Below are 54,564 nucleotides of genomic sequence, written 5' to 3'. Positions count from 1 at the left end.
CTCCCGCGATAGGATCTCCCAGACCTGCCGCCGGTGCTCTTCGATGGCGCGGATTTCCGCGGGGGTGAGTGGTCTCAGGCGCATGGATCCCTCCGTCCGAGTACGTTCGCACCGAGGCAAGCAAGACACCATGCGGACCCATCGGCCTCGAACCAGGCGGCGGCCACCGCCAGGAGGACGGTGCCGTCGGCCAGGCGGAAGCCGGGCTCGGCAAGCCGGTACCGGAAGCGCACCGCCGCGGCCGGGCGCGCCGCGTCGGTCGGGATCCCCCGGGCCCAGGCATGGACGTCGCGAACGCCGTGGCGGAGGCAGCGGATCCGGGCCGCGTCCGAGGACCGGAGCGTCACGTCGCGCAGGGCGATCGCCGCGACGTGCCCGGCGACGCGGCCGGCGACGCACCGACCAGGCGCGGCGGGTGAGGTTCCTATAGACCTCAACCGCGCTTGGCGTGGGCATCGCACAGCGTCCGGATCCACCCGCCGGTGCGCGTCCTCCCCGGCGCGCCGCAGGTCTCGCAGACCGCGCCCGAGACCCACTCCGCCGCTCGGATGATCTTGCCCGCCTGCAGCCTGTCCTCGTCCTCGGCAGCGCTGCAGTACCAGCGCAGCGTCCCAAACTTCTGCTTGATCTGCGTCGACCTGAAGCCCCGGGGGATGCCGGTCTCCTCGATCCAGCCGGCGGCGGCCGAGAGCAGCCAATACCAACCTGAGTCGGTCTCCGTGTAGTCGTTGATGACGAGGCCGTGATGCGTGATGAGGTCCATCGGGGGATACTCCGGAAGGGCCCGAGGTTCAGGGCTGTCCTTCCACCGCAGCGCCACCATCCGGCTCACGAGCTCCGCGATCGCCTCGCGGTTTGGAAGCGGGCGCGTGTCTCCCCGGCGCCGGCGCATCGGAGGGATCTCGAACCGCACGCGGGGGCCGGCCGGGGTCGGGTCGACGCCGGTCACCCGGATGCCGGCCATGCCGCCCTCGTCGAGCGCACCGGAGAGGAAGGCCAGGGCTTCGGCTGTGATCACGCGGGCCATCAGCGGGCACTCCAAGTGCGAGGGCGGGGATCGGGCAGGCGGGGGACGGCGCGCAGGTATCCGGCCGCGCTCCGGGCCTCGTTCAGGGACCGGGCCGGGTCGCGATCACCGTCCTCGACGAGGCGGATGAGGCAGCCGACGTATCCGTAGACGCCGCGGCCGAGATTCTCGTCGATGCGCTTGCGGTCGAGGTCCTCCTCAATCGACTCGCGCAGGAGCCGAAGCTCGCACACCACCGGGCTCATTGCCGGGGCCCCGCTTCGCGGGCGTCGAGGACCGTCTCGACCAGCCGGCGCAGGGCGCGCAGGCTGCCCCCTGGCCAATGGGCCTCCAGGGCGGCCCATTCCACGCCGTCGAACGTGGGCACCCAGGCTTCGTCGAGGCCCCGATCGGCACGGACGTCCCGCAGGATCGAGTTCGCGAGCTGGCGCAGATGGGCCGGACCCGGCTCCTCAAGCCGGAGCACGAGGCAGCGGTCGAGCAGGGGACGCGGGATCGTGTCGAGCCCGTTCGCGGTGATGATCCATTGCACGCGCGACCCGTCGATGTCGGCTTGCAGGTAGGGGTCGCGGTACCGGGCGGCGGTCTCGACGCCGAGGAGGTTGATCAGCGCCTCGGCCGCGTTCCCGTTGTGGCGGGACGTCCCGATCTTGTCGCCCTCGTCGACCACGATCATCGGATTGGCGATCTTCGTGCGCAGGAGCTCCCGCCCGAGGATCGAGTATCCGCCGGTGGACCAGCCCCGCGCCGTGCCGGTGATCGTCAGCGAGTCGGTGGCGCCTGCCATCGACAGCACGGCCGGTTGCAGGTCGAGGACCTCGCCGAGGCGCCGGGCGAACCGGGTCTTGCCGCCGCCCGGCGGTCCCCAGATGAGGACCGGCGGGATCCGCACACTGTCCTGCGTCGCGAGCGGGCGCAGCAGCCGATCGACGATGCGCTCGGCATGGGGGAACTCGGCGAGGAGCTCGGCCCGCGCCGCCCCGAGGTCGGCCGGGGGCACGACCAGCGGCAGGCGCTTGCCGATGATGGCTTCCGCCTCCTTGACCGGGTCGCTGTCTCCCTTGCCGCCCTTCTTCACGTGCGAGACGTCGCCGATGACGACCATGCCCGGCGCGAGAGGCGGGTCTTCCGCCGCGTAGGTTTGGCCGTCGTCGTTGAACCACGCGACGCCGAAGTCGGGCTCCAGGCGCGTCACCGGGGGCGCCTGGAGCCCGATGCCGGCCCGGTCCTCCGCAATCGCGGCCCGGTCCTCCGGGTCGTCGGGCGCCGACGCGCCGGGCTCGGGTGTGTCGATCGCCTCCTGCACGATGGAGAGCAGGTGGACGAGGCGGCGCGCGTCGCGGTCGGCTTGCCAGATCTGCAGGTGTCGGGATTCCTGGATGTAGCCCCGGACGTCGGCCGGGGCGATGTGCAGGTCGGCGGCGTGGAGATAGTCCAGCATCGACAGCATGAAGCCGTGCGTGACCGGGTCGGCGAATCCCGTCGGCCGCCCCCGCCAATGCCGGGCGCAGAGGACGGCGCAGCGGGCCGCGGCGCGCTGGCAGCCGAGCGCGGCGGCGTAGACGAGCATCCGGTCCACGATGTCCTCGACGACCGAGACGGTCTGCGCGAGGATCGGGGCGCGCCCGGCGTCGGTGTCGTCGAGCACGGTCTGCGCCGCGTCCTCGACGATCCGCATGCGGGCAAGCGACGGCTCGGAGCGCAGGCCCTTCATCGCCGACATCAGCCTCTTGGGCAGCTTGTGCGGCCAGGCCGGCTCCAGCATCGGGGCGAGGTAATTCGCCAGGTCCTGGAGGACGCTGCCGCCCTCGAATTCGGCGCCCGAGAGGAGCTCGTGCGTCGCGTGGGGCCTCTCTCCAGGCTGGGGCCAACGGGGCTTCGTGTAGGAGGTCAGGTTCTTGCGAACGGCGGCAAGGGCCGCGCGGCGGGCAGTCGTCGACATGGGGAGAACTCGCTGGAAACGGGGACGCGCATGCCGCCGAGCGGGTGCTCAAGGCGGCGGGGAGGTCAGGCGCGTTTGCGTTTCGACAGCTGGGTCATGAGGCCAACATGCCCTGGGCGGACTCCGCCGGCAAGGGGACGTTCAAGTATTGGTTGATGAATCCCTGGGCGGGGATCGCATGTTACATTCGCGAGGTGTTTCAACCGAAAGACCTCGCAAATGTAACATGGGGCCTAAACGGGAAGAGGCCCCGGTTTCCCGAGGCCTCCTCAATCCATCCCTGCACTCATTCGGCAGGGGCGCCGGTGAACCGCGGCGTATGCGGTGGATGGTGGATCATCCCTGCCGACGAGGGCAGGGGTCGACGGCGCGGATACCGAGCACGTCAGCCAGAGGTTCATCCCTGCCAGAGCCGGCAGGGGTGTCGTTCACGTCCCGAACATGGGCTGCCCCGGCGGGGTTGGCGAGCCCCCAGGCCGCAGGTCGTCTCGGATGGCTGCTTCTGTTGCCGTTCCGCCTCTGTTCGAATCCGGGATCGGTGGGACCCTCAACACAGGAGGTGCCCCATGGCCAAGTACACCCGTTTTTACCTGACCAAGTGGAAGGACGAGGGCGACAGCGTGGTCTGCCGTCTCATGGAGCGGGAGGGCTCCGACGACGGCACGGACGCCATCGTGGCCGAGTTCTCGATGCACCCGGCACCGCTCGGCGAGCGGCTCGCAGTGGATGCCCTGGCGACGGCGAACGCCTACGCCGAGGCGGGGTCGATCAAGCTCACCCCCGGGATGGTCGTGGAGCTTCCGGCCGGCACGGAGATCAAGCGGGTTGACGTCTCTGAGGCGAAGACCGCCTGACATGGCCCTCACGGATTCCCAGCTGGACGCCCTGCGCTCCTTGAAGGCAGCCGGCGGCGAGGGGGCGATCGACCGGCACGGGGGCGTCCTCGCGGCCGGGGAGCGCCTGCCGTTCCTGGCGGACACCTGGCTGCGGCTGGTGACGCTGGGCCTCGTGGCCGGGGCCGGCCCGCTGCGGATCCGGCTCACCGCCGCCGGGGAGGAGGCTGCCCTGCCGAAGGGCCGCCGCTTCGATCCCCGGCTCCTGATTACCGACAACGCGCCGAAGCCGGCGCACCCGGGAGCCGAGTGATGGCCCAGAGCCGCATGGACATCATTCGCGCCGAGCGCGCCGCCCTGGAAGCGGACCGCTCCGGGACGTCGATGCAGAGGCTCAGCCGGGTCAACGCCTGGTATCGGGTCGCCTGCACCGGAGTGGACGCCGACGTGGCGAAGCTCTCCCAGGAGCTGAAACTGCGCGTGCTGGAGGTCCACCTCACCACGCTGGCCGAGCCCGCGACGTGGGTCGACTGGAAGCTCGCCTGCCTCCTCGCGCAGGCCCAAGGGACCGGACCGCACACGAGCGACCAGCCCACCCCGCCGTTCACGCGCTCCCTCGAAGCGGCCCGGTCCTTCGTCTCCGGCGCGCTCCCGGGGTTCTGGGTCTCCTCGGGCCTGTGCGCCCTGACGGGGCATGCCTCGCTCGGCGCTGACTACAACGGGCCCGACGGCGAACGCCTTCACCGGGAGTGGCCGCTCGACATCGCGGGCAGCCGAGAGACCTGGGACGAGGACCTCGCTCCCGGCGACGGCCCGCACCGCGAGTGCATGGCGATCCTGGCCTGCGCCGTCCGGGCACTTGCCCACAAGCTGCAGCTGGAGGCCTCCCGGTGACGATTGAGCCCACCGAGTTCGACCTCATCTCGCTCGCCCGCCGGGGCCTGCAGGCGCTCCTCGACGAGGCGATCGCCGAGCGCCAGTTCGCCCGCAAGTTCGCCACGGTCGATGTCAGCACGAGGCGGTACACGCCCGAGTCGAAGGAGGCGACATCGAGGGCCCTCGACGCCTTCGGGGTCGCCCATGACCGCCTGACCCGCTTCAACCTCCTTTACCCTGAGCGGGCCGAGGCATGAGCGAGCCCATGGACGAGGCGGCCCTGAAGGCCGCGCTGCGCGAGAACATCGCTCGCTACCTCGCCTCTCCAGAGGGGAGGGAGGCGGTCCTTCGGCACCTCGGGGAGGCTGTTTCGGAGGCAGACCGCCGCCGCATCATTTACGGCGACGCTGCCTCCTTAGAGATCGAGTTCGTCGAGGTCGACGCGAACGAGGCAGTCCGGAGCGGGATCGAGTTCGACGAGACCGGGAAGCCGATCGCCTATTGGCTTGAGCCATCCCCCGACGCGAGCCGGTTCGCCCGGGGCATGGCGGCCTACGCGCGCTGCCAGGACGCCTGCCAAGAGCGGGCGGCCGGCGAGCCGGAGTGCCGGGATTCCTGCAGGCGGGCCGAGGCGGCCATGAGGAGGAAGGGATGACCGATCGCGTAATCTGCGAGACCTGCGGCGAGGACACCTGGAGCGAACAGCACCCGTGCTCGAACTGCGACCGCTGCCCACCGACGTCGAATTGGGGGACCTCGTTCCCGTTCGACCAGGCGCTGCTGGGCATGCGCCTCAGCAAGCGCGTCCGGCGGCCGGGCTGGGACAGGACGTGGAGCATCGAGGATGGGAAGCTCACCGTCCGGTGGCCCGATCCGGCTGGGGGCGAGGACGCAGTCGCGCTGGCCTGCGAGCTTCACGAGGACGACATCCTCGCCGACTATTGGGAGGTCGCGCAGTGACCCGCCCCGCCCCCTCGGCCGCCCTACTCGATCGGCTCGCCCGCCGGTTCCCGCAGTCCCCCGGGCACGCCGCCTGGCGCGCTCGCGTCACGGGCAGCCCGGTCCCCGATCGGGGACCCGCGCCCCCGGCGCGCCCGCAGGTCGTGGAGCACCGGAAGAACGGCCGAGTCGTCATGGCCGGGTTGGCCGTCCCGCACGCGGGGCGAGCCTGGACGAGCACGGGGATGCCGGCCTGCTGGTCGGCCTGCGATTGAGGGAGGATGCGATGGCGAACGCGAAACCACACAGGCTGCCCTTGGAGCCCGCCCCGAACGCGGTCCCGGATGCCGCGCCCTGGAACGCTGGGCCCGTGGGCATGCCTGCCGATCGGGACGTCTGGGCCTACCTTTATCACTACAGGGACGATGAGGATTTCGGCCTGCTCCGCGGACGGTACGACGCTGAATTCCGCGAGTTCTGGTGGGCTGGGGGCAGCCTGACGACCAGCGTCCTGGCCTGGGTCGACACCGAGGAGCAGCCCGCGTTCTGCATCGAGGCCGTACGCGCCTGCATCGCAAGCCTGCAGCCTCTCGTGGACAACTGCGACGACGAGATCGCCCACATGGCCGAGGACTGGCTGCACCGGGAGGTCCTGCGCGCCGTCGTCGCCGGCCATCCCGACGCGCAGGCGATCGCCGCGGCCGCGCTGGAATCCCGCGCCGTGAAGTTCACCCGGTATTACAGCTGAGGGCGCCATGACCAGGCACTGCGACGACTACATCGACGACCCGGCGCAGCCCGAATGCCTGCGCCGCTTCCTCGACTACAGCCGGCTCCCCGCCGCCCTGAAGTACCCGACGCGCGACGAGGCCTTCAACCAGGGCATGGAGGAGCATCTCGGGCACCCCATGTGGCGGGATCCCGTCCCGGTCCTGTTCGCCCGGCACGAGGGGCGCCCTGTGCACGTCACGATGGCATCCCGGTTCGGGGACATCGGGATCACCGAGGACCTCGACGCCGATCGGGGCTACGACCGGCGCGTCGCGGTCGAGGAGCTGGCCGACTTCAGCGCCAGCCTCCCCGCAATTTGACGCGCCTGGGGATCGACTCCGCCCGTGTTTTGTTCTCTCTCTGTTCTCATGGACGAATCGATGGAGAGAGCCGTGGACGAGATGAAGCGCGCCTACCTGGAGGCTTCCGGCGGCGACGCGAGGGACGCCCTGCGTCGGGCGCTCGCCGACGCCATGCAGGAGATCGCCGACGTGTCGAGCCACGTCAGCCGCGGCTTCGTGCGGGCCTCAAAGCCGGCGGACCTGGCGCGCAAGCTCGGGCCGGAGCGCCGGGCGCGCGAGGCGGCTCGGTAAGCCCTGTGCGAATCGCCAGGGCGGTGACATATTCGCGTTAGACGCCTTCGGAGAGGCGCACCTGCGGCCTGCGCCTTTCGCTGTAAGTCCGGTCATCCAGGGAAGTCGTGGAGGCACTCCTCGCCCTCAGCGAGGACTTGCCCATGCGCGCCTGCCACACCGACGACACCCGTAAACACGACTCCGTCACCGCCCACGTCCGCGGCAGCAACGAGCGCCGCGCCGAGGCCTCCCGGCTCACGGAGAAGGAGGTCAAGGCGATCCTGCGCAGCCGCCGCAGGATCAAGGATCTAGCCCGGGCCTTCGGTGTCAGCACCGAGACGATGGCCCTCGTCCGCTCCGGCAACCTCTGAGCGGGGGCCGCCATGTCGACCCGCATCCTGCTCGGCGATTGCCGCGACACACTGCGTTCGCTCCCCGCCGATTCCGTGCACTGCGTCGTCACCTCGCCCCCGTATTTCGGGCTGCGCGACTACGGCGTCGACGGCCAGATCGGCCTGGAGCCCACCCCCGCCGAATTCGTCGCCGCCATGGTCGAGGTGTTCCGCGAGGTCCGGCGCGTCCTGCGCCCGGACGGGACCCTGTGGCTCAATCTCGGGGACAGCTATTGCAACGACGACAAGTGGGGCGGCCGCGGCGGCGGCTACAACGGGCGAGGCGGCCTCGACCGCGAGCGCATCGCCCTCGTCCCCCGGCACCGACGCGCCCGAAGCGGCCTGAAGCCCAAGGACCGCATGATGATCCCGGCGCGTACCGCGATCGCGCTGCAGGACGACGGCTGGTGGCTCCGCGACGAGATCGTCTGGCACAAGCCGTGCCCGATGCCGTCGAGCGTGAAGGACCGGACCACCCCGGCCCATGAGATGCTCTACCTGCTGACGAAGAGCGCCCGGTACCGCTACGACCACGCCGCGATCCGCGAGGAGGCGGCCTGGGGCTACAAAACCAGCCCGAACCAGGTCCCAATGGAGGGGCGGAGCGTCGCCTCAACCGGCATCTGGCGAGGAGCCGGCACCGGCGAGGTCGACGTCGCCCGCGGCCGAGACGAGACCGGTTCGAGCTACGACAGGTCCTCGGGGCGGCAGAAGCGGTCAGTTTGGACCGTGGCACCGACCCCGTTCAAGGAGGCCCACTTCGCGACGTTCCCGCCGGCCCTCGTCGAGCCCTGCATCCTCGCCGGGTGCCCGGAGGGCGGCACGGTCCTGGATCCCTTCGGCGGGGCCGGGACGACGGCGCTCGTCGCGGAGCGCCTGCAGCGCAACGCCATCCTGTGCGAGCTGAACCCCGAGGACGCCCGCATCGCGACCCGGCGGCTGCAGGCCGACGGGGGCCTGTTCGCCCAGGTCGCGGCCGAGTAGGCCAAGGATCGGCGGATCGAACCTGTGGATGGGGCCGCCCGGCGGTGACAAACGAGCCCTGGGCGGCGGTGACAAAGCGGTTCAAACCGGTGTCGTAGATGAAAATTTAGCTTTGAAATCGTTGCGCTTTTTGGCGCGACGCATGGGTGGCGGAGACGGAGGGATTCGAACCCTCGATACCCTTATTAGGGGTATGCTCATTTAGCAAACGAGTGCCTTCAGCCTCTCGGCCACGTCTCCACTGCGCTTGGCTGTAGAAGCTCCGGCGGGGCGGGTCAACCCGGTCGGCGCGGGGTTGTGACACGGCGCTCATAATGCTTGGCCACGCGCAGATGGCGCGAGATCGCGTAGTTCATGGCCGTGAGGAAGCCGTAGGCGCCGCGCACGAAGTGGCGGCGGCCGAAATATGCTTTCAGGAAATTGCCCGGCAGCTCGACGTAGAGGCGCCAGGCCGGGATCGTGACGCCGCGGGCGTCGAGGTCGTCAGCCTGCTGGTCGGAATAGCGGTTGAGCTTGGCGAGCTGGTCGCCCAGCGACCGTACCGAGAAATGGTGGATGCGCCCTTTGATCCGCCCCGTGGTGACGCCGGGGCCGAGCACGACCCGGTCGTGGACCGGTGAGGTCGAGTAGGTGCTCAAGTCGCGCCGGTAGAGCCGCACGGGGGTCAGGACGTAGGCCCAGGGGTGGGGGCGTGTCTCGCCCGGGAAAACCTCTGCGATGGCGATGGACCAGGCGGCATGCGCCGGCTCGCCCTGCGCGAAGACGGCGCGGATCTGCTCGGCGAGGTCGGGCGGCACCACCTCGTCGGCGTCGAGGTTGAGCACCCAGTCGTGGCGGCACTGCTCTTCCGCGAAGCGCTTCTGCCGGCCGTAGCCCGGCCAATCGTTGTGGATCACGCGGGCGCCGAGCGAGGCGGCGAGCGCCTGGGTGCCGTCGGTCGAGCCGGAATCGACCACCACGATGTCGTCGGCCAAGGCGCGCACCGCCGCGAGGGTCGCACCGAGGCGGTCGGCCTCGTTCTTGACGATGATGAAGACGGAGATCGGGAGCGGGGCCATGGGTCTCGAAGCGCGCGGGGCCTTCGCTGTACCGGCGCGATTTGGCGCGAACAAGCGCGGCTATTCGGCGGCCTCCGCCAAGCGCTTGCGTTGAACCTTGCCGTTGGCGGTGCGGGGCAGCGCCTCGACGAAGCGGACCGCGCGCGGTGCCTTGTAGGCCGCCAGACGTTCGCCGCACCACGCCATCAATCCCTCCGCGTCGGGCTCGGCGCCGGGGCGCAGAACCACGAAGGCGGCGATGACCCGCAGATCCGCGCGCACGGAAAGCTCCGTCACGCCGACCTCGGCGATGTCGGGATGGCCCGCCAGCACGCCTTCCACCTCGACGGGCGAGACGCGGTAGCCCATGGCGTTCATCAGGTCGTCGTTGCGGCCGTGAAACCAGAGATAGCCGTCCGCATCAAAGCTCGCGAGGTCGCCGCCGGCGAACCATTCCCCCCGCATCACGGTCGCCTCTTCTTCCGGCCGCTGCCAGTAGCCGAGCATCAGGCCGGGGTCGGAGCGGTGGATCGCCAAGAGGCCGGTCTCGCCCGGCGGCAGCGGTTCGGGCGGGCGCTCGACGGGCAGGATTGCGACGCGGCGCCCCGGCTGCGGCCGGCCGGGCGAGCCGGGGCGAACGGGGATGGTCGGGCCGCTCGACACATAAGTCGAGATCTCGCTCATGCCGAGCGCTTCGTAGAGCGGCTTGCCCATGGCCTCCGTCCAGGCGTCGAGAAGGTCGGCCGACAGGGCCTCGCCCGCGGTGACGCCGTGGCGCAGGCGGGAGAGATCGTGCTCGGCGAGGTCAGCGTATTTCAGGATCTGACGGTAGACGCTCGGCACCGCCGCGAAGATCGTCGCGCCCTGCTCGGCGATCAGGCGGGGCCAGATCCCGCGGTCGCGTGGGCCGTTATAGAGCACCGTCGTGGCGCCACAGGCCCAGGGGTCGGTAATGCCGACGCCGAGGGTGTAGGTCCAGTTCATCGTGCCGGCATGCAGCATCACGTCGGATTCGGTGAGGCCGAGCCAGTGCGCGTGCATCGGCCGGCGGCCCCAGATGGCGCGGTGGGCATGGAGCACGCCTTTCGGGCGGCTCGTGGTGCCGGAGGTGTAGACGAGGGTGGCCGGATCGTCGGCGGCGGTGTCGGCGTAGTCGGCGAGCGGCTCGCCCGCCTTCATCGCCGCGATCGTCTCGGGGTCGAGGTGGATGCAGCCGGCAGCCCCGCTGGAATTCGAAAAGCCTTCACCGGTCACCACGGCGGCGACGCCGGCATTCTCCATCAGGAAGCTGGCTTCGTCGGCCGTCAGTTGCGGCGAGGAGGGGAGGGCGACGAGGCCGGCGGCGAGCGCACCGAAATAGACCAGCACGTAGTCGGCCTCGTTGCCCATGCGGATCATCACCCGGTCGCCGGCCTTCAGACCGAGGCCGAGCAGCCCCGCCGCAATGCCGCGCACCGCCCGGTCGGCTTGCGCATAGGTGAGGCGCCTGACCGTGCCGCCGTCGCCCACCATGACGAGCGCTGTCTTGTCGCCGCGCAGCCGGGCATTCTCCGCGAGGCAATAGCGGGCCGCGTTGAAGCGGGGCGGCGGCTGGCGGTCGTCGGTGGTCGGCACGGCGGGCGTTTCCCGTTATCTCGGCGTTTGCCCCGGTGTCCGATCCTGATCTCTCACGGTCAAGCGGTGCCTCGACCGTGGAACGCTGCACGGAGGCGCCTGCACGCTGCCGGCTATATGCGCCGCGGCTGGATTGCGCCGGAGAGGCCGGCGCTCGCCCCGTCCCTGAGTTCGAGCCAAAGGAAGCGCGCGGGATCGACCGGGCCGGGCAGGGTCAGCCGGCCCGCCGGCACGGGCACAAAGCCGAAGCGGCGGTAATAGGGCGCGTCGCCGACGAGGACGACGAGGCCGTGCCCGGCGGCGCGGGCGGCGTCGAGGCTCGCCTGCATCAGGCTGGTGCCGATGCCACGATCGGAAAAGCTCGGATCGACGGTGAGCGGCCCGAGCACGAGGAGCGATCCGCCTTGCGCCTCGGCCGGGCCGATCCGCACCGAGCCGACGAGATAGGTGCCGACGAGCGCCGTCAGGCAGAGATCGGGCAGGGGCGCGACGCCCTCGCGCAGGCGGTAGGCGGTGCGGGCGAAGCGGCCGGGGCCGAAGGCGCGGGCATGCAGCCGCTCGATCGCCGCGGCGTCGTCCGGGTGCTCGGGTCGGATGACGAGGGGGAGGGCGGTCACGGGCGGCGTCCGGCGGCGAATGCGCGCCGATAGCAGCCGGCTGCGCAGTCGGCAAACAGAGGCGCGCGTCAGGCGCCGCGCGCGGAGAAATCGATGCGCGGATCGATCCACGTATAGGTGAGGTCGGAGAGCAGATTCACGGCCAGACCCAGCAGGGAGAAGATGTAGAGCGTGGCGAACACCACCGGATAGTCGCGGCCAACGATGGAGGAGAACGACAGAAGCCCGAGACCGTCGAGCGAGAAGATCGTCTCGATCAGCAGCGAGCCGGTGAAGAAGGCGGTGATGAAGGCGCCGGGAAAGCCGGCGATGACGATCAGCATCGCATTGCGGAAGACGTGGCCGTAGAGGACGCGCCGCTCGCTCACGCCCTTCATGCGGGCGGTGACGACATATTGCTTGCGGATCTCGTCGAGGAACGAGTTCTTGGTCAGCAGCGTCGAGGTGGCGAAGGCGCCGAGCACTAGGGCGGAGAGCGGCAGCACGAGGTGCCACGCATAGTCCAGGGCTTTGCCCCAGAGGCTCAGGGACTCGAAATTCTCGGAGGTGAGACCGCGCAGCGGGAAGATCTGCAGGAACGAGCCGCCCGCGAACAGGATCACGAGGAGGATGCCGAACAGGAAGCTCGGGATCGCGTAGCCGACGATGACGACCGCCGAGGTCCAGACGTCGAAGCGCGAGCCGTCGGCCACCGCCTTGCGGATGCCGAGGGGGATCGAAATCGCGTAGGAGATCAGCGTCATCCATAGGCCGAGCGAGATCGAGACCGGGAGCTTCTCCTTGATCAGGTCCAGCACCGAGACATCGCGAAAATAGCTGCGGCCGAAATCGAAGCGCAGGTAGTCCCACAGCATCTTGCCAAAGCGCTCATAGGCGGGCTTGTCGAAGCCGAACTGGGCTTCGAGCTTCTTAATGAAGGCCGGATCAAGCCCCTGCGCGCCGCGGTACTTCGAAGCCTCACCGCCGCCGCGGGCCGCCCCGCCGCCGAGATCGCCCTGGCCGCCGGTGATACGCGAGAGCGAGCCTTCCTGCTGGCCCTGGAGCTGGGCCAGAACCCGCTCCACCGGGCCGCCGGGGGCGAACTGAATGATGGCGAAGGTGATGAGCATGATCCCGAAGATCGTCGGGATCATCAACGCGATGCGGCGCAGGATGTAGGCGAGCATGGAAGATCCTCAGCCCCGGCCGATCCGGCGCGCCTTGGCCTCGTCGTACCACCACAGGCCCGGCACGCCGAGCCCGTAGGTGGGCAGCTTCGCCGGGCGGCCGTACATGTCCCACAGGGCGAGGCGGTACTCGGGTGAGTACCACATCGGGATCCAGTAGCGGCCGGCCCGCATCACCCGGTCGAGGGCGCGGCAGGCCACGGTGAGGCTCGCGCGCGAATCCGCGTTGGCAATGCGGTCGAGCAGCGCGTCGATCACCGGATCGGTGATGCCGGCGAGGTTGTTGGAGCCGGGGATCGCCGCCGCGCGCGAGCCATAAGCCTCGCGCAGCTCCGGCCCCGGTGTCGCGTCGCCCGAGGCCGCGCGGGCGGTGATGTCGAAGTCGAAGTCGCGCACCCGCGCCTGATACTGTGCGGCATCGACCGCCCGCTGGCGCGCTTTGATGCCGATCAGCCCGAGATTGCGGATGAAGGGCTGGACGATCGGCTCCCAGACGGAATCCGAATCGAGGAATTCGAACTCGATCGGCTTGCCGCTCGGCAGCCTCAAGGCGCCGCCCTCGCGGGTGCAGCCCGCCTCCTTGAGCAGGGCCACCGCGCGGGCGAGCAGCGCCCGGTCCTGGCCCGAACCGTCCGGAACCGGCGGCGTCCAGGCCTCGCCGAACACCTCGGCCGGCACCTGCCCGCTGAAGGGTTCGAGGAGGGCCAGCTCCTCCGCGGAGGGCTTGCCGGTCGCCATCAGGTCGGTCTTCTGGAAGAACGAGACGGTGCGCTCGTAGGAGCCGAACATCGCCGTGCGGTTGGTCCAGGGGAAGTCGAAGCACAGGCCGATCGCCTCGCGCACGCGCGGATCCTTGAACACCTCGCGGCGGGTGTTGAAGAACCAGCCCTGGATGTTGGCGGGCGAGGTATCGGGCAGGGTTTCGCGCTTGACGCGGCCCTCGCGCGCGGCGGGAAAATCGTAGCCCGTCGCCCAGATCCGCGAGGTAAATTCCTGGCGATAGGTGTAGGCGCCGCCCTTGAACGCCTCAAAGGCGACCTGGCGGTCGCGAAAGTACTCGTAGCGGAGCTGGTCGAAGTTGTTCTGCCCGACCATCACCGGAAGATCCGCCGCCCAGTAATCGGTCACGCGCTCCAGTTCGATGAAGCGGCCGATATCGATCCGCCCGACCTGATACGGGCCGGAGCCGAGCAGCGGCTTGAGGGTCTGCGCCTCGAAATCGCGCCCTTCGAAGAACTTCGCCGAGAAGATCGGCAGTCCGGCGACGATCAGCGGCAGGTCGCGGCTGCGGCCTGGGGCGAAGCGGACGACGAGGGTCTCGTCGCCCTCCGCCGTTGCCTCGGCGACGTCGCGGATCACCTGCGCGATCGTCGGGTGCCCCTTCTCCTTGAGGATGGTGAGGGAGAAGGCCGCGTCCCGCGCGGTCAGGGGCGAGCCGTCGTGGAAATGCGCTTGGGGACGCAGGGCGAAGCGATAGGTCAGGCCGTCGGGGCTAATCTCGACCGAGCGGGCGACGAGGCCGTAGAGCGCGTCCGGCTCGTCGAGCGCGCGCACCATCAGGCTGTCGAAGGTGAGGTTGATCCCAGCCGCGCCGTTGCCGCGGAAGACGTAGGGATTGAGCGTGTCGAAGGTGTCGAACGCCTGATTCCCGAAGGTCTGGACCAAAGTTGTCGAGAAGCGCCCGCCGCGCGGCGCCATCGGGTTCACGTAGTCGAAATTCGGGAAGTCGGGCGCGTATTTCAGCTCGCCGAAACTTGAAAGGCCGTGAGCCTTGCGGACATCCTCGGCGCAGGCCGAGCGGGGCAGGGCGCCCGCGAGCGCTAGCACCCCCGTGCCGAGGACGACGCTCCGGCGGGTCGCGCCCGCGCTCATCGCGGGGCCCCCGTCTTGGCGGCGAGCGCCTCGTCGTACCACCACGTCGTCGGGAAGCCGGACGAGCCGTATTTCGGAAGCACCGCAGGGCGGCCGAAGCGGTTCCAACGCAGCGTCCGCGTCGCGGCCGAGGACCATTGCGGCACCACGAAGTTGTGGGCGAGCAGCGCCCGGTCGAGGGCGTGCGTGGCGGCGACCAGCGTCTCGCGGTCCTGCGCGAAGATCACCTTCTCGATCAGCGCGTCGATGCCCGCATCCTTGATTCCGGCGATGTTGCGCGAGCCCGGCTTGTCGGCGGCGGCCGAGCCCCAGAACTCGCGCTGCTCGTTGCCCGGCGAGAGCGATTCCGGCCAGTTCGAGGTGGTGATGTCGAAGTCGAAGCTGCGCAGGCGGTTCTGGTACTGCGCCTGATCGATCACCCGGATCGAGGACTCGATGCCGATGAGCTTGAGCTGCGCGGCGTAGGGCAGGATCACCCGCTCGAACACGTTCTGGAATTCGAGGAACTCGACGGTCAGCGGCTCGCCGGTCGCCTTCGCGACCATCTTGCCGCCCTTCAGCTCGTAGCCGGCCTCCCGCAGCAGGCCGACCGCCTTGCGCAGGTTGGCCCGCGCGGCCTCGGGCGTGTCGTTGACGGGGTTGGTGTAGGTCTCGGTGAAGACGCTGCCCGGCAGCTTGTCCTTCACGCTCTCCAGAATCACCTTTTCCATCCCGTCGGGCAGGCCCGACGAGGCGAGGTCCGAGCCGTAGAAGTAGGAATCGATCCGGCTGTACAGGCCGTAGAAGAGCTGCCGGTTCATCTCCTCGAAGTTCAGGGCGAGGTTGAAGGCGCGGCGCACGCGCTCGTCCTTGAACTTGTCCCGGCGCAGGTTGAACACGAAGGCCTGCATGATGCCGGTGCCGCGGCCGGGGAACTCCTCCTTGATGAGGCGCCCTTCCTTCACCGCCGGGAAGTCGTCGTAGGCGGTCGCCCAGTTGCGAGCGATGTTCTCGGTGCGGAAGTCGTACAGGTCGCCCTTCAGCGCCTCCAGCAGAACCGACCCATCGCGGAAATACTCGAAGCGGACCGTGCCGAAGTTGTTGCGGCCGCGATTCACCGGCAGATCCTTGCCCCAGTAATCGGCCACGCGCTCGTAGACGGCCGAGCGGCCGGCATCGACCTTGGTGAGCCGATAGGGGCCGGAGCCGAGCGGGATCTCGAGCGTCGTCTCGGTGGCGCTGCGCGGCTTGCCGTTCTTGTCGGTGCCGGTCCACCAGTGCTTGGGCAGCACCTGCATCTGGCCCAGCACCTGGGGCAGTTCGCGGTTGCCGGCCTCGCTGAAGCGGAAGACGACCTCGTGCTCGGCCCCCGGCTCGGCTTTGGCCACGGTGTGGTAGTAGGCAGCATAGAACGGGCTGTTGGCCTTCAGCGTATCGAAGGACCAGATCACGTCCTCGACGGTGACCGGCTTGCCGTCGTGCCAGCGCGCGTTCGGCCGCAGGCGATAGGTCACCGACTGGCCGTCCTCGGCGATCCGCACGGCCTCGGCGAGGAGGCCGTAGGAGGAGAACGGCTCGTCGCCGGAATCCTCCATCAGCGTGTCGTAGATCTGAGTGATCCCGCCTTCGAGATCGCCCTTCAGGCCGTTGACGATAAAGTTGAGGTTGTCGAAGCCGCCCTGCGACCCGAGCCGCACCAGGCCGCCGACCGGCGCCTTCGGGTCGGCATAGTCGAAATGCTGGAAGTCCGGGCCGTATTTCGGCTCGCCGAGCAGGGTCAGCGCGTGGCGCCAATTGCCGGGTGCCTCCTGCGCCGAGACCTTCGAGGCGGATTCGGCGGGCTCCTGAGCGGAGACGGGGCCTCGCAGTCCCAGGAGGACGAGTGCTCCGGCGAGGAAGCTGCGGCGGGCAATTACGGCGTTTTCCGTCACGTTGGCGCGGTCTCCCGATCCCGTGAGAGGTCAGTCGGGCGTCGTTCTAGGACGAGCCCGGAGTTGGCGCCACCCGCCGCGAGCGCGCAGCCGGCGCAGCTACGTGCCCGGACATGAAAAAGGCCGGGCTTCAGGGGGCCGGCCTTCTCGGAAACTCGTACGCCGCTTCGCCTTACGGCTTGGGTGCGTCGGGGTCGGGCTTAGCCGACGGCTCGGTGGCCGGCGTGGACTCGGAGCCCGGATCCGCCTTGGTCGGGATGTCCCCCGAGGGCTTGGCCTCGGGCGCCTGCGTCGGGGCGACCTCGTTGCGCTGGGGCTGGACCTGCGGCGCCGGGACCGGGCGGGCGGTGTCCTTGCCGTCACCCGATTGGGTGTTGCCCTGCGGCGCGTTGGTCTCGGGCGTCTTGCTCTTGTCGCCCGTCGCGCTCTCCACCGGCTTGGTCCCGGCCGGCTTCTTCTCCTCGGCGGCCTTCTTGGCGTCGGGCTTGCCCTCGGCTGGCTTCTCGGTCTCGGCCTTCTTGTCAGCCGCCGGCGCCGTTTCAGCCTTCTTCTCGGCGGCCGGCAGCGGCTTCGGGCTGTCGGCGAGCGTGCGCAGATAGGCGATGACGTTGGCGCGGTCCGTCGGCGAGCCGATACCGGCAAACGCCATCTTGGTGCCCTTCACGTAGCCCTTCGGACTTTCGAGGAAGTGGTCGAGATCCTCGTAGGTCCAGGTGCCGCCCTTCTCCTTGAGCGCGGCGGAGTAATCGAAGCCGGCGGCATGCGCCTTCTCGCGCTCCACGATCTCCCAGAGATCGGGGCCGACCTTGTTCGGGCCGCCCTTCTCGAAGCTGTGGCAGGCCTGGCAGGCCTTGGTGCCGCCCTTGCCCTTCTCGGCATCGGCGCTGGCGAGCCGCACGGCGATGGGCTCGGCCTTCGGGGCTTCCGCCGCCGCGCCGCCGCTCTTCGCCTCCGGCTCGGGCAGGCGATAGCCGGCGTTTCCGGCGGGCTTGGGGTGATAGATCAGCTCCGCCACGAAGCCCGACCCAACCGCGAACAGGAGGGCACCCAGGACCGCGCCCGCAACCTTGTTCAGCTCGAAGGAATCCATGCTCGACAGCTCCGGCGCGCGGGATCAGGACCCGGCGGATGAGGGCCCGACGGGCAGACGCCGGACTTTGGAGGATTTCAAGGGTGATTACCCGGTCGGGCCCGATCTTGACAATGGGCCATGCGCGCTGCGCGCTGTCGCACACCGTTATTCGTCATACGCTTCGAGCGAGCGGGCATTTTCGTTGCAGCTCTGCCGCACTGTGAGGGCGGAACGCCCGATCATGACAAGCCGCACCGTCGCTGCTAGAGCGCTCCCGCGTGCCTAAAACCCCTTCCGCTTAAGTTCGTCCGACCCGCCCGAGGCCATGTCCGATCCCCTGATCCTGATTCCGGCCCGCCTCGCCGCGACCCGGCTGCCGTCGAAGCCGCTCGCCGACATCGCGGGCGTGCCGATGATCGTGCATGTCTGGCGCCGTGCCGTGGAGGCGGGCATCGGTCCCGTCGTGGTCGCCACCGACACCGACGCGGTCGCCGAGGTGATCGAGGCGCAGGGCGGGCTGGCGGTGATGACCCGGCCCGACCATCCCTCCGGCTCGGATCGTCTCGCGGAGGCGCTGGAGATCGTCGATCCCGACGGCAACCACGACGTCGTCGTCAACGTCCAGGGTGACCTGCCGACCATCGACCCGGCGATCATCGCCGCTTCGGTGATGCCGCTCGCCGACCCGCAGGTCGACATCGCCACCCTCTGCGCCGTGATCCACCGGCCCGAGGAGATGGACGATCCCAACGTGGTCAAAATCATCGGCCACACGGTGGGACCCAACCGCCTGCGCGCGCTCGCCTTCACCCGCGCCCGTGCCCCCTGGGGCGACGGGCCGCTGTTCCACCATATCGGCCTCTACGCCTATCGCCGGAAGGCGCTCGCGCGCTTCGTCGCCCTGCCGCAGGGCGAACTGGAGCAACGCGAGAAGCTGGAGCAGTTGCGCGCGCTGGAGGCCGGCATGCGCATCGACGCGATGATCGTCGAGGACCTGCCACTCGGCGTCGACACCCCCGCCGACCTTGAGCGCGCCCGCACGCTGCTCGCCATCCGCCGCCTGAACTGAGCCTGCCGAAGCACCGATGACCGACCGCACCATTGCCTACCAGGGCGAGCCCGGGGCCAACTCGCACATCATCTGCTCGCAGGCCTATCCCGGCTGGACCGCTTTGCCCTGCGCCACCTTCGAGGACGCCTTCGCCGCAGTGAACGAGGGCAAGGCGAACCTCGCGATGATCCCGATCGAGAACTCGATCGCTGGCCGGGTCGCGGACATCCACCACCTGATCCCGACGTCGCGGCTGCACATCATCGCCGAGCACTTCCTGCCGATCCACTTCCAGCTCATGGCCCTGCCGGGGGTGGGCACGGAGCAACTGACGAGTGTGCACAGCCACATCCACGCGCTCGGCCAATGCCGCCGGATCATCCGGCGGCTCGGCCTCAAGGCGGTGGTGGCCGGCGATACGGCCGGCGCCGCCCGCGAGGTGGCGGAGGCGCGCGACCCCAGCCGCGCCGCGCTCGCCCCAGCCATGGCGGCCGAGGTCTACGGCCTCGATATCCTGGAGCGCGACGTCGAGGACGAGGCGCACAACACCACGCGCTTCGTCGTGTTCTCGCCCGAGCCCGCCGAGTGCGAGCCGGGTAACGACTCGACGGTGACGAGCTTCATCTTCCGGGTCCGCAACATCCCGGCGGCGCTCTACAAAGCGCTCGGCGGGTTCGCGACCAACGGCGTCAACATGTCGAAGCTCGAGAGCTACATGGTCGAGGGCCAGTTCACCGCGACCCAGTTCTACGCCGAGGTCGATGGCCACCCCGAGGATGACGGCCTGCGCCGGGCCCTCGAAGAGCTGCGCTACTTCTCGAAGGAGCTGCGCATCATCGGCACCTATCCGGCCCACCCGTTCCGCGAGACGACGCGGCAGGCGGCGGAGTAAGACGCCGCCAACTGATTGCGCTCACCGGCGAACAATCGGATTGTATCTACGATCTGATTGCCGCGGCGATCGAACGGAGCTACGTTTCGGATGTTGATTGTCTGAGACGAGTCCAAGCGCCTGACCAACCTGCAAAAGCACGGTCTCGACTTCGCGGATTTCGAGGCGGGCTTCGATTTCGAGACCGCTCTTGTCGCGGCTGCCCAACCGAGCGCCACTGGCTCAGCCCGAATGAAGATCATCGGCGAGTTCGACGGACAGACGGTGGTGGCAGTGATCATCGCTCCCTTGGGACGGGAAGCGATCTCGCTCATCAGCCTGCGCCGAGCCAGCCGGAGCGAACGGAGGCTCTACGATGCCCGCTGACAAGCCCGATCGGAGACCGACCACGACCTCGGAGGAGGCCGGGATCCAAGCCGGCATCGCGGCCGATCCCGACAATCCGGAATGGACCGAAGCGGACTTCCGAAGCGCCGTGCCCTTCGAACAGGCCTTTCCCGTCCTCGCAGAGAAACTGCGCCGCACCCGCGGCCCCCAGAGCGCTCCGACTAAACAGCTCGTCAGCTTGCGGCTCGATCAGGACGTCCTGCTTCGTTTCAGGGCGACCGGTCCGGGCTGGCAGTCTCGGATGAACGAAGCCCTGCGCCGGGCCGCGGCCGATCTTCCCGACTGAGTGTCTCTGATAAAGCTCCCGCTGCGCCGTCCTCGCTAGTGCGAGAACGGTCGAAGATCGGGAGTTTCGTGAGGCACTCTACACCGGCGATCGGCTGCCCTCGCGGCTCACGCCGCGTCGGCGGACTTGTCCTTGTTGGCCTCGGGCTTCGGGCCGCCCTTGGAGACACCGACCAGTGCCGGGCGCAGGGTCCGGTCGCCGATGACGTAGCCGGTCTGCACCACTTGGACGACGGTGCCGTTGGGCACCTCGGTGTTGGGCACCTCGAACATCGCCTGGTGGCGGTTCGGGTCGAAGCGCTGGCCCCTGGGATCGACCACCTTCACGCCGTGGCGCTCGAGCGTCTTGGTGAGATCCCGCTCCGTCAGGTCGATGCCCTCGATCAGACCCTTGAAGGGGCCCTCGGCACCCGCGCGCGCCTCCTCCGGCACGCTATCGAGCGCGCGGCGGATGTTGTCTGCGGTGTTGAGCATGTCGCGGGCGAAGTTCGTCACCGCGTAGGTGCGGGCATCCGCAACCTCGCGCTCGGTGCGGCGGCGCAGGTTCTCCATCTCGGCCAGCGTGCGCAGCAGGCGATCCTTGAACTCGTCGCGCTCGGCGATCGCGGCCGCGAGCCCTTCCGCATCCGCGCCCGCTTGCGAGGCACCGGATTGCGGCGGAACCTCCGCCTCCGCGCCGTCGTGCCGCTCGTGCTTCTCCATGTCGTCAGCCATCATCGTGCGATCGATCAGGTCTCGAAGGGTTCCGGGATGGGGCTGATATCATTCGGGCAAACCCCGAAATCAAGCGCACCGTGCCAGGGACAGGTCAGAGTTCCCGCGGCGGTGGCGAATCGACGAGGGCGTCGAGCCCTTCCGCGCGGAGGGCGGCGACGTCGCTGGCGAACACCTCCATCACCGCGGCGCGGATCATCGCGAGGCGGTCGGGCTGCACCACGCGGGTGCCGGTGAGGTCGGTCACGTAGAACACGTCCACCGCCCGCTCGCCGAAGGTCGCCACATGCGCCGAGGTGATGTTGAGGCTCAGGCGGTTGAGCCCCGTCGTCAGCTCGTAGAGCAGGCCCGGCCGGTCGAGGCCGGTGATCTCCACCACGGTCTCGCGGCTCGACAGGGCGTTGTCGATCGACACGTCCGGCGGCACGAGGAAGGTCTTGGGCGGCTGCTTCGGGTGCTTGTCGGCGACGAGTTCGGCGATCTTGATCTCGCCCTTCAGCGCCCGCTCGATCGCCGTGGCGATGCGGCCGGCCCGGCGCAGCTCGTCCTCGTCCCGCTCGAAGGCGCGGGAGATGAAGATCGAATCGAGGGCGAAGCCGTCGGTGGTCGTGAAGATCTGCGCATCGACGATGTTGCCGCCCATGGTCGCGCAGGCGCCGGTGATGATGGCGAGCAGCCGCGGATGATCGGGGGAATAGACCGTCAACTCGGTCACGCCGCGCACCGGATCGGTCTCGTAGGTCGTGGCGCTGGTGCGGCCCTCTTCCATCACCGTGCGCAGGAAGCGGGCGTTCTTGAAATGGCGCGTCGAATCCACCTTGAGCCAGTAGGCTTGGTTGTGGCGCGCGGCGTAGCCGTCGAACAGCTCGGAGTTCCAGTCCGAGAGCTGCTCGCGCAGGGCCATCTGGATCAGCCGGACCCGGTCGGTGCGGGCGATTTCTGAATGGCCGCCGGACAGGACGACTTCGGTCTCGTCGTAGAGAGTGCGCAGCAGCGTGCCCTTCCAGGCGGTCCACACGCCGGGGCCGACCGCCTTGATGTCGGCGACGGTGAGGATCGCGAGCAGCTTCAACCGCTCCAGGCTCTGCACCTCGCTCGCGAACTTCTCGATCGTCCTGCGGTCGGAGAGGTCGCGGCTCTGCGCCGTCATCGACATCAGCAGGTGGTGCTCGACCAGCCACGAGACCGTCTCGGTCTCCGCCTGGCTCAATCCGAAGCGCGGCCCGAGCTTGCGGGCGATGGCCGCACCCGCGATCGAATGGTCCTCCGGCCGGCCCTTGGCAATGTCGTGGAGCAGGATGGCGACATAGAGGGCGCGGCGGTTGTGGATCGTATCGATCAGCCGCGAGGCGAGCGGATGCTCGTCGCGCACCCGGCCCGAATCGATCGCCGCGAGCACGCCGAGCGAGCGCAGCAGATGCTCGTCCACCGTGTAGTGGTGGTACATGTTGAACTGCATCATCGCGACGATGCGGCCGAATTCCGGGATGAACCGGCCGAGCACGCCCGCCTCGTTCATCGATCGCAGGATCGTTTCGGGCGCGTTCTTCGAGGTGAGGATGTCGAGGAAGAGCCGGTTGGCCTCCGGATCGATGCGCACCGCGTGGGTGATGAGCTTAAGCGAGCGGTTGGCCAGCCGCGCCGCGTCCGGATGGATCGGGAGGTTGTGCCGGTCGGCGAGCCAGAACAGACGGATCAGGTTGACCGGATCGCGCTCGAACGCGTCCTCGCCGCGGATGTTGACCCGGCCGTTGTCGATCCAGAAATCCTCGGCCTCGATCGAGGTCGCGCGGAAGCGGTCACGGAAGCGGCCGATCCAGCGGTCGAGCACCGGCGTGCGCTTGGCGTGGCGTGCCTCCAACTCCGCGCAGACGATGGCGGTGAGGTCGCCGACATCCTTGGCGATGAGGAAATACGCCTTCATGAAGCGCTCGACGCCCGAAAGGCCGCCGCGGGAGCCGAAGCCGAGCCGCTCGGCGATCTTGGGCTGCAGCCCGAACGACAGGCGCTCCTCCGGCCGCCCGGTCACGAAGTGGATGTGGCAGCGCACCCGCCACAGGAATTCCTCGCAGCGCTCGAACAGGCGGTACTCGTCCGGCGTGAACAGCCCGGCATGGACCAGCTCGGCCTGATTGCGCACGCGGTAGGTGTATTTCGCGATCCAGAACAGGGTGTTGAGATCGCGCAAGCCGCCCTTGCCGTCCTTGACGTTGGGCTCGACGAGGTAGCGCGAGGCGCCTGCCTTGGCGACGCGGGCATCGCGCTCGCGGAGCTTGGCGTCCACGAACTCTGAGGCCGACCCGATCACCAATTCGGTGTCGAAGCGGGTGACCATCTCCTCGAACAGCGAGCGCGAGCCGAACAGGAAGCGGGATTCCAGCAAAGCGGTGCGGATCGTCATGTCGGCGCGGCCCTCGCGCAGGCATTCCTCGACGGACCGCGTGGCGTGGCCGACCTTCAGCTTGAGGTCCCACAGCACGTAGAGCATCGCCTCGACGACGCTCTCGGACCATGCCGTCTGCTTGTAGGGCAGCAGGAACAGCAGATCGATGTCCGAGCCCGGCGCCATCGTACCCCGGCCGTAGCCGCCGGTGGCGACGATCGCGAGATGCTCGCCGGTGGACGGGTTGTCGTTGGGGTAGAGGCGCCAGACCACGGCGTCGTAGATCGCCCGCACCACCGCATCGGTGAGGCGGCTCAGGCGCTGCGCGCAGGCGAGGCCGTCGCGTTCCTTGAGGAGAAGCCGTTCGGCCTCCGCGTGACCGGTCTCGATCACCTTGCGCAACTCGGGCACAAGGAGCCCCCGCAGCTTGGTCGGCTCGCGGGCGTCGCGATCGAGGGAGGCGACGATCTTTTCCAGGACGGGAACGGGGTCGAACATGGCCGTCCCGTTAGCATGTAAAGCCGGCGGCGGCATCGGCCGGTTGCAGGCAACTCAACCGTTCTGTTCCGCGGATTTTTCGTTTGACGAAACGAACGTGACTGTTCTAGCCATCAGGTGGATCCGGCAACAAGCCGGGCCGATATGGGAGACAGCCGCATGATTCGACGCCGCACCGTCCTCTCCGCCTTCGCCGGATTGTTCGGCCTCCTCGCGACCGGTTCGAACCTGCGGGCTGCCGACGTCTCCGAGATCCGGCTCGACTGGGCGACCTACAATCCGGTCAGCCTCGTCCTGAAGGAGAAGGGCTTTCTGGAAGAGGCGCTGAAGGCCCGCGGCATCAAGGTGCGCTGGGTCCAGTCGCTCGGCTCCAACAAGGCGCTCGAATTCCTGAACGGCGGCGCCATCGATTTCGGCTCTTCGGCCGGGGCGGCCGCACTCCTGGCGCGCATCAACGGCAACCCGATCAAGGTCGTCTACGCCTATTCCCGGCCGGAATGGACCGCGCTCGTCACCCGCAAGGAGACCGGGATCGGCAAACCCGCCGACCTCAAGGGCAAGCGCATCGCCGTCACCCGCGGCACCGATCCCCACATCTTCCTGATCCGCGCCCTCCAGGGTGCCGGACTCACCGAGAAGGATGCCAAGCTCGTCCTGCTCCAGCACGCCGACGGCCGCACGGCGCTCGACCGCGGCGACGTCGATGCCTGGGCCGGGCTCGATCCGATGATGGCCGCCGCCGAGATCGAGAGCGGCGACGTGCTGTTCCACCGCGATGCCGCCGCCAACACCTGGGGCGTGCTCGACGTGCGCGAGGATTTCGCCAAGGCCCATCCCGATCTCGTGAAGGTGGTCATCGCCGCCTACGAACAGGCCCGCACCTACGCGCTCGCCAACCCGGACGCCCTGAAGAGCGCGCTCGTCTCGGCCACCAAGCTGCCCGAAGCGGTCATCGCCAAGCAGATCGAGCGCACGGACCTGAGCCAGCCCGCCGTCGGTTCGGTCCAGGCCGAGAGCATCCGCGCCGCCGGCCTTGCCCTGCAGCAGGCGGGCGTGATCCCCGCGTCCACCGACGTGGCGGCGGCGGTGGACGGTCTGATCGATCCGCAGTTCAACCCGGCCCCGACCCGCTGAGCCTGCCGATGCCGGACGCCGCGCACCTCGCCGCCTTTGCCCTGGTCTGCCTCGGGATGGTGCTCACGCCCGGCCCGAACATGGCCTACCTCGTCTCGCGCACCGTCGTGCAGGGACAAGCGGCCGGGTTGGTGTCGCTGACGGGTGTCGCGGCGGGCTTCGTCGTCTATCTGCTCTGCGCGGCCTTCGGCATCACCGCCCTCCTCGTGGCCGTGCCCTTCGCCTACGATGCCCTGCGCTGGACCGGTGCGGCCTACCTCTTCTTCCTCGCGTGGCAGGCCGTTCGGCCCGGCGGACGTTCGCCCTTCGACACCCGCCCGCTACCGCCCGACGGGGCGGGGCGGCTCGTCGCCATGGGCTTCCTGACGAGCGTGCTGAACCCCAAGATCGCGGTGATGTACCTGTCGTTGCTGCCGCAATTCATCGATCCGGCGGCGGGCGGGGTGCTGACGCAATCCCTTGCGCTCGGCCTCCTCCAGATCGCGGTGAGTCTCGCGGTGAACGCGGTGATCGTCCTGTCCGCCGGGTCCGTCGCTGCGTTCCTGAAGGGGCGGCCCCTCTGGCTCCTCGCGCAACGCTGGTTCATGGGGACGGTGCTGGCGGGGCTCGCGCTGCGCGCGGCGACCGATGCGCGGCGCTGAACGGCCGACCCGGACGAGTCTTTTCGAGAACACGATGCAGATCCGGCGCGGCACCCTGGCATGAGCGTCACCACCGTTCTCTCCGACGACACGGAGCCGAAAGCGGTTCCTGCGCGCCGCTCCGCTCTTCTGGGGGGCGGGGCGCGGCTGGCGCTCGGCCTGCTGCTGCCGCTCGTCCTGGCGCTCGGCTGGGAGGCGGCCGTCGCGGCCGGGCTCGCCTCCGGGCGACTCCTTCCGCCGCCGAGCCGGGTCGCGGCCGCGCTCTGGACGCTCGCGGCCTCGGGCGAACTCTGGACCCATGTCGAGGCGACCCTGATCCGTGTCGGCCTCGGCTTCGCCTTCGGGGCCGGCGCCGGCATCCTCGCGGGCGCGCTCACCGCGACGCTGCCGACCCTGCGCTGGCTGGTCGATCCGAGCCTTCAGGCCCTGCGCGCCGTCCCCTCGCTCGCCTGGGTGCCGCTGTTCATCCTGTGGTTCGGCATTCTCGAGACGCCGAAGGTCGCCCTGATCGCGGTCGGGGTGTTCTTTCCCGTCTACATCGGCGTGGCCGGCGCCATCGCCTCGGTCGATCGCAAGCTGGTGGAGGTCGGCCGCATCTTCCGCCTCTCGAAGGTTGCGCTCGCCCGGCGCATCCTCCTGCCGGCCGTGCTGCCGGCCACCCTGACGGCGCTCCGCACCGGGCTCGGCCTCGGCTTCCTGTTCGTGGTCGCCGCCGAACTGATGGGGGCCTCCGAGGGGCTCGGCTACCTGCTTCTCGACGGTCAGCAATTCAGCAAGCCCGACCAGATCCTGGCCGCGATCATCAGCTTCGCCGTGGTCGGCAAGGCCGCCGATGCCGGGCTCGTCGCCCTGACCAGCCCGTTGGTGCGCTGGCAGGACACGGCGCGCGAGACGCTGTGAGGCCGCCATGCTGAGCATCCAGAGCCTGTCCAAGACCTATGCCGACGGCACCCGCGCGCTGGAGGGCATCGACCTTCAGATGCCCAATGCCGAGATCGTCGCGCTGATCGGCGGCTCGGGCTGCGGGAAGACCACGCTGCTGCGCCTCATCGCCGGGCTCGACCGGCCGAGCGCGGGCGACATCGCCCTCGACGGTGAACCGATCACCGGGCCCCATCCCGGCGTCGGCCTCGTGTTCCAAGAGCCGCGCCTGCTGCCCTGGCTGACAGTCGCCGAGAATGTCGGCTTCGGCATCGATCACCTGCCGAGGCGCGAGCGGCGGGAGCGCGTCGCCCACGCCCTGGAGCGGGTCGGCCTCGCCGAACAGGCCGGGCGCTGGCCCCGCGAACTGTCCGGTGGGCAGCAGCAGCGCGTCTCGATCGCACGGGCGTTCGTGGCCAACCCGCGTGTGCTGCTCCTCGACGAGCCGTTCTCGGCGCTCGATGCCTTCACCCGCAAGGATCTCCACCGCCATCTCCTCGCCCTGTGGGAGGAGGTGCGGCCGACGGTGCTGATCGTCACCCACGACGTCGCCGAGGCGGTGGCGCTCGCCGACCGCGCCATCGTCATGCGCCCGCGCCCCGGCCGCCTCGACGACACGGTGGCCCTTCCGATGCGCCGGCCGCGCGACCCGGCGGCGCCGACGAGCGAGGCGGCGACCCGCAACATCCTTGCCGCCCTCGATCATTCGCTGCGCCCGCGCGACGCCTCCCGTGCACCGGAACTCGCCGGCGGCAGCTCGTTCTGAGGTGTCGCGGACTCGCGAAAGCCGCTAAATCCTCGACACCAAGAAAACGCGCCACCAAGAAAACCCGAGGAAATCCATGGACGCCGACGCTCTGCGCGCTCTCCAGGCCCCGCTCAAGAACAAGTACCGTGAGACGCCGGATTCCGCCGTCATCACGCTCAAGGCGAAGGGCTCGCTGGACGACACCAGCATCGCCTGCAAGGTCGAGACCGGCCGCGCGCTGGCCGTGGCCGGCCTGCACCCCGCCACCGGCGGTTCGGGCGCCGAACTCTGCTCCGGCGACATGCTGCTCGAAGCGCTGGTCGCCTGCGCGGGCGTGACGGTGAAGGCGGTGGCGACCGCGCTCGAAATCCCGCTCAAGGCCGGCACGGTCAGCGCCGAGGGCGACCTCGACTTCCGCGGCACGCTCGGCGTCGACAAGGAGGCGCCGGTGGGCTTCCGCTCGATCCGCCTGAAGTTCGACCTCGACACCGACGCTCCCCAGGAGAAGCTCGACCAGCTCCTGAAGCTGACCGAGCGCTACTGCGTCGTGTTCCAGACCCTCAACCACAAGCCGGAATTGTCGGTGAACGCCTCGCGCTCCTGAGCGGCGAAGCGTATCTGACAGGCGTCATGCGCCTGCTTATCATCGAGGACGACCGCGAGGCCGCCGCCTATCTGGTCAAAGCGTTCCGGGAAGCCGGGCACGCGGTGGACCATGCGGGCGACGGCCTCGATGGCTATGCGCTCGCCCGCGAGGGCGATTACGACGTGCTGATCGTCGATCGCATGTTGCCGAAGCTCGACGGGCTCTCGCTCGTGCGCTCCCTGCGCGAGCAGGAGATCGCCACGCCGGTCCTCATCCTCTCGGCGCTGGGCCAGGTGGATGACCGGGTGAAGGGGCTGAGGGCCGGCGGCGACGACTATCTCCCGAAGCCCTACGCCTTCTCCGAGCTTCTCGCCCGCACCGAGGTGCTGGCCCGCCGCCGCACGGCCGCGACCGGCCAGAGCGAGGCCACCGCCTACCGGGTCGGCGACCTCGAACTCGACCGGCTCTCGCACCGGGTGACGCGGGCGGGCCGCGAGATCGTGCTCCAACCCCGCGAGTTCCGTCTGCTCGAATACCTCATGCGCCATGCCGGGCAGGTCGTGACTCGGACGATGCTGCTGGAGCATGTCTGGGACTACCATTTCGATCCGCAGACCAACGTCATCGACGTCCACGTCTCGCGCCTGCGCGCGAAGATCGACCGCGGCTTCGAGCACCCGATGATCCACACGGTGCGCGGCGCGGGCTACGTCATCCGGGCGGACGAGCCGCAAGCCCCGTGAGCCCGACCGCCGCATCGCCGCCGCCGGACGGCCTCCTCGCGCGCCTCGGAAAGATCTTCCGCACGACCGCGTTCAAGCTGTCGCTCGCCTATCTCGTGCTGTTCGCGGTGCTGGCCTCGCTCGGCCTCGGCTACGTCGCCTGGAACGCGCGGCGGGTGCTCGACGATCAGATCCTCTCGACCATCGATGCCGAGATCAACGGGCTGTCTGAGCAATACACGGCGGGCGGGCTGCGCCGCCTCATCGCCGTGGTGGAACGGCGCGCCAAGGAGCCCGGCGCCTCGCTCTATCTCGTGACCACGCCCGCGGGCGAGCACATCGTCGGCAACGTCAGCCGGCTGCCGGCCGACATCCTCGCCCGGTCCGGCCAGTACGAGAGCTATTACGGGCGCGGCTCCGATTCGGGCCCGAGCGAGCATCGCGCGATCATGCGGGTCTTCAACCTCGCCGGGGGCTTCCGCCTCGTTGTCGGCCGCGACACCGAGGAGCGCGACCACCTGCGCGCGGCAATCGGCAATACCTTCGGCTCCTCGCTCGCTCTCGTCGTGCTGCTCGGCGTGCTCGGCGGCTGGTTCGTGGCGAGCCGCGTGCTGAAGCGCGTCGACGACATGACCGAGACCACCCGCACCATCATGGCGGGCGATCTCGACGGCCGCTTGCGGGTCGGCGGCACCGGGGACGAACTGGACCGCCTCGCCCAGAACCTCAACCTGATGCTGGAGCGCATCGGCGAACTGATGCGCGGCATGCGGGAAGTCTCAGACAACATCGCCCACGACCTCAAGACGCCGCTGACCCGATTGCGCAACCGGGCCGACGAGGCCCTGCGCACGGCCGAGACGCCGGAGGCCCTGCGCACGGCGATGGAAGGTGTGATCGAGGATAGCGACGGGCTGATCCGGGTGTTCAACGCGCTTCTCACCATCGCCCGCCTGGAGGCCGGCAACGCGCCCGAGAGCGTCAGTCGCTTCGATGCCGGGGCAGTGGCGCGGGAGGTGGCTGAACTCTACGAGCCGTTGGCCGAGGACAGGGGCCTGAGCCTGACCGTCGAGATCGAGCCGGACCTGATTCTCGACGGCAACCGCGAGTTGGTTGGGCAGGCGATCGCCAACCTCCTCGACAACGCCATCAAGTACGGTGCCTGCTCCCCTGCGTCCGGCCCGCAGGAGATCACGGTCAGCGCCGGGCGCGCCGATGGCGTCGTCCAGCTCCGGGTGGCGGATCGCGGCCCCGGCATCCCGGAAGCCGAGCGCGAGCGGGTGCTCGACCGGTTCGTGCGCCTCGATGCCGCCCGCACACGCCCCGGCTTCGGCCTGGGCCTCAGCCTCGTCGCGGCCGTGGCCCGGCTGCATGGCGGACGCCTTGAGCTTGCCGACAATGCTCCCGGGCTCGCCGTCACGCTGAGCCTGCCGGCCGGCGCGGCTTGAAGCGGATTCAGTTTAGGAAATTGCGCACGCCGTCGGGGTCGGCGAGCGTCGCCAGCGGGCTACCGGGGAGCGCGAGGACCACCAGCAGGACCGAGAGCGTGACGGTGGCGAGCCCCAGCACCGCTCCGACCCGCTGCGGTTCGAACCGACGGCTCGCAATCAGGGCGCAACCGAGCGTGAAAACGGCGGCTTCGGCGAAGGGAACGAGGGTGGTGCTGCTCATCGATTCGCTTTCGCCCTTGGTCGCCGTGTCGTCCGCCGGAAGTACCGCGAGAGGATGCCGCTCCGGCCCAGCTGGGATCAACTGAAGAAAGCGTGTGTCTGCTCCCGTAAGCCCTTCATGATAGGACGGCCGGGCCGCGAAAGAATTCTTTTGAGGCAGGGCGCCGGGGCCGAGGGACGGCTCCGACACGCTGTCTTCGTTCGCGCGATCGTCAGAGCGGCTTGCAGGGCCACCGCTTCGACCGGTTCGCCCTGACCATTGAGGCGGCGCTGGCCGGGCTCGGCGCGGCGCGATCCGGTCTGACGGGGGGAGCGGGAAGACGCGTCGCGCGGTGGAGGTCTCGCGCTTCGGGTGGTATCTGCCTCGCGCGTGTCGCCCGATGATCCCTCCGCTCCGCCCCATCCGCCCGGCCTCCCGCGCTTGCCGGTCGCCGCGGCCATGAACGCGTCCGCCCGCCCGCCGGAAACGGCGCTCTACGCGCCGGTGAAGGGCTTCCTCGAAACCCTCGGCTTTGCCGTCAAAGGCGAGATCGGCGGCTGCGACCTCCTGGGCGTGCGCGAGGGCGAGCCGCCGGTGCTGGTGGTGTGCGAGCTGAAGCAGAGCTTCAACCTGGAACTCGTGCTGCAGGCCGTGGATCGCGCCGGCGCCTGCGACGAGGTGTGGCTGGCGGCGCGCCTGTCGGTGCGCGGCAAGGGGCGGGAGGCCGATGCGCGCTTCCGCAACCTGTGCCGGCGCCTCGGCTTCGGCCTTCTCGGCGTCGGTGCCGACGACGGCGTCCATGTCCTTCTCGGCCCTGGAGCACCGATGCCCCGGCGCGATCCCAAGCGGCGCTCGCGCCTTTTGAACGAGCATCGCCGCCGACAGGGCGACCCCGTGGCCGGCGGCGGTTCGCGCGCGCCGGTGATGACCGCCTATCGCCAGCAGGCCCTCCTCTGCGCCCGCGCCCTGGCGCCCGGGCCGCTGCGCCCGCGCGACCTGACGAGCGCCGTCCCGACGGCTGCCGCCATCCTCCGCCGCAACGTCTACGGCTGGTTCGAGCGCACCGGCCACGGCGTCTACGCGCTGACGCCGGCCGGGCACGAGGCGATCGCGCGATGGCCTTCGACGCCGCCCTGACGCGCGCCCTCTTGTGCTCGCGGCGTCTCAAGCCAGAACTTGGACGTGCGGAACGGAGAGCCTTCGCATGAACGACCGGATCACCATCGCTGCCCCCGGCGTCTCGGCTGCGATCGTGCCGCTCGGAGCGGAACTGTCGTGCCGTCCCGAAATGCCCTTGGCAGAACCCGATTTGCGCGTTTGATGGGCAGGGCCGCGGCGCGACGGCGATGCGGACGCTTCGAAGCGAAGAAGGGACGGCATGGGCAGGCGACACGACGGGCAGATTGCCCGCGACGACGGCACGGCGCCCCTGATCGCGCGGCTGGGGCAGGCCCCGCCGCTCTCGAACCCCGAGGCGGCGCAGGCGCGCCTCGACGAGATCGCCGACGCGCTTCCCGACACCCTGCGCGAGGGCCCGGCCCGCGACCTCCTCGCGGCGCTTGCCGACCACTCGACCTTCCTGTGGTCGCTCGCTTCGCGCGATCCTGCCCGCCTCGTCCGCCTGTTCGAAGAGGCGCCGGAAGCGACCGACGCCCGCATCATTGCTGCTCAGCGCGCCGCCGGCCGGGCGGGGGAGGGCGCCGCGCCCGACCTCGATGCGGTCGGCAAGACCCTGCGGCGGAACCGGGCCGAGCACGCGCTCCTCGTCGCGCTCGCCGATATCGGCGGTCTCTGGCCGCTGGAGCGGGTGACCGCCGCGTTGTCCGATTTCGCCGACGCCTCGGTGTCGGCGGCCGTCGATGCGATGCTGCTGCAAGCGGCCGCCGCCGGCCGCTTCCTGCCGAAGGATGCGAGCGAGCCGCAGGCCGGCTCGGGTCTCGTCGTGCTGGGCTTAGGCAAGCTCGGCGGACGCGAGCTGAATTATTCGAGCGATATCGACGTGATCGTGTTCTTCGATCCGGAGGCCGCGCCGCTGAAGCCGGGGCTGGAGCCGACGCCGTTCTTCACCAAGCTGGCGCAGGGCGTCTCGAAGCTGCTGCAGGAGCGCACCCGCGACGGCTACGTCCATCGGGTCGATTACCGCCTGCGTCCCGATCCCGGTTCGACGCCGACCGCGATGAGTCTCGCCTCGGCCTACGTCTATTACGAGACCACGGGCCAGAACTGGGAGCGGGCGGCCTTCATCAAGGCCCGCGCCATTGCCGGCGACATCCCGGCGGGCGAGCGGTTCCTGGCCGACCTCACGCCCTTCGTCTGGCGCAAGTATTTCGACTTCGCGGCGATCGCCGACGTGCACGCGATGAAGCGGCAGATCCACGCCGTGCGCGGGCACGAGGCGCTGGCGGTGGCCGGCCACGACATCAAGCTCGGACGCGGCGGCATCCGCGAGATCGAGTTTTTCGTCCAGACCCAGCAACTCGTCTTCGGCGGCCGGCGCCCGATGCTGCGCGGGCGCTCCACCGTGCCGATGCTGGCCAAGCTGCACGAGGATGGCTGGATCTCAGCGGAGGCGCGCGATGAACTCGGCGCGGCCTACGCCTTCCTGCGCACGGTCGAGCACCGCCTGCAGATGGTGCGCGACGAGCAGACCCAACGCCTGCCGACCGACCGGACCGAACTCGAGAATTTCGCCCGGTTCGCGGGCTTTGCCGACCTCGCCGGTTTCGAGGCGGCCCTGCTCGCCCATGCCCGCCGGGTGCAGGCGCACTATGCCTTGCTGTTCGAGGCCGGGCCCGATCTCTCCTCCGAGGTGGGCGACCTCGTCTTCAGCGGCGCCGCCGACGATCCGGCGACTTTGGCCACCCTGCGCAGCCTCGGCTTCCGCGATCCCGAGCGCGTCACCGACACCGTGCGCGGCTGGCATTTCGGGCGGCGGGCGGCGGTGCGCAGCCCCCGCGCCCGCGAGGTGCTGACCGAATTGGTTCCGGCCCTGCTCAAGGCGCTCTCGGGTACGCCCGATCCGGATGCGGCCCTGGCCAACCTCGACCGCGCCTTTGGCCGGATGCCGGCGGCGGTGGAGCTGCTGACCATCCTGCGTGAACATGAGCGCCTGCGGCTGCTCTTTGCCGACCTGCTCGGCAGCGCCCCGCGCTTGGCAGGCACCGTCGCCTTCTCGCCGCACGTGCTCGACGCGGTGATCGACCCCGATTTCGGCGACCCGTCGGTCGATGCCGGAGCGATCGCCGCGCATTACAGTGCCCTGCTCGGCCGGCCCGACAGCCACGAGGTGTTTCTCGACCGCAGCCGCGACGCGGCCCGGCAACTCCGCTTCCTCACCGGGGCGCGGCTTCTCTCCGGCATCCTGACGCCGCAGGCAGCCGGCCGCGCCTTCTCGGCGATCGCCGACGCCGCGGTGGCGACGGCGCTGGACGCCGTCTCGAAAACATTCTTCGCCGATCACGGCCCGATTCCGAATGGCCGCATCGTCGTGCTCGGCTACGGCCGCCTCGGCTCGCACCAACTCACCGCGGAGTCGGACCTCGACCTCGTGGTGCTCTACGATTTCGACCCGGAGAACCGCACCAGCACCGGCCCCAAACCCCTCGATGCGGCGGTGGCCTATAACCGGTTGACCCAGCGACTCGTCGCAGCACTCACTGCCCCGACCCGCCGCGGCCTGCTCTACGAGGTGGATTTGCGCCTGCGTCCCGGCGGGGGCCAGGGTGCGGTGGCGGCGCAGTTCCGCAGCTTCCGCGCCTACCAGCGTGAAGAGGCAGAACTCTGGGAGCACATGGCGCTGACCCGCGCCCGTGTGATTGCCGGTGACGAAAGCCTCGCCGAGGAGGCGAAAGCGACGATCCGTGACGCGCTGATGCAGCCGCGTGACGCCGACACGGTGAACCGCTCCGTGCGGAGCATGCGCGCCACGGTCGAGAACGAGAAGGGCGATCACGGCCCCCTCGACCTCAAGCTCAGCCCCGGCGGCCTGCTCGACCTCGATTTTCTGGCGCAGGCCCTGGTCCTCGGCCATGCCCACACCCATCCCGATCTGATCGGCCTCGATGCGCCCGAGGTGTTTTCCCGCGCCGCCGGTTGCGGGATCATCGCGGCGGACGAGGCGGAGCCACTGGCCGAAGCCTACCGGCTCCTCGACGACGTGCACCAGTGGCAGCGCCTGATGGTCGAGGGCGACCCGACGCAGGCCTCCGACGTGGCGCTCGCCCGCCTCGCCCGCGCCGCCAACCTGCCCGATGCCAAGGCGCTTAGTGCCCGGCTGGACGAGGAACGGCGGACGGTGCGGACGATTTTCGACCGCCGGCTCGGCCAGCCGAACGACGGTTAAAGCCGTCCGCGCCTTGCGGGATGAGTCCGTGACCCCTTAATCTCAATCCCATGAAGGTCGTCGCGATCGATTTCGAGACCGCCAACGAGCGGCGCGACAGCGCCTGCGCGGTCGGGCTTGCCTGGATCGAGGGGGGCCGCGTGGTGCGGCGCGAATCCCGGCTGATCCGCCCGCCGCAGTTGCGGTTCTCGCCCGGCAATATCCGCGTTCACGGCATCCTGCCGGCGGACGTGCGCGACGCGCCGACCTTTCCCGAAGTCATCGCCGAGTTCCTGCCCGACCTGTCGGGCGGGTTGATGCTCGCGCATAATGCCGGCTTCGACATGGGCGTGCTCGCCGCCTCGCTCGCTGCCTGGGGCGAGCCGGTGCCGGACATGGCCGGCCACTGCACCCTCCAGATCGCCCGGCGCGTGTTCCCCGATCCCGCCGGCCACGGCCTCGCCAAGGTGGCGGGCCGCCTCGGCATCCGCTTCGAGCACCACGATGCGGGCGAGGATGCCTTTGCCTGCGCCGAGATCGCGCTCGCGGCCCTGCGCGAGACGGGTGCGGCCGACATCGGCGACCTCGCTCGCGGCCTCGGACTCACTCCGATCCGTGCCCTCACCACGCCGCGCCGGGACATGACCCGCTCGACTTCGGCGAAGGCGCTGCGCGCCTCGGGCATCGTCGATCTCCGACCCACCAATGCGCTGCGCTTCGCCATGCGCGGCAGCACCGGCAACCGCTACCAGCTCGAATTCGAGGAGCGGACGGACGGGCCGTATCTGCGTTGCTCCTGTCCGGCGGGCACCCACCGTCGCCGCTGCCGCCATGTCGATGCGCTGGTCGAGGGCGACATCACCGAGCTGACGTCAAACAATTTCGACGATGTCGAACGGCTGCGCCAATTGCTCGACGGCAAGAGTGTCGGACCGCTGCGGATCAAGGGCGTCGCCGCTGCCTGAAATGACGGCTTTGCGTGGCTCGTTGAGCGGCATCATGCTGCCGTTCGTGCCTCCTTTCCCTAGCGGGGGCGGCACGCTGTGGACGCCTGTCAGAAAGCCGCTCCCGAAGCGGGCGACCCTCCGCATGGCGTGGTCCTGATCGAAGCTGTGAGAGCGCAGAATCGCCCGTGAGGACGTGGCGGACACGGAGGTGGTACGACTTCTTCATGCCGCTCGACCTATGACGCCGATCATTGTCGGCGCAATCGGCGCGTGAAATCCTCGCCCGATGCGTCCCGGCGGGTGCCGACGCAGACGACCTCGGTCTCGCGGTGCGCCGATTGAACCTTCGACACGATCGATGAGTGCGCGCCGCGCGACCCTCTCAGCAAGAGGTGTCGCCATGGATCACGATACGATGCGTCGGACGACCGCCGAATTCTTCGGTACGTTCTGGCTGACCTTCGGCGGCTGCGGTGCGGCCGTCCTCTCCGCGGCCTTTCCCGAACTGGGGATCGGCTTCCTCGGCGTCGCCTTCGCCTTCGGCTTCACTGTGCTGACGATGGCCTACGCCGTCGGCCACATCTCGGGCGGCCATTTCAATCCGGCGGTCACGCTCGGATTGTGGTCGGCCGGACGCTGCGCGAGCCGGCACGTCTTGCCCTACGTCATCGCCCAGGTCATCGGTGCAACGGTCGCGGCCTTTACCCTCTACACCATCGCCTCCGGCAAGGCCGGCTGGGTGCCGAACGGGTTCGCCTCGAACGGCTATGGCGAACTCAGCCCCGGCAAGTACGGCCTCGCCGCCTGCCTGATCACCGAAGTCCTGACGACGTTCATCTTCCTGTTCATCATCGTCGGCACAACGTCGAAGGGCGCGGCGGCGGGCTTTGCCGGCATCCCCATCGGGTTTGCCCTCGTGCTCATCCACCTGATCTCGATTCCCGTGACCAACACCTCGGTCAACCCGGCGCGCAGCACGGGGCCGGCCCTGTTTGCAGGGCCGGACTACATCGCGCAGCTCTGGCTGTTCTGGCTTGCGCCGATCGCTGGAGCGATCGCGGCCGGCATCGTCGGGCGATGGCTCTACGAACCCGCCGACATGGTCGAGACGAGGGTGCTCGAGAGGGGCGCCGAGATCTGACGGCGGCTCGCCAATGATGACGAGGCAATCCTTGCCCCGTCATCATTCACCGTCAGGCCACCGTGTTTACTAGAGCTTCTCTTCCTCGAACGCCCTGACCCATTCCGCGCAGATGCCGGAGCGGACGATGTCGTCGAGGGTGAACTCCACGATCGGGATCGTCATCATCCGGCTCTTCACGAGGTGGATGACGGTGCGAAGCCCCGATGTCTCGCGCAGGTCGGTCTGGGACACGTCGCCGTTGATGATGACCTGGCAATCGTCGCCGATGCGGGTCAGGAACATCTTGATCTCGGCGGTCGTGGTGTTCTGCGCCTCGTCGAGGATCACGAGGCAGTTCTTGAAGGTGCGTCCGCGCATCACTTCGAACGGCACCACTTCGATGTCACCGGCTTTCACCGCGATGTCGAAGGCGGCCGCACCCATGCGCTCTTTCATGGTTTCGGTGAGCGGCGCGACCCAGGGCGCGATCTTCTCTTCGAGCGTGCCGGGGAAGAAGCCGAGTGAACGGCCGGACGGCACGTTGGGGCGGGTGATGACGACCTTCGAAATCCGGCGCTGGCGGAGAAGATCGGCGGCGCGGGTGCCGGCGATGAAAGTCTTTCCGGTGCCGGCCGGTCCTAAGACGATGACTTGCGAAGATGACGCGAGGGCGTCGAGGTACTGACCTTGTCGATCGGTCAGTGGTTGGATCGGTGCGGGGTTACGTTCCTCGTCGAAGCGGGTGCGATGCATCCGGATCGGTCGGTCCTCAACCAGTTCAAGCCGTGCGCGTCGTCTCTTCATGGATCGATACTCCACCTTGACTCGTGCGTGACTCTCGCAAACTCGCTTTTTCAACCCGTCTCGACTTCCGCGACTCTCCTTCGATTCGGCGAAGACATTGCCGATCTTCGTTCAACTGTACGCAAGAGCAAAGCCAAACCCTATGAGTCGGTTCCACGGCGCAACATGAAGGCTGTGGAGAGCGGCTTTCAGGCAACGCTTCGCCCACGCCGCAAGGGTTGCAGGCGGGGGCGACGGCGGCGTGACGGCTTTGCGAAGAAGCGATGACCCAAGAAGCGTTGACCCAAGAAGCGATGAAACATGCGCCTCTCGGCGCTGCCTGCGGATCGGGACGATCCCTGCCTGGGCCATCGCGGGCGTCGCCCTCCTCGGGCGGCGGCGCAGCCGGCGGATCGCCGCCGGCGGGACGCTTCAACCGGGTTGGAGGAAGCTGTCGAGCACCATTTTCCGGCCGGCCTTGTCGAAGTCAACGGTGAGCTTGTTGCCGTCGATGCCGGCTACGTTGCCGGGTCCGAACTTGGTGTGGAAGACTCGTTGGCCGTGCTCGAAGGTGGAGGGCGCGCCCGTGGATTTGGCGACCAGCTCGCCCTCGATCTCCCGCGGACCGCTCGCGCGGCCGCCCCGGCCCTGTCCCCCGTTCAGTCCCCCTCCAAACCCGCCCGCGGTGTTGGCCTGGGCCCGCTGCCAGCCCGGCGTGCCGTAGGACGAGCCGAACGGCGTCGGGTTGCGGTCGAAGCGTGAGGCGCCGGCCGAGAAATGCGCGGGGGCCTCGACCACGTCCACGGCCTGCGGCGGCAACTCGTCGATGAAGCGCGAGGGGATGGTCGAGGACCACAGCCCGTGGATGCGCCGGTTGACGGCGAAGGACAGCTTGGCGCGCTTGCGGGCGCGGGTGAGCCCGACATGGGCGAGACGTCGCTCCTCCTCCAGGCCCGCCCGCCCGCTCTCGTCGATGGCGCGCTGGTTCGGGAAAAGGCCGTCCTCCCAGCCCGGCAGGAACACGGTGTCGAATTCGAGCCCCTTGGCGGCGTGCAGCGTCATCAGCGAGACGCGGTCGGCCCCCTCCGCCTCCGAGGCTTCCATCACGAGGGAGACGTGTTCGAGGAAGGCGGCCATGTCGGGGAATTCCTCCATCGAGCGGACGAATTCCTTGAGGTTTTCGAGCCGCCCGGCGGCGTCGGCCGAACGGTCCTTCTGCCACATCTCGGTGTAACCGGATTCCTCCAGGATGGTCTGCGCCACCTCCGGATGCGGCTTGGTCTCCACCAGCCGCACCCAGCGCGAAAAGCCCTCGACGAGGCCGCGCAGCATCGAGCGGGCCCGCGGCTTCAGCTCGTCGGTCTCGATCAGCTTGCGCGCCGCGGCGAGCAGCGGGATCCGGTCGGCGCGGGCGAAGGCGTGCAGGGTTTGGAGAGTCGCGTCGCCGAGGCCGCGCTTGGGCGTGTTGAAGATGCGCTCGAAAGCGAGGTCGTCGGCACCGTTCATGGTGACGCGCAGATAGGCCAGCGCGTCGCGGATCTCGGCCCGCTCGTAGAAGCGCGGGCCGCCGATGACGCGATAGGGCAGGCCGACCTGCACGAACCGGTCCTCGATCTCGCGCATCTGCGCCGAGATCCGCACCAGCACCGCGATCTCCGAGAGCGCGTGCCCCCTGCGCTGGAGAGACTCGATCGATTCGGCGACCTGACGCGCCTCCTCCTCGGAATCCCATGAGCCCGTGACCGTGACGGGCTCGCCCGCCTCGTCCTCGGTCCGCAGGGTCTTACCAAGGCGTCCCTCGTTCTTGGCGATGAGCCCGGACGCCGCGGCGAGGATGTGGCCGGTCGAGCGGTAATTGCGCTCCAGCCGCACCACGGTGGCGCCGGGGAAGTCGTGCTCGAAGCGCAGGATGTTGTCGACCTCGGCGCCGCGCCAGCCGTAGATCGACTGATCGTCGTCGCCGACGCAGGCGACGTTTTTCCGCGCCTGGGCGAGAAGCCTCAACCAGAGATACTGTGCGACGTTGGTGTCCTGGTACTCGTCCACGAGGATGTAGCGGAAGCGGTCCTGGTAATTGGCCAGGATGTCCGGATTCTCGCGCCACAGCTTGAGGCAGAGCAGCAGGAGGTCGCCGAAATCGACCGCGTTGAGCGTCGCGAGCCGGGCCTGATACGCCGCGTAGAGCTGCCCGCCCTTGCCGAAGGCGAAGGACTGCGCCTCGCCCGGCGGCACCTGTTCGGGACTCAAGCCCCGGTTCTTCCAGCCGTCGATGGTGTGGGCCAGCGAGCGCGCCGGCCAGCGCTTCTCGTCGATGTTCTGGTCGCTGATGACCTGCTTCATCAGGCGGAGCTGGTCGTCGGTGCCGAGAATCGTGAAGTCGGATTTCAGCCCGACGAGTTCGGCATGGCGGCGCAGGATCTTGGTGCCGATGGCGTGGAAGGTGCCGAGCCAGGGCATGCCCTCGCCCGCCGGCCCGATCAGCCCGCCGATGCGGTGCTTCATCTCGCGGGCGGCCTTGTTGGTGAAGGTCACCGAGAGGATGTCGTAGGGACGCGCCTTGCCGGTGGCGATGAGGTGGGCGATGCGCGTCGTCAGAACCCGCGTCTTGCCGGTGCCCGCGCCCGCCAGCACGAGCACGGGGCCCTCCGTCGCCTCCACGGCGCGGCGCTGCTCCGGGTTGAGGCCGGAGAGGTAGGACGCGCCCTCGGGTCGCAGGGCAGCCATGGCGCGGGCGGCGATGGAGGTCGGGGCCGACGGCGCTTCGTCGTCGGACGGGCGCGGCCGGAACGCGCCGGGCGCGTCGTTGGGCTCTTGCATCATGCGCGCATCCCTGGACCAAAAGGCGAACGCCGTCGAGACCCGATCCGGAACCGGCGGCCCCCCTCACGCGTCACTCGGGAAACCCGAACCCCTCATCGATGAAGGATGCGAGGCCATGCGCGCCCCGTCTCTCGCCCTCCTTACCCTGCTCACCACCCTGACTCCGGCACTGACGCCCGCTTGGGCCCAGAGCCCCGGCAATCGCGGCGCCACGAGCCGGCAGAACCAGTCGTTCGAGTACCAGAACCAGAACCGCAACTTCGAACAGCGCCAGACTTTGGAGAACAGCGCCATCCGCAACCAGATCCAGCGTGCGCCGCTCAACGTTCCGCCGCCGGCCGGGCCGTCCTTCGGCATCCGCCGCTGACACGCGGCGAAAGCTTGAGCGTGAGGTGCGGGCCGGCCGCGGCCTGTGCTATGGCCGCAGGAACGCGGGTTTCGCGCCGTTCAAAAGGCATCGGCCCTTCGAACGCGTGTGACACGCGAACGAAGTCCTGCGGTCCGCAGGCCAGGCGGAAGCGATAACGGTGCGTGATTCCCTGACCGCGCTCGCGGGCGCCGTCGTGCTGGTTCTCGTGGCGGCCCTTGCGGTGCCGCCGTTCATCGACTGGTCGGCTCATCGCGCGCTGATCGACCGCACGTTGAGCGACTCCCTCGGAGCCGGTGCCCGCAGCGAGGGCGCCATCGACCTGCGCCTGCTGCCCTCTCCGCATCTTCGCCTCGCGCGCCTCCGGCTCGGCGCCGCGGACGGGCCGGCCCTCGACGCGCAGGCGGTCGATGCGGAGATCGCGCTGGCGCCCCTGCTCAAGGGCGAGGTCCGCTTCGTCCAGACCTCGGTCGAGCGCGCCGGGCTTACCCTGCCGGTCTCCGACGAGGCGCTGCTGCTGCCGCGCGAACCGCAGACGCTGCGCCGCGACATCGTCATCGACGACCTGCGGATCCGGCGCCTCACGGTCGCCACTCTGCGGACGGGCGAGGCGCCGCAGGAGCAGTTCGCGGCCGAGAACCTTCGCCTCAGGGCGCCGGCGCTGGCCGGACCCTGGCTTGCGGAGGGGACGGCGAGGGGAAGCCCGTTCCACCTCGCCACCAGCGTGGCCGGCAGCGACGGCAGCCTCTCGCTGAAGCTGACCGGCGGCGGCGACACCATGCCCCGTCTGGAACTCGACGCCCGCATCACCCTCAAGCCCGAGGACGCATCGGATGCCGATCGGGTGCGCCGCGGCCTCGTGCCGGAAGCGGAGGGCACCGCGCGGCTCACCGTCGGGCCGCCGGTGCAGCCGGCAGGCGCCGTCCTACCGCTCACCCTGGCGGCCAAGTTCGCATCGCGCGGTCCCCTGGTGCAGGCCAAGACCGTCGAACTCGAACTCGACCCCGGCGGCAAGGCCGCCCGCCTGTCGGGCAATGGCCGCCTCGACCTGCGCGAGGCCCGGCTCGGCCTGACGCTGCGGACTCGCCGCCTCGACCTCGACGGGCTGCTGCTCTCCGGCGGTGCCCGCGGGCTGCTGGCGCAGGGGCTGACATCGGGCGCCCTGACGCCGCCGCTGCTGCTCGATCTCGATCTGTCCGCCGAGAGCGTCGCGCTCGGGCTCGACGACTGGGCCGATGTCGGGTTTCGCGGAACCTTCGATCGCACCGGCGGGCTCGTGCTGCGCCGCTTCGAGGGCAGGGCGCCGGGGGCCGCGACCGTCGCGGCGACCGGCGAGGCCGAGCTGTCGGGCTCGCCGCGTTTCACCGGGCATATCGACGTCGCGACACGCAACTCGGAGGCACTGGGGCGCTATCTCGGCCGCATCGGCGCCGAGGAGAGTGTCACGGCGATTCTCGACGGGCGCGCTTTCGAGATCGGCACGGACCTCTCGGCGGCCGGCACCGACCTCTCCCTGCGCAACCTGCGACTCGCCCTGGGTGAAGCCCGCGTCACCGGCAATGCCCGCTACCTGCGGGCCGATGCGAACGGGCGCGGTCGGCTCGACGCGCAGCTCTCGGCCACCGGCATCGACATCGCCGAGCTGCCCCCGCTCGGTGAGCTGATGTCCGGCCTTCACCGGCACGATCTCGGCCTGACGCTGAAGGCGCGCGACGTGCGCTACGGACCCGCCGGCGCCCATTCCGGCAACGGCACCATCGCGGTGAGCCTGCAATCGGACGGCGCCAGCCTCGTCGTCGATACGCTCGACATCGCCGACCTCGCAGGCGCGAGTGCCCAGCTCGCCGGACGGATCGCGCCTGATGGGTCGGGCCGGATCGAGGGCCGGGTGACGGCCGGCAAGGCGGCGCCGCTGCTGGCCCTGCTGGAACGCGGCTTCCTGCCCGAGGCCCGTTTCGTGCCGCAGAGTGTGCGCCAGAGCGGGCTGGCGCTCGATCTGACCCTGGAACGGGAATCGGGCGAGGCGGATGCCTTGCGCGCATCCGCGAAAGGCAAGGCGGGCGAAGGCGATCTCGACCTCGCGCTACTCACCCGCTCCGGCCGGATCGACCGCCTCGATGCCACGCTGACGACCCAGAAGACCGGCCGCTGGTTCGGCCGCGACGACATCGCCGCCCTGCGCCAACCGGGGCGCCTGCGGCTGACCGGCGCCCGGCCATCCGCCGAGGCCGGCCAGCAGAGCACGCCGCCGCTCGCGCTCGGCATCGAGGGCGATCTGGCCGGCCTCACGGTCTCGACGCCGCGCCCGATCCTGTTCGACGCCCTCGACCGCCCTCCGGCCGGTGGCACGCTGCGGCTGGCGGCCCCAGACCTCGCCCCCTTTCTGATCCTTGCCGGCAGTGCCGCCCCCGCGGCTGGGCCGTTGCCTGCGTCGCTCACCCTGGCCCTGTCGCGCCGGAGCGCCGCGCTGCACGCCGATGTCACGGGGCAGGTGGCGGCGACTGACCTGACCGCCGCCCTCGATCGTGCCCCGGACCGCGCGCTCACCGGCACCGCGACGCTCGCCCGCCTGTCCCTGCCGGCGCTGGTTGCGGCGACGATTTTGCCCACCGACACCGGCGGTCGCTTCGCCCCGGTGCCGGCGCAGCCGCAGGTCAACCTGAGCCTGACGATCGGCCAGCTCGATCTCGGCCGAGGACTCGTTGCCGACAGCGCAAGCCTGACGCTGGTGCGTGAGGGCGACGCGCTGAGCCTGCGCGACCTCTCGGCCGGTCTCGCCGGAGGGCGGCTCGGTGGCAGCATCACCCTGGCCCGGCCGGCGGGCGCCGCTGCGGTGTCGGGCGAGGGCAGCGTCGAGGGCGCCGATCTCAACGGCCTGATCGGGGCGGGGCCGGTCACGGGCCGACTTTCGGCCTCCCTGCGGTTCGGCGCCACGGGCGTGAGCCTCACCGCCCTGGCGAACGAATTCTCGGGCAATGGCGAGATCCGGCTCACCGACCTCGCGCTCCCTGGCGCCGACGCGGGCGCCGTGGACCGAGCGCTCGGCAAGGCGCTCGCCGAGGACGATCCCTTGCGCGAGGGTCGGCTCCAGGCGCTCGTGTCGGAAGAGCTATCCACCGGTCCGCTCCGGGCCAAGGGACCGGTTTCGGCCGCCTTCACCCTCTCCGCCGGCACCCTGCGCACCGCGCCGTTCGGCATCGATCTCGGCCCGGCGCGCTGGAACGGCACGCTCCAGGTCGATCTGCGCAACCGCACGCTCGACGCCCGCGGCGCCCTGACGGCGGCGGCCGGGCCGAAGGGTTGGACCGGGGCGGCGCCCTCGATCCAGCTCGGGTTCGGCGGTCCGCTGAGCGCGCCCGAGCGGCGGCTCGATGCGGCGCCCCTGACCACCGGACTCGCCGCCCTCGTGCTCCAGCGCGAGCTCGAGAAGATCGAGCTGTTCGACGCCGACCAGAGCGAGCGCCAGCGCCGCCGCGCCCGCATCGAGATGGACCGCGCCCGCCTTGCGGCCGAGGAGGCGGCACGGCAAGCCCGGATCAAGGCGCAGCAGGCCGCCGAGGAGGCGGCGCGGCTAGCCCGCCAGCGCGAGGCGGAGGAGGCCACCCGCCGCGCCCGGATCGAAGCCGAGCCGGCGCCCGCCCCGGCGACGCAGCCGCTCGACATCAGCCCGCCGAGCGCGCGACCGTAACAGCCGGCGCGGGGCGATCACGGAGCACCGATTTCGTGAGTGACGGAATCGGCCTGTCGGACGACAGAGAGAGTGCTACTCTTTCACATGACCGATGGCCCGATGTCTGCTCCGCGCTTTCAGGCCGCCTACGCCCCGGATGATGCCGCTTTGGCGGAGGCATTGCTGCGTGAGGCGCCCCTGCCGGCGGCCACGGAGGCGGCGGTCGATCGGCTCGCATCCGACCTGATCGGCGCGATCCGCGCGGATGCCGGCCACGGCGCCGTCGAGGCGTTGCTGCGGGAATATGCGCTGACGACCCGCGAAGGGCTTGCCCTCATGAGCCTCGCCGAGGCGCTGCTGCGGGTGCCCGATGCGGCCACCGCCGACCGGCTGATCGCCGACAAGCTGCGCGAGGGCGATTTCGTCCATCACGCGGTGCGTTCGGAAAGCGGCCTTGCCCATGCCGCGTCCTGGGCGCTCGGCCTCGGCGCCCGCCTCGTCGGCCCGCAGGACACGCCCGAGGCAACGCTGGGCAGCATGGTCCGTCGCCTCGGACGCCCGGCCGTGCGCGCGGCGGCCCACCGGGCGATGCGGGTGATGGGCGGGCAATTCGTGTTGGCCGAGGAGATCGGCGCGGCGCTCAAGCGGGCCGGCACGGGCACTGCCCGCCGTTCCCGCTTCTCCTTCGACATGCTCGGCGAGGGCGCCCGCACGGCGGACGACGCCGAGAGCTACCGCCAAGCCTATGCCCGCGCCATCGCCCGGATCGGGCGAGAAGCCGGCAACGCGCCGCTTCCGGCCCGGCCGGGCATCTCGGTCAAGCTGTCGGCGCTGCATCCGCGCTATACCCCGATGCAAGGGGCACGGGTGATGGCCGAGTTGGTGCCGGTGGTGCGCGACCTCGCCCGCGACGCCCGCGCGCACGACCTCAACTTCACCCTCGACGCCGAGGAGGCGGAGCGGCTCGAACTCTCCCTCGACGTGTTCGAGGCCGTGCTGGCCGATCCGGCATTGGCCGGCTGGGACGGATTCGGCCTCGCGATCCAGGCCTATTCGAAGCGCTGCCTTCCGGTGATCGATTACGTCGCAGAACTCGCCGAGCGGCACGACCGGCGGCTGATGGTGCGCCTCGTCAAGGGCGCCTACTGGGACACGGAAGTGAAGCTCGCCCAGACGCAAGGGGCGGCCGACTACCCCGTCTTCACCCGCAAGGCGATGACGGACCTGAACTATCTGGCCGCCGCCCGGCGGCTGCTGGCGCTGCGCCCGCGCCTCTACCCGCAATTCGCGACGCACAATGCGCAGACCGTGGCGAGCGTGCTCGGTCTGGCCGGGCTGCTCGATCGTCCCGCGGACGAGGAGGCCGGCTTCGAGTTCCAGCGCCTGCACGGCATGGGCGAGGCGCTTTACCAGCGGCTCGCCGAACGGGCGCCGGGCGTCGGCCAGCGGGTCTACGCGCCCGTCGGCGGCCACCGCGAGTTGCTCGCCTATCTCGTCCGCCGGCTGCTGGAGAACGGGGCGAACTCCTCGTTCGTGGCCCGCGCCGCCGATCCCTCGGTGCCGGCGGCCGAACTGCTCGCCCGGCCTCAGTCCCTGGTGGAGACGCCTTCGCAAGCCCGGCACCCCAAGATCCCGCTGCCGCGCGACCTGTTCGGACCTGAGCGCCGCAATTCTCCGGGGCTCGCCTTCGGCGACGGCGCGGCGCTGCGACGGTGGACTGATGCCGTCGCGCGGGCCGCCGGCCCCGCCGCGGCCGCGCCGATCATCGACGGCGCCGTCCAGACCGGCCGCGCCCGCCCGGTGAACAGCCCCATCGACGGCGCGGCCCTCGGAAGCGTCATTGAGGCGGCCCCCGCCACCGCCGCACTCGCCATGGAGGCGGCCGCGCGCGGCTTCCCCGCCTGGGCCGCGACGCCCGCCCGCGAGCGTGCCACCTGCCTGGAACGGGCGGCCGACGCCTTCGTGCGGGAGCAGGGCCGGCTGCTGCACCTGCTGCAAGCCGAGGCCGGCAAGACCCTCGACGACGCCGTGGCGGAGTGGCGCGAGGCGATCGACTTCCTGCGCTACTACGCGGCGCAGGGCCGGGATCTGTTCGGTGAACCGAAGGACTTGCCCGGCCCGGCGGGCGAGGCCAACAGCCTGCGCCTCGTCGGCCGGGGCGTGTTCGTCGCCGTCTCGCCCTGGAATTTCCCGCTCGCGATCTTCACGGGCCAGGTCGCGGCGGCGCTGATGGCCGGCAACGCCGTCGTCGCCAAGCCTGCGCCGCAGACGCCGTTGGTGGCGGATTTCGCCGTGCGCCTGCTCCATGCGGCCGGCATTCCCGGCAGCGCCCTTCACCTCGTCCCCGGCGGTCCGGAGACTGGCGCCGCACTGATCGAGCATCCGGCCCTGTCCGGCGTGGTCTTCACCGGCTCGACCGCGACGGCGCAGCGGATCAACCGGGCGCTCGCCGCCCGCGACGGCGCGATCCTGCCGCTGATCGCCGAGACCGGCGGAATTAATGCGATGATCGTCGATGCCACGGCGCTTCCCGAGCAGGTGGCCGACGATGTGGTGGTCTCGGCTTTCCGCTCCGCTGGCCAGCGCTGCTCGGCCCTGCGCCTGCTCCTCGTGCAGGAGGATGTCGCCGACCGGATGATCGCGGCCGTGGCCGGCGCGGCGCGGGAGCTGGCGGTCGGCGACCCCCGCGATCTGGCCACCGATCTCGGTCCGGTGATCGACGCGGGCGCCAAGCAACGGCTCGACGCACATATCGCGGCCATGACCGCCTCGGCGCGGCTGCACTATGCCGGTGCGGCGCCGGGCGGCCTCACCGTGGCGCCTCATATCTTTGAAATCGGCGGCGTCGCCGACCTGCGGGAGGAGGTGTTCGGGCCCATCCTCCATGTCGCCCGCTACCCAGCGGACGGCCTCGGCTCGGTCATCGCGGCGATCCGGGCCGGCGGCTACGGGCTCACCCTCGGCATCCATTCGCGGATCGAGGAGACCGCCGAGCGCATCGCCGAGGCCCTGCCGCACGGCAACGTCTACGTGAACCGCAACATGATCGGTGCCGTCGTCGGCAGCCAGCCCTTCGGTGGCTCCGGCCTGTCGGGCACCGGCCCGAAGGCCGGCGGTCCGCATTATCTCGCCCGCTTCGCCACGGAGCGGACGCTGACCGTCAACACCGCCGCTGCGGGCGGCAGCGTCGGCCTCATCACCCTTGAGGGTTGAGGCGGTTTAGTCCTCCACCACCCGGGCCACCGGCCGGTCGCTGCCCTGCGCGGTCTCGTCGTGCCACTGGCCGCGCCCGTCTTGATAGCGAATGCCTTCGGTCGAGCCCGGAACCTGCTGCTCGGCGGCGGCGGCCTGCGCCGCCTGCAACGCCTCCGCCCGACTCGGGAAGGTCTCCGAGAACACGTCTCCGACCTTGTAGGCGAAGCCGCCGTCGTGCTCGACGATATGGTAGGTCACCTCGGTCATCGCAAAATCCCGTTCGTTTCCAACGTGCTTCGTTTCACGTGCCTAGAGCATCGTCCTGGAAAAATGATCCAGGACGATGCTCTAGGCACCTGTTTTTGCATCATCTTTTTCCGAAAGCCGGCAGCCACCTTTCGGGACGATGCTCCAGTGCCCGAACCGGTCGGGATGCCGGAGGTTCCGTTCGACCACCTCAATGCCGTGTCGGCGCCCGGCGCGGGAGGCGGGCCACCGCGGCCTCGCAGCCGGCGATCAGGGAGCCGCGCACGTCGTCCCGGTCGAAGCCGACGCCCTCGGGAAAAGCGACGACATGGGCCTCGGTCCAGCCTTCGGGCCGGATATGCGCGATCCATCCCTCCGGCGTCCGCTCGAAGCGAACCTCGTATTCGGTGCCGTCCTGCTCGAAGCTGTGCGGTTCCATGGCGCGATCTTTCCGGCCGCAATGATGACGCGACCGGCTGGCATGTGGGGAGGCGCCCCATGCCGGCGCGAGTCCCCGCCGACCGGAAAATCTCACTGCCGATGCGCCCGAGCACCGTCTTTGCAGCCGCGAGCCTCTGCCTCGCTGCCCTGCCATGCCGGGCCCAAGGCGTGCCGTCGAACCCCTTCGCCTCGAACTACCCTTCGGCGCCGCCGCGCATGGTCGAGCGGGAGGGGCGCCTTCAGGCCCCGCGCGCTCGGCGTCCCCTGCCACCGGGGCGGGTCGGGCGCGGGCTGCTGCCGCCGGCCGACGTTCCGGGCCGGTAAGCGAACGGCGCCTTGCTCAGGCCTGCCCTAGTTCCGCAACGATGGCGCTGACGATGCGCGGATCGCTCGGATCGACCTGGGTCGCGAAGGCCGCGCGCAGGGTGCCGTCACGGCCGACGAGATACTTGTGGAAGTTCCATTGCGGGCTCTGCCCCGGCTTCTGCTCGGCCGCCCAGCGGTAGAACGGGTGGGCGGCCGGCCCCCGCACATGGGTCTTATCCGTGACCGGGAAGGTGACGCCGTGGTTCTTTCGCGCGGCATCGGCGATGGCGGCGCCGTCGAGCGGCTCCTGATTGCCGAAATCGGGCGAGGGCACCGCGATCACCGTCAGGCCCCGCCCGCCGAAGCGGGTCCAGAGACCTTGAAGGCCGACGAATTGCGGAGCGTAGCCGCAGGCCGTGGCGGTGTTGACCACGAGGATGGGTTTGCCGGCATAGGCCGAGAGCGGAAGGCCGCCGCCCTCCGGCTTGTCGAAGGCAAAGGCGCTCGCCGGCCCGGCTTCCGCGGCATGGGCGCGGCTCACCCCAAGAACGGCGAGCATCGCAAGGCAGTCGCGGCGGCGAATCGTCATGGCGTTGTGTCCTCCGGCTCGGAGGCTGCCATACCCGGCCGGCCGTCGGGTACGGGCCGGATCGTCGCGGGCGCGGCAATCGGGAGGCGGAATCAGCCGGCGCGGGCCGCCATCGCCTCACGAACCGAGGAGGCGACGGCTTCCTCCTCGCCCAGGGAGGATATCAGCAGCGCGTCCGCTGGGACGAGGTCGGCACAGTCGTTGACCGCCGAATCGCAGGCGACGACGATGCCGAGGTTCGGTCTCAACGCACGCGCCTCCGCGGCGAGTTCGCTGAGGCCGAGCGCGCCGTGCAGTTCGGCATCGGTCACGAGAACATCGACGGGCAGGCCGAGTACCAGCACGGTAAGGGCATCGACGGCCGAATCGACGGAGATGGCGCTATAGCCGGCGCGCCGGATCTGCCCGTTGATCTCATCGCGCCACTGCTTGCGGCGCCCGGCGACCAGCACCTGGACCCCGTAGCAACTGCGCGGCGCCGCGACGGCGCCCACCTGTAAGTCCGAGCGAACGGGATCGAGGTCGATGGTCACTTCCTCACGATCTTGGGTGCGCTGCATCATTCTAGGTTAAGCAGGTTACACAAGGCATTCAAGCGGCAACGCCCGACGGTAGCGATGGTGCATTTTTCGAGACACACTTTCTGTCGAAGATTTCGCAACGGGACTCGGGAGGCCTTTGTCTTCTGCGCCGCAGAGTTGCATCACCGAAAGGCGGGCTAGCCCGACCGATCCGGTCCGCGGCCCTCACAGGAGCGGCAGCGCCAGGAACGCGCCTTCTCACGGCCACGGGCCCCACCCGGCGTGTTGACGTGAGGCCCGGCGGGCGCAAGACAGCGACCCGCGACCCACGACTTTCATGCCCGTGTCGCCTGCGCATGCGAGGCCGCCCCTCCCGACGCGGCCGAATGGGCGAGAGCGGGCACGAGACGGAGCCGACGACCGATGTCATCCACCGAGATCTCCCCCCTGGCACCCGCCACCTCGCCGTCGCTGCCGGAGATCGCGGGCGTGCGCATCGCCACGGCCCAGGCCGGTATCCGCTACAAGAACCGCACGGACGTGCTCTACGTCGCCCTGGCCGAGGGCACGGAAGTGGCGGGCGTCTTCACCCGCTCGCGCTGCCCCTCGGCACCGGTGGATTGGTGCCGCGACGCCCTGAAGGCGGGCAAGGGCGCGCGGGCGCTCGTGGTGAATTCGGGCAATGCCAACGCCTTCACCGGGCTCAAAGGTCGTGAGGCCGTGGCGCTGACCGCCGACATCGCCGGCCGTGTTGCCGCTTGCGCCCCGGAGGCGGTGATGATCGCCTCCACCGGCGTGATCGGCGAGCCGCTCGACGCGCGCAAGTTCGACGGCGTGCTGGCCGACTGCGCCGGGCGCGCCGAGGGCGGTGCCGAGGCCTGGGCGCAGGCGGCGCAGGCGATCATGACGACCGACACCTTCCCGAAGCTGGCCACCCGGCGAGTCGAGATCGACGGGGTGCCGGTGACGATCAACGGCATCGCCAAGGGCGCGGGCATGATCGCCCCCGATATGGCGACGATGCTCTCCTTCGCCTTTACCGACGCGGCTTTGCCGCGGGACGTGCTCCAGGACCTGCTGAGCGCGGGCACGAAGACCTCGTTCAACTGCGTGACGGTGGACGGCGACACTTCCACCTCCGACACGCTGCTGCTCTTCGCCACCGGTGCCGCCGGCAATGCGGCGGTGACGCGGGCGGACGATCCGCGGCTCGCCGGCTTCCGGGCCGCTCTGGACGACCTGCTGATCGAACTCGCTCAGCTCGTTGCGCGGGACGGGGAGGGCGCCAACAAGCTCGTGACCGTCGAGGTCGAAGGCGCCGAGAGCGATCAGTCCGCGCACCGCATCGCCATGTCGATCGCCAACTCGCCCCTCGTGAAGACCGCGGTGGCCGGCGAGGACGCCAATTGGGGCCGCGTGGTGATGGCGGTCGGCAAGGCCGGCGAGCCCGCCGACCGCGACCGCCTCGCAATCTGGTTCGGCGATGTGCGCGTCGCGGTGCAGGGCGCCCGCGACCCCGATTACAGCGAGGAGGCGGCCAGCGCCGTGATGCGGCGGCCCGAGATCACCCTGCGGGTCGATCTCGGCCTCGGCCAGGGCCGGGCGCGTGTTTGGACCTGCGACCTCACCAAGGCCTACGTCGCCATCAACGGGGACTATCGCTCGTGAGGTTCTTCTCCGCGCTGGCCGTTCCCGTCCTGCTCCTCACCGTGGCGGCACCCGCCATGGCCGACGACGAAACCGGCCGCATCCGGGTGATCGGCCGGGCCTCCCAGGAGGTCGCGCCGGACTTCGCCTCCGTCGAGATCGGCGTCGAGACCGGCGGCGCCACGCCGGCCGCCGCCCTCGATGCCGCGAGCCAGGCGGCGAAGGGCATCGTTGCGAGCGCAAAGGAGATGGGCGTGGCGGAGGCCGATATCGGCACCTCCTCGATCACCCTCCAGCCGCGGACCAAGACCGTCCGCCAGCCCGACGGAACGATGGGCGAGCGGGATGACGGCTACACCGCGGGCAACCGCGTGCGGGTGCGCCTGGCCGAGATGGGCAAGCTCGGCGAACTGATGCGGCGCACCCTCGAATCCGGTGCCAACCGGATCCAGGGGATCAGCTTCGGCCTGCGCGACCCGGCCGCGGCGGAGGCCGCCGTGCAGGTCGCCGCGGTCAAGGATGCGCGCGCCCAGGCCGAGCGCATCGCGGAGGCGACCGACGTGAAACTCGGCACCGTCGTCTCGATCGAATCGCCGCCGCGGGCCGAATCGCCCCGCCCCATGCCCTACGGCATGGCGATGAAGGCGGCGGCCCCCCGTGGCCGCACCGCCGTGCCGGTCGTGGCAGGATCGATCGAGACCTCGGCCGAGGTCGATGCCGTGTTCGCGATCGGCCGATGAGCACGCCGCTCAAGCTCCTGCTCGTCGTCGCGGCGGCCCTGGTCGATGCCGACGGGCGCGTGCTCATGGCTCAGCGCCCCGAGGGCAAGGCGCTGGCTGGCCTCTGGGAGTTTCCCGGCGGCAAGGTCGAGCCCGGCGAGCGGCCGGAGGAGACGCTGATCCGCGAGCTCGCCGAGGAACTCGGCATCACGGTGAAGGAGCCCTGCCTCGCGCCGCTGACCTTCGCGAGTCACGCCTACCCGGATTTCCACCTTCTGATGCCGCTCTACATCTGTCGGCGCTGGGAGGGGCTTCCGCAGTCGCGCGAGGCGCAGGCGCTCCGCTGGGTGCGGCCCGGCGGCTTGCGCGATCTGCCGATGCCGCCGGCCGATCTGCCGCTGATCCCCTTCCTGATCGATCTGCTCGGACCCTGACCGGGCCCGAGGCCTGAGAGGGACGGGAGCGATGGCGCGACGGGCAAAGGCGGCGGTCGAGAAGGCGGCGGAGGCGCCGACGCCGGCCGCGGCGACGCTGCGAAAGTCCAGGAGCACCACGCCGACTGCGGAAAACCTCGCAGCCCTCAGCCAGGAGCGGCTGATCGCCCTGATCCTCCAGGAGGTCGGCCAGAGCGCGCCCTTCAAGAAGCGGGTGAGTGCCGCGATCGCCGCGCTCCAAGGGCCGGACCGGGTGGCGGCCCTGATCGACCGCCGCCTTTCGGCGCTGGAAAAGGCCCGCGGCTATATCGACTGGCAGAAGCGCCGCGCCTTTGTCGCCGACCTCGATGCCACTCTCGCGACCATCATCGCCGACCTGAAGCCGCTCGATGCCGGCATGGCCCTCGACCGGCTGCTCCGTTTCCTCCGCGGCGCGAGCGCCACGCTGGAGCGGGTCGATGATTCCAGCGGGCAGGTGCACGGCCTCTACGAGGCGGCTGCGGAAGCCGCCGCGGGCCTCGCGGCGGGGCTTTCGGCGGATGCCGCGCTGAGCTTCGCGACCCGCGCCCTCGACGGTCTCGACGACGACGGCTTCGGCCTCGTCGGCGCGTTGCTGGTCGATCTCCTGCCGAAGCTGCCGAAGGCGGCGCTCGAACCGCTCGACGCACATCTGGTCGAAGCCCTCGCCAAGCTTCCGGCCTCGGCCGGGAAGAAGGCCGGCCCGGCCGCATCCGAGAGGGCCGGGCAGGAATGGGAGCGGCGCTATCAGCGCCTGAGTCTCACCCGCCTGCGTCAGGTCATCGCCGACGCTCGCGGCGATGCCGACGCGTTCATCGCCCTCGAATTGGAGATGTCGCCCGAGCGGCCCGACCTCGCGGCGGTCGCCGAGCGGCTGCTCGCGGCGGGCCGCGCCGAGGAAGCGCTCGACTGGATCCGCCGCAAGCAGAAACGCGGCACGGCCGTGGTGACGCGCGAGGATCTGATCGTCGGCGGATTCGATCCCGAAGGTCCGGAACGTGAGCGCGAGGCGGTCGAGATCCGAATCCTCGATGCGCTCGGCCATAAGGACGAGGCGCAGGCGCTCCGCTGGTCGCGGTTCGAGAAGAGCCTCGATCCGCAGGCCTTACGCGATTACCTCGCCCGCCTGCCGGATTTCGAGGATGAGGAGGCGCTGGAGCGCGCCTTCGCCCATGCCGCGAGCCGGAAGGACCCGCATGGCGGCCTCTACTTCCTGATCCGCTGGCCGAATCTGGACCGCGCCGCCCGCCTCGTGCTCGACCGGCGCGAGGCGTGGTCGGGCCGCATCTGGGAGCTTCTGGCCCCGGCGGCCGAGGCACTGGAGCCGGACCATCCGCTCGCGGCGAGCGTGCTCTACCGCGCGCTCATCGACGACATCCTCGAACGCGGCCGCTCGCCCGCCTACGGCCACGGCGCGCGCCATCTGACGCGGCTCGGCGAACTCGCACGGGAGTTGGCGCCGGGCGATCTGACGCCGAGCCACGCCGAATACGTGGCGCAGCTTCGCAAGGCGCATGGGCGCAAGTCCGGGTTCTGGTCGCAGGTGTAAGGGTGAGGCGAGACTCACGCCTCGATGGCATCGACCCGGCCGGGATAGAAGGCGACGTGGCCGCGGATGCGGGCTACCGCCGGAAACGGATTCTCGTAGGACCACGCCGCCGCTTCCCGTGTCGCGCCGCCGGCGGTCAGGTCGAAATAGAAGGCCTCGCCCTTGTAGGGGCAGAAGGTTCGCCTCGGGTTGGGAGCGAGCGCGTCCGCGGCGACATCCTCGCGCGGGAGGTAGAGAACGGAGTCGTAGCCCGCCTCGCAGAGTTTCAGCGCACGCCGCGTCTCGGCGACGATGCGCCCGCCGAGCCGCACCCGCACGGGCGTCGGGTGGGGCGTGATGGTGATCGGGTGGGCGGGGCCGGGTTCCTTCATGCTGGCTCCTCCCGGATCGGAAACCGGTGCTCGGCGGCGCCGAGCGCATCCGCGAGTCGCGCCTTGGCGCTGCCGGGCCGAAGCGGCTTCTGCTGGCTCTCATGCGGTGCCCAGCCGGACAGCCACAAAATCTCGAAGGTCGCCCGCAGCCGCCCGTCCGGATCGGAGAAACGCTCGGCATAGATCGCAGCGGCCCGCATCAGCGTGGCCCGGCGCAGCGGCGCACGGCGCCGGTCGTGCAGGGCATTGGTCAGCCCC

57 protein-coding genes and 1 tRNA gene (2 of these 58 running past the window's edge) are annotated in these 54,564 nt (G+C 69.9%); 34 read left to right on the top strand and 24 right to left on the bottom strand.

All coding sequences use genetic code 11. The features are described from left to right. The 5 genes in view from OVA30_RS22910 to OVA30_RS22890 are tightly spaced (at most 8 nt apart) and all read right to left on the bottom strand, a layout consistent with a single transcriptional unit that may run on beyond the window. Nucleotides 1-84: the start of a hypothetical protein gene (locus OVA30_RS22910; RefSeq protein ID WP_056154197.1), read on the bottom strand. Its footprint begins 366 nt before the window's first position; 84 of the gene's 450 nt are visible here — the first part of the coding sequence; it begins with the start codon at nucleotides 82-84; its stop codon lies beyond the left edge, outside the window. Next, entirely contained in the window at nucleotides 75-437 is a 363-nt protein-coding gene (locus tag OVA30_RS22905) for a hypothetical protein (protein ID WP_268177047.1), read from the bottom strand. The genes OVA30_RS22910 and OVA30_RS22905 overlap by 10 nt, the downstream gene beginning before the upstream one ends. Then, nucleotides 434-1,027: a hypothetical protein gene (locus tag OVA30_RS22900; protein WP_268177045.1), complete on the bottom strand. Its 594-nt coding sequence runs from the start codon at nucleotides 1,025-1,027 to the stop codon at nucleotides 434-436. Before OVA30_RS22900 ends, OVA30_RS22905 begins: the two co-directional genes overlap by 4 nt. Next, nucleotides 1,027-1,260 carry a hypothetical protein gene (locus OVA30_RS22895; RefSeq protein ID WP_268177043.1) on the bottom strand — a complete coding sequence of 78 codons (234 nt, stop codon included), beginning with the start codon at nucleotides 1,258-1,260 and terminating at the stop codon, nucleotides 1,027-1,029. Before OVA30_RS22895 ends, OVA30_RS22900 begins: the two co-directional genes overlap by 1 nt. A gap of 8 nt (nucleotides 1,261-1,268) precedes the next feature. Beyond that, the gene (locus tag OVA30_RS22890) at nucleotides 1,269-2,969 is read right to left on the bottom strand and encodes an AAA family ATPase (RefSeq protein ID WP_056154205.1); all 1,701 of its coding nucleotides are present in this window, start codon (nucleotides 2,967-2,969) and stop codon (nucleotides 1,269-1,271) included. Nucleotides 2,970-3,535: 566 nt separating this feature from the next. Between OVA30_RS22890 and OVA30_RS22885 the strand changes: the two genes are divergently transcribed. The 11 genes from OVA30_RS22885 (at nucleotide 3,536) to OVA30_RS22835 (ending at nucleotide 8,339) form a co-directional block, all read left to right on the top strand. Then, entirely contained in the window at nucleotides 3,536-3,823 is a 288-nt protein-coding gene (locus OVA30_RS22885; RefSeq protein ID WP_056154209.1) for a hypothetical protein, read from the top strand. Between the two features lies 1 nt (nucleotide 3,824). Continuing rightward, nucleotides 3,825-4,115 (top strand): hypothetical protein, encoded by a 291-nt coding sequence (locus OVA30_RS22880; RefSeq protein WP_056154212.1) that lies wholly within the window; start codon nucleotides 3,825-3,827, stop codon nucleotides 4,113-4,115. Further along, nucleotides 4,115-4,696 carry a hypothetical protein gene (locus OVA30_RS22875; protein ID WP_056154215.1) on the top strand — a complete coding sequence of 194 codons (582 nt, stop codon included), beginning with the start codon at nucleotides 4,115-4,117 and terminating at the stop codon, nucleotides 4,694-4,696. The genes OVA30_RS22880 and OVA30_RS22875 overlap by 1 nt, the downstream gene beginning before the upstream one ends. Then, nucleotides 4,693-4,935 (top strand): hypothetical protein, encoded by a 243-nt coding sequence (locus OVA30_RS22870; RefSeq protein WP_056154218.1) that lies wholly within the window; start codon nucleotides 4,693-4,695, stop codon nucleotides 4,933-4,935. Before OVA30_RS22875 ends, OVA30_RS22870 begins: the two co-directional genes overlap by 4 nt. Before the next feature lie 8 nt (nucleotides 4,936-4,943). Continuing rightward, nucleotides 4,944-5,333 carry a hypothetical protein gene (locus OVA30_RS22865; protein ID WP_268177041.1) on the top strand — a complete coding sequence of 130 codons (390 nt, stop codon included), beginning with the start codon at nucleotides 4,944-4,946 and terminating at the stop codon, nucleotides 5,331-5,333. Further along, nucleotides 5,330-5,638: a hypothetical protein gene (locus OVA30_RS22860; protein WP_056154224.1), complete on the top strand. Its 309-nt coding sequence runs from the start codon at nucleotides 5,330-5,332 to the stop codon at nucleotides 5,636-5,638. Before OVA30_RS22865 ends, OVA30_RS22860 begins: the two co-directional genes overlap by 4 nt. Before the next feature lie 355 nt (nucleotides 5,639-5,993). After that, nucleotides 5,994-6,365: a hypothetical protein gene (locus tag OVA30_RS22855; RefSeq protein WP_056154228.1), complete on the top strand. Its 372-nt coding sequence runs from the start codon at nucleotides 5,994-5,996 to the stop codon at nucleotides 6,363-6,365. Nucleotides 6,366-6,372: 7 nt separating this feature from the next. After that, nucleotides 6,373-6,708, top strand: a complete 336-nt coding sequence (locus tag OVA30_RS22850; RefSeq protein WP_268177040.1) for a hypothetical protein — start codon at nucleotides 6,373-6,375, stop codon at nucleotides 6,706-6,708. 60 nt (nucleotides 6,709-6,768) lie between these two features. Next, complete coding sequence (locus OVA30_RS22845) at nucleotides 6,769-6,981, top strand: hypothetical protein (RefSeq protein ID WP_268177039.1); 213 nt, start codon at nucleotides 6,769-6,771, stop codon at nucleotides 6,979-6,981. A gap of 143 nt (nucleotides 6,982-7,124) precedes the next feature. Continuing rightward, nucleotides 7,125-7,334, top strand: a complete 210-nt coding sequence (locus tag OVA30_RS22840; RefSeq protein WP_056154236.1) for a hypothetical protein — start codon at nucleotides 7,125-7,127, stop codon at nucleotides 7,332-7,334. A gap of 12 nt (nucleotides 7,335-7,346) precedes the next feature. Further along, a complete protein-coding gene (locus OVA30_RS22835; RefSeq protein ID WP_268177038.1) occupies nucleotides 7,347-8,339 on the top strand; it encodes a DNA-methyltransferase in 993 nt (330 codons plus the stop codon). Between the two features lie 147 nt (nucleotides 8,340-8,486). Here the strand turns inward: OVA30_RS22835 and OVA30_RS22830 are convergent. From OVA30_RS22830 to OVA30_RS22795, 8 genes are all read right to left on the bottom strand, one after another. After that, nucleotides 8,487-8,579 (bottom strand) — tRNA-Ser (locus OVA30_RS22830). Between the two features lie 35 nt (nucleotides 8,580-8,614). Continuing rightward, complete coding sequence (locus OVA30_RS22825; RefSeq protein WP_012252149.1) at nucleotides 8,615-9,397, bottom strand: glycosyltransferase family 2 protein; 783 nt, start codon at nucleotides 9,395-9,397, stop codon at nucleotides 8,615-8,617. A gap of 60 nt (nucleotides 9,398-9,457) precedes the next feature. Beyond that, nucleotides 9,458-10,990: a class I adenylate-forming enzyme family protein gene (locus tag OVA30_RS22820; protein WP_268177037.1), complete on the bottom strand. Its 1,533-nt coding sequence runs from the start codon at nucleotides 10,988-10,990 to the stop codon at nucleotides 9,458-9,460. 113 nt (nucleotides 10,991-11,103) lie between these two features. Further along, on the bottom strand, nucleotides 11,104-11,607 hold the full coding sequence (locus OVA30_RS22815) for a GNAT family N-acetyltransferase (protein ID WP_042508650.1): 504 nt from the start codon (nucleotides 11,605-11,607) through the stop codon (nucleotides 11,104-11,106). Nucleotides 11,608-11,675: 68 nt separating this feature from the next. Further along, complete coding sequence (locus OVA30_RS22810; protein ID WP_003600749.1) at nucleotides 11,676-12,773, bottom strand: microcin C ABC transporter permease YejB; 1,098 nt, start codon at nucleotides 12,771-12,773, stop codon at nucleotides 11,676-11,678. A 9-nt stretch (nucleotides 12,774-12,782) separates the two neighbouring features. Continuing rightward, nucleotides 12,783-14,645 (bottom strand): extracellular solute-binding protein, encoded by a 1,863-nt coding sequence (locus tag OVA30_RS22805; RefSeq protein ID WP_268177036.1) that lies wholly within the window; start codon nucleotides 14,643-14,645, stop codon nucleotides 12,783-12,785. Beyond that, nucleotides 14,642-16,555, bottom strand: coding sequence for an extracellular solute-binding protein (locus OVA30_RS22800; RefSeq protein ID WP_012605512.1), 1,914 nt, complete (start codon nucleotides 16,553-16,555; stop codon nucleotides 14,642-14,644). The genes OVA30_RS22805 and OVA30_RS22800 overlap by 4 nt, the downstream gene beginning before the upstream one ends. A gap of 172 nt (nucleotides 16,556-16,727) precedes the next feature. Continuing rightward, nucleotides 16,728-17,645, bottom strand: coding sequence for a c-type cytochrome (locus OVA30_RS22795; protein WP_268177035.1), 918 nt, complete (start codon nucleotides 17,643-17,645; stop codon nucleotides 16,728-16,730). 307 nt (nucleotides 17,646-17,952) lie between these two features. Between OVA30_RS22795 and OVA30_RS22790 the strand changes: the two genes are divergently transcribed. The 4 genes from OVA30_RS22790 (at nucleotide 17,953) to OVA30_RS22775 (ending at nucleotide 20,243) form a co-directional block, all read left to right on the top strand. Further along, a complete protein-coding gene (locus OVA30_RS22790) occupies nucleotides 17,953-18,696 on the top strand; it encodes a 3-deoxy-manno-octulosonate cytidylyltransferase (protein ID WP_003600755.1) in 744 nt (247 codons plus the stop codon). Between the two features lie 16 nt (nucleotides 18,697-18,712). Beyond that, nucleotides 18,713-19,570 (top strand): prephenate dehydratase, encoded by an 858-nt coding sequence (locus OVA30_RS22785; RefSeq protein WP_003600757.1) that lies wholly within the window; start codon nucleotides 18,713-18,715, stop codon nucleotides 19,568-19,570. A gap of 120 nt (nucleotides 19,571-19,690) precedes the next feature. Further along, the gene (locus tag OVA30_RS22780; protein WP_268177529.1) at nucleotides 19,691-19,936 is read left to right on the top strand and encodes a BrnT family toxin; all 246 of its coding nucleotides are present in this window, start codon (nucleotides 19,691-19,693) and stop codon (nucleotides 19,934-19,936) included. Continuing rightward, nucleotides 19,926-20,243, top strand: coding sequence for a BrnA antitoxin family protein (locus OVA30_RS22775; protein WP_003600760.1), 318 nt, complete (start codon nucleotides 19,926-19,928; stop codon nucleotides 20,241-20,243). The genes OVA30_RS22780 and OVA30_RS22775 overlap by 11 nt, the downstream gene beginning before the upstream one ends. 107 nt (nucleotides 20,244-20,350) lie before the next feature. On the opposite strand, the gene grpE is transcribed toward OVA30_RS22775, so the two are convergent. Next, entirely contained in the window at nucleotides 20,351-20,959 is a 609-nt protein-coding gene (gene grpE, locus OVA30_RS22770) for a nucleotide exchange factor GrpE (RefSeq protein ID WP_268177033.1), read from the bottom strand. Between the two features lie 91 nt (nucleotides 20,960-21,050). Next, on the bottom strand, nucleotides 21,051-23,837 hold the full coding sequence (locus OVA30_RS22765; RefSeq protein WP_012779027.1) for a [protein-PII] uridylyltransferase: 2,787 nt from the start codon (nucleotides 23,835-23,837) through the stop codon (nucleotides 21,051-21,053). Between the two features lie 159 nt (nucleotides 23,838-23,996). Here OVA30_RS22765 and OVA30_RS22760 point away from each other — a divergent pair, with 159 nt between their 5' ends. From OVA30_RS22760 to OVA30_RS22730, 7 genes are all read left to right on the top strand, one after another. After that, nucleotides 23,997-24,971, top strand: a complete 975-nt coding sequence (locus OVA30_RS22760; protein WP_268177032.1) for an aliphatic sulfonate ABC transporter substrate-binding protein — start codon at nucleotides 23,997-23,999, stop codon at nucleotides 24,969-24,971. 8 nt (nucleotides 24,972-24,979) lie between these two features. Further along, nucleotides 24,980-25,612: a LysE family translocator gene (locus OVA30_RS22755; RefSeq protein WP_268177030.1), complete on the top strand. Its 633-nt coding sequence runs from the start codon at nucleotides 24,980-24,982 to the stop codon at nucleotides 25,610-25,612. A gap of 60 nt (nucleotides 25,613-25,672) precedes the next feature. Then, nucleotides 25,673-26,512: an ABC transporter permease gene (locus OVA30_RS22750; protein ID WP_012779024.1), complete on the top strand. Its 840-nt coding sequence runs from the start codon at nucleotides 25,673-25,675 to the stop codon at nucleotides 26,510-26,512. 7 nt (nucleotides 26,513-26,519) lie between these two features. Further along, the gene (locus OVA30_RS22745; protein ID WP_268177029.1) at nucleotides 26,520-27,299 is read left to right on the top strand and encodes an ABC transporter ATP-binding protein; all 780 of its coding nucleotides are present in this window, start codon (nucleotides 26,520-26,522) and stop codon (nucleotides 27,297-27,299) included. Nucleotides 27,300-27,375: 76 nt separating this feature from the next. Beyond that, entirely contained in the window at nucleotides 27,376-27,885 is a 510-nt protein-coding gene (locus OVA30_RS22740) for an OsmC family protein (protein WP_003600767.1), read from the top strand. A gap of 26 nt (nucleotides 27,886-27,911) precedes the next feature. Continuing rightward, nucleotides 27,912-28,610, top strand: coding sequence for a response regulator transcription factor (locus OVA30_RS22735; protein ID WP_056114398.1), 699 nt, complete (start codon nucleotides 27,912-27,914; stop codon nucleotides 28,608-28,610). Continuing rightward, the gene (locus OVA30_RS22730; RefSeq protein ID WP_268177026.1) at nucleotides 28,607-30,037 is read left to right on the top strand and encodes a HAMP domain-containing sensor histidine kinase; all 1,431 of its coding nucleotides are present in this window, start codon (nucleotides 28,607-28,609) and stop codon (nucleotides 30,035-30,037) included. The genes OVA30_RS22735 and OVA30_RS22730 overlap by 4 nt, the downstream gene beginning before the upstream one ends. Before the next feature lie 7 nt (nucleotides 30,038-30,044). Here OVA30_RS22730 and OVA30_RS22725 read toward each other — a convergent pair whose 3' ends face one another. Further along, the gene (locus tag OVA30_RS22725; protein WP_012605502.1) at nucleotides 30,045-30,260 is read right to left on the bottom strand and encodes a hypothetical protein; all 216 of its coding nucleotides are present in this window, start codon (nucleotides 30,258-30,260) and stop codon (nucleotides 30,045-30,047) included. Nucleotides 30,261-30,698: 438 nt separating this feature from the next. On the opposite strand from OVA30_RS22725, the gene OVA30_RS22720 reads away from it, so the two are divergent. The 4 genes from OVA30_RS22720 (at nucleotide 30,699) to aqpZ (ending at nucleotide 36,648) form a co-directional block, all read left to right on the top strand. After that, nucleotides 30,699-31,376, top strand: coding sequence for a DUF2161 domain-containing phosphodiesterase (locus OVA30_RS22720; RefSeq protein WP_268177024.1), 678 nt, complete (start codon nucleotides 30,699-30,701; stop codon nucleotides 31,374-31,376). A 241-nt stretch (nucleotides 31,377-31,617) separates the two neighbouring features. Further along, nucleotides 31,618-34,581, top strand: a complete 2,964-nt coding sequence (locus tag OVA30_RS22715; RefSeq protein ID WP_268177023.1) for a bifunctional [glutamine synthetase] adenylyltransferase/[glutamine synthetase]-adenylyl-L-tyrosine phosphorylase — start codon at nucleotides 31,618-31,620, stop codon at nucleotides 34,579-34,581. A gap of 50 nt (nucleotides 34,582-34,631) precedes the next feature. Continuing rightward, entirely contained in the window at nucleotides 34,632-35,525 is an 894-nt protein-coding gene (locus OVA30_RS22710) for a 3'-5' exonuclease (RefSeq protein WP_268177022.1), read from the top strand. 382 nt (nucleotides 35,526-35,907) lie between these two features. Beyond that, nucleotides 35,908-36,648 carry an aquaporin Z gene (aqpZ, locus tag OVA30_RS22705; RefSeq protein WP_268177020.1) on the top strand — a complete coding sequence of 247 codons (741 nt, stop codon included), beginning with the start codon at nucleotides 35,908-35,910 and terminating at the stop codon, nucleotides 36,646-36,648. Between the two features lie 69 nt (nucleotides 36,649-36,717). Here the strand turns inward: aqpZ and OVA30_RS22700 are convergent, their stop codons facing one another. Beyond that, nucleotides 36,718-37,434, bottom strand: a complete 717-nt coding sequence (locus OVA30_RS22700; protein WP_003603768.1) for a PhoH family protein — start codon at nucleotides 37,432-37,434, stop codon at nucleotides 36,718-36,720. A 411-nt stretch (nucleotides 37,435-37,845) separates the two neighbouring features. Then, on the bottom strand, nucleotides 37,846-40,233 hold the full coding sequence (locus OVA30_RS22695) for an ATP-dependent helicase (RefSeq protein WP_268177019.1): 2,388 nt from the start codon (nucleotides 40,231-40,233) through the stop codon (nucleotides 37,846-37,848). A gap of 115 nt (nucleotides 40,234-40,348) precedes the next feature. Between OVA30_RS22695 and OVA30_RS22690 the strand changes: the two genes are divergently transcribed. The 3 genes from OVA30_RS22690 (at nucleotide 40,349) to putA (ending at nucleotide 47,483) form a co-directional block, all read left to right on the top strand. Further along, a complete protein-coding gene (locus OVA30_RS22690; RefSeq protein ID WP_003603766.1) occupies nucleotides 40,349-40,600 on the top strand; it encodes a hypothetical protein in 252 nt (83 codons plus the stop codon). A gap of 160 nt (nucleotides 40,601-40,760) precedes the next feature. Next, a complete protein-coding gene (locus tag OVA30_RS22685; RefSeq protein ID WP_268177018.1) occupies nucleotides 40,761-44,288 on the top strand; it encodes an AsmA family protein in 3,528 nt (1,175 codons plus the stop codon). Nucleotides 44,289-44,375: 87 nt separating this feature from the next. Beyond that, entirely contained in the window at nucleotides 44,376-47,483 is a 3,108-nt protein-coding gene (gene putA, locus OVA30_RS22680; protein WP_268177528.1) for a bifunctional proline dehydrogenase/L-glutamate gamma-semialdehyde dehydrogenase PutA, read from the top strand. Between the two features lie 6 nt (nucleotides 47,484-47,489). On the opposite strand, the gene OVA30_RS22675 is transcribed toward putA, so the two are convergent. Both OVA30_RS22675 and OVA30_RS22670 read right to left on the bottom strand, forming a co-directional pair. Continuing rightward, a complete protein-coding gene (locus tag OVA30_RS22675) occupies nucleotides 47,490-47,732 on the bottom strand; it encodes a DUF2188 domain-containing protein (RefSeq protein ID WP_003603627.1) in 243 nt (80 codons plus the stop codon). A 190-nt stretch (nucleotides 47,733-47,922) separates the two neighbouring features. Beyond that, nucleotides 47,923-48,150: a hypothetical protein gene (locus OVA30_RS22670; protein WP_003603625.1), complete on the bottom strand. Its 228-nt coding sequence runs from the start codon at nucleotides 48,148-48,150 to the stop codon at nucleotides 47,923-47,925. Between the two features lie 101 nt (nucleotides 48,151-48,251). Here OVA30_RS22670 and OVA30_RS22665 point away from each other — a divergent pair, with 101 nt between their 5' ends. Continuing rightward, nucleotides 48,252-48,476: a hypothetical protein gene (locus OVA30_RS22665; RefSeq protein WP_238506116.1), complete on the top strand. Its 225-nt coding sequence runs from the start codon at nucleotides 48,252-48,254 to the stop codon at nucleotides 48,474-48,476. A gap of 16 nt (nucleotides 48,477-48,492) precedes the next feature. Here the strand turns inward: OVA30_RS22665 and OVA30_RS22660 are convergent, their stop codons facing one another. Continuing rightward, nucleotides 48,493-49,047, bottom strand: coding sequence for a glutathione peroxidase (locus OVA30_RS22660; RefSeq protein ID WP_268177017.1), 555 nt, complete (start codon nucleotides 49,045-49,047; stop codon nucleotides 48,493-48,495). A 92-nt stretch (nucleotides 49,048-49,139) separates the two neighbouring features. Further along, nucleotides 49,140-49,610 (bottom strand): sensor histidine kinase, encoded by a 471-nt coding sequence (locus OVA30_RS22655; protein WP_012605491.1) that lies wholly within the window; start codon nucleotides 49,608-49,610, stop codon nucleotides 49,140-49,142. Nucleotides 49,611-49,991: 381 nt separating this feature from the next. On the opposite strand from OVA30_RS22655, the gene argJ reads away from it, so the two are divergent. The 4 genes from argJ to OVA30_RS22635 are packed head-to-tail and all read left to right on the top strand — an operon-like array spanning nucleotide 49,992 to nucleotide 53,935. Further along, complete coding sequence (gene argJ, locus OVA30_RS22650) at nucleotides 49,992-51,236, top strand: bifunctional glutamate N-acetyltransferase/amino-acid acetyltransferase ArgJ (RefSeq protein ID WP_268177015.1); 1,245 nt, start codon at nucleotides 49,992-49,994, stop codon at nucleotides 51,234-51,236. Continuing rightward, nucleotides 51,233-51,955, top strand: a complete 723-nt coding sequence (locus OVA30_RS22645) for an SIMPL domain-containing protein (protein WP_268177014.1) — start codon at nucleotides 51,233-51,235, stop codon at nucleotides 51,953-51,955. Before argJ ends, OVA30_RS22645 begins: the two co-directional genes overlap by 4 nt. Continuing rightward, on the top strand, nucleotides 51,952-52,368 hold the full coding sequence (locus OVA30_RS22640) for a (deoxy)nucleoside triphosphate pyrophosphohydrolase (RefSeq protein WP_003603614.1): 417 nt from the start codon (nucleotides 51,952-51,954) through the stop codon (nucleotides 52,366-52,368). The genes OVA30_RS22645 and OVA30_RS22640 overlap by 4 nt, the downstream gene beginning before the upstream one ends. 31 nt (nucleotides 52,369-52,399) lie before the next feature. After that, nucleotides 52,400-53,935, top strand: a complete 1,536-nt coding sequence (locus OVA30_RS22635) for a DUF6880 family protein (RefSeq protein ID WP_268177013.1) — start codon at nucleotides 52,400-52,402, stop codon at nucleotides 53,933-53,935. A 14-nt stretch (nucleotides 53,936-53,949) separates the two neighbouring features. On the opposite strand, the gene OVA30_RS22630 is transcribed toward OVA30_RS22635, so the two are convergent. Then, nucleotides 53,950-54,306, bottom strand: coding sequence for a DUF427 domain-containing protein (locus tag OVA30_RS22630; RefSeq protein ID WP_268177012.1), 357 nt, complete (start codon nucleotides 54,304-54,306; stop codon nucleotides 53,950-53,952). Continuing rightward, nucleotides 54,303-54,564 carry the 3' end of a methyltransferase domain-containing protein gene (locus tag OVA30_RS22625; RefSeq protein ID WP_268177011.1) on the bottom strand. Its footprint extends 632 nt past the window's final position, so 262 of the gene's 894 nt are visible here — the last part of the coding sequence; the start codon falls outside the window, past its right edge; the stop codon is at nucleotides 54,303-54,305. The genes OVA30_RS22630 and OVA30_RS22625 overlap by 4 nt, the downstream gene beginning before the upstream one ends.

Origin of the sequence: Methylorubrum sp. SL192 (assembly GCF_026672325.1) — a bacterium.
GTDB classification, from domain to species: domain Bacteria; phylum Pseudomonadota; class Alphaproteobacteria; order Rhizobiales; family Beijerinckiaceae; genus Methylobacterium; species Methylobacterium extorquens.
Note: the sequence above shows the minus strand (reverse complement) of the source record. Positions and strands in the feature narration are given on the sequence as shown.

Excerpts from the sequence above, each read along its gene's own strand:
- OVA30_RS22710 (WP_268177022.1), top strand. The coding sequence starts at position 34,632 with ATGAAGGTCGTCGCGATCGATTTCGAGACCGCCAACGAGCGGCGCGAC.
- OVA30_RS22635 (WP_268177013.1), top strand. The coding sequence starts at position 52,400 with ATGGCGCGACGGGCAAAGGCGGCGGTCGAGAAGGCGGCGGAGGCGCCG.
- OVA30_RS22640 (WP_003603614.1), top strand. The coding sequence starts at position 51,952 with ATGAGCACGCCGCTCAAGCTCCTGCTCGTCGTCGCGGCGGCCCTGGTC.
- OVA30_RS22725 (WP_012605502.1), bottom strand. The coding sequence starts at position 30,260 with ATGAGCAGCACCACCCTCGTTCCCTTCGCCGAAGCCGCCGTTTTCACG.
- OVA30_RS22720 (WP_268177024.1), top strand. The coding sequence starts at position 30,699 with ATGAACGCGTCCGCCCGCCCGCCGGAAACGGCGCTCTACGCGCCGGTG.
- OVA30_RS22750 (WP_012779024.1), top strand. The coding sequence starts at position 25,673 with ATGAGCGTCACCACCGTTCTCTCCGACGACACGGAGCCGAAAGCGGTT.
- OVA30_RS22850 (WP_268177040.1), top strand. The coding sequence starts at position 6,373 with ATGACCAGGCACTGCGACGACTACATCGACGACCCGGCGCAGCCCGAA.
- OVA30_RS22740 (WP_003600767.1), top strand. The coding sequence starts at position 27,376 with ATGGACGCCGACGCTCTGCGCGCTCTCCAGGCCCCGCTCAAGAACAAG.
- OVA30_RS22690 (WP_003603766.1), top strand. The coding sequence starts at position 40,349 with ATGCGCGCCCCGTCTCTCGCCCTCCTTACCCTGCTCACCACCCTGACT.
- OVA30_RS22860 (WP_056154224.1), top strand. The coding sequence starts at position 5,330 with ATGACCGATCGCGTAATCTGCGAGACCTGCGGCGAGGACACCTGGAGC.
- OVA30_RS22755 (WP_268177030.1), top strand. The coding sequence starts at position 24,980 with ATGCCGGACGCCGCGCACCTCGCCGCCTTTGCCCTGGTCTGCCTCGGG.
- OVA30_RS22660 (WP_268177017.1), bottom strand. The coding sequence starts at position 49,047 with ATGACGATTCGCCGCCGCGACTGCCTTGCGATGCTCGCCGTTCTTGGG.
- OVA30_RS22715 (WP_268177023.1), top strand. The coding sequence starts at position 31,618 with ATGGGCAGGCGACACGACGGGCAGATTGCCCGCGACGACGGCACGGCG.
- OVA30_RS22835 (WP_268177038.1), top strand. The coding sequence starts at position 7,347 with ATGTCGACCCGCATCCTGCTCGGCGATTGCCGCGACACACTGCGTTCG.
- OVA30_RS22880 (WP_056154212.1), top strand. The coding sequence starts at position 3,825 with ATGGCCCTCACGGATTCCCAGCTGGACGCCCTGCGCTCCTTGAAGGCA.
- OVA30_RS22845 (WP_268177039.1), top strand. The coding sequence starts at position 6,769 with ATGGAGAGAGCCGTGGACGAGATGAAGCGCGCCTACCTGGAGGCTTCC.
- OVA30_RS22675 (WP_003603627.1), bottom strand. The coding sequence starts at position 47,732 with ATGACCGAGGTGACCTACCATATCGTCGAGCACGACGGCGGCTTCGCC.
- OVA30_RS22695 (WP_268177019.1), bottom strand. The coding sequence starts at position 40,233 with ATGATGCAAGAGCCCAACGACGCGCCCGGCGCGTTCCGGCCGCGCCCG.
- OVA30_RS22670 (WP_003603625.1), bottom strand. The coding sequence starts at position 48,150 with ATGGAACCGCACAGCTTCGAGCAGGACGGCACCGAATACGAGGTTCGC.
- OVA30_RS22825 (WP_012252149.1), bottom strand. The coding sequence starts at position 9,397 with ATGGCCCCGCTCCCGATCTCCGTCTTCATCATCGTCAAGAACGAGGCC.
- OVA30_RS22805 (WP_268177036.1), bottom strand. The coding sequence starts at position 14,645 with ATGAGCGCGGGCGCGACCCGCCGGAGCGTCGTCCTCGGCACGGGGGTG.
- OVA30_RS22840 (WP_056154236.1), top strand. The coding sequence starts at position 7,125 with ATGCGCGCCTGCCACACCGACGACACCCGTAAACACGACTCCGTCACC.
- argJ (WP_268177015.1), top strand. The coding sequence starts at position 49,992 with ATGTCATCCACCGAGATCTCCCCCCTGGCACCCGCCACCTCGCCGTCG.
- OVA30_RS22775 (WP_003600760.1), top strand. The coding sequence starts at position 19,926 with ATGCCCGCTGACAAGCCCGATCGGAGACCGACCACGACCTCGGAGGAG.
- OVA30_RS22665 (WP_238506116.1), top strand. The coding sequence starts at position 48,252 with ATGCGCCCGAGCACCGTCTTTGCAGCCGCGAGCCTCTGCCTCGCTGCC.
- OVA30_RS22735 (WP_056114398.1), top strand. The coding sequence starts at position 27,912 with ATGCGCCTGCTTATCATCGAGGACGACCGCGAGGCCGCCGCCTATCTG.
- OVA30_RS22865 (WP_268177041.1), top strand. The coding sequence starts at position 4,944 with ATGGACGAGGCGGCCCTGAAGGCCGCGCTGCGCGAGAACATCGCTCGC.
- OVA30_RS22890 (WP_056154205.1), bottom strand. The coding sequence starts at position 2,969 with ATGTCGACGACTGCCCGCCGCGCGGCCCTTGCCGCCGTTCGCAAGAAC.
- OVA30_RS22655 (WP_012605491.1), bottom strand. The coding sequence starts at position 49,610 with ATGATGCAGCGCACCCAAGATCGTGAGGAAGTGACCATCGACCTCGAT.
- OVA30_RS22765 (WP_012779027.1), bottom strand. The coding sequence starts at position 23,837 with ATGTTCGACCCCGTTCCCGTCCTGGAAAAGATCGTCGCCTCCCTCGAT.
- putA (WP_268177528.1), top strand. The coding sequence starts at position 44,376 with ATGACCGATGGCCCGATGTCTGCTCCGCGCTTTCAGGCCGCCTACGCC.
- OVA30_RS22885 (WP_056154209.1), top strand. The coding sequence starts at position 3,536 with ATGGCCAAGTACACCCGTTTTTACCTGACCAAGTGGAAGGACGAGGGC.
- OVA30_RS22630 (WP_268177012.1), bottom strand. The coding sequence starts at position 54,306 with ATGAAGGAACCCGGCCCCGCCCACCCGATCACCATCACGCCCCACCCG.
- OVA30_RS22785 (WP_003600757.1), top strand. The coding sequence starts at position 18,713 with ATGACCGACCGCACCATTGCCTACCAGGGCGAGCCCGGGGCCAACTCG.
- OVA30_RS22875 (WP_056154215.1), top strand. The coding sequence starts at position 4,115 with ATGGCCCAGAGCCGCATGGACATCATTCGCGCCGAGCGCGCCGCCCTG.
- OVA30_RS22795 (WP_268177035.1), bottom strand. The coding sequence starts at position 17,645 with ATGGATTCCTTCGAGCTGAACAAGGTTGCGGGCGCGGTCCTGGGTGCC.
- aqpZ (WP_268177020.1), top strand. The coding sequence starts at position 35,908 with ATGGATCACGATACGATGCGTCGGACGACCGCCGAATTCTTCGGTACG.
- grpE (WP_268177033.1), bottom strand. The coding sequence starts at position 20,959 with ATGATGGCTGACGACATGGAGAAGCACGAGCGGCACGACGGCGCGGAG.
- OVA30_RS22810 (WP_003600749.1), bottom strand. The coding sequence starts at position 12,773 with ATGCTCGCCTACATCCTGCGCCGCATCGCGTTGATGATCCCGACGATC.
- OVA30_RS22745 (WP_268177029.1), top strand. The coding sequence starts at position 26,520 with ATGCTGAGCATCCAGAGCCTGTCCAAGACCTATGCCGACGGCACCCGC.
- OVA30_RS22900 (WP_268177045.1), bottom strand. The coding sequence starts at position 1,027 with ATGGCCCGCGTGATCACAGCCGAAGCCCTGGCCTTCCTCTCCGGTGCG.
- OVA30_RS22855 (WP_056154228.1), top strand. The coding sequence starts at position 5,994 with ATGCCTGCCGATCGGGACGTCTGGGCCTACCTTTATCACTACAGGGAC.
- OVA30_RS22790 (WP_003600755.1), top strand. The coding sequence starts at position 17,953 with ATGTCCGATCCCCTGATCCTGATTCCGGCCCGCCTCGCCGCGACCCGG.
- OVA30_RS22700 (WP_003603768.1), bottom strand. The coding sequence starts at position 37,434 with ATGAAGAGACGACGCGCACGGCTTGAACTGGTTGAGGACCGACCGATC.
- OVA30_RS22760 (WP_268177032.1), top strand. The coding sequence starts at position 23,997 with ATGATTCGACGCCGCACCGTCCTCTCCGCCTTCGCCGGATTGTTCGGC.